At 62.6% G+C, this 53,914-nt stretch carries 63 protein-coding genes and 10 pseudogenes; 36 read left to right on the plus strand and 37 right to left on the minus strand.

Annotated elements, in window-relative coordinates; genetic code table 11:
• Positions 1–270: 270 nt before the first annotated feature.
• The 3 genes from QNJ43_RS03965 to QNJ43_RS03975 form a co-directional block, all read right to left on the minus strand.
• Positions 271–621 carry a hypothetical protein gene (locus QNJ43_RS03965; protein WP_300467545.1) on the minus strand — a complete coding sequence of 117 codons (351 nt, stop codon included), beginning with the start codon at positions 619–621 and terminating at the stop codon, positions 271–273.
• A gap of 168 nt (positions 622–789) precedes the next feature.
• Positions 790–1,098: a hypothetical protein gene (locus tag QNJ43_RS03970; RefSeq protein ID WP_300467547.1), complete on the minus strand. Its 309-nt coding sequence runs from the start codon at positions 1,096–1,098 to the stop codon at positions 790–792.
• Entirely contained in the window at positions 1,086–1,700 is a 615-nt protein-coding gene (locus QNJ43_RS03975) for an FUSC family protein (RefSeq protein WP_300467549.1), read from the minus strand. The genes QNJ43_RS03970 and QNJ43_RS03975 overlap by 13 nt, the downstream gene beginning before the upstream one ends.
• Before the next feature lie 489 nt (positions 1,701–2,189).
• On the opposite strand from QNJ43_RS03975, the gene QNJ43_RS03980 reads away from it, so the two are divergent.
• A complete protein-coding gene (locus QNJ43_RS03980) occupies positions 2,190–3,344 on the plus strand; it encodes an acyl-CoA dehydrogenase family protein (RefSeq protein ID WP_300467552.1) in 1,155 nt (384 codons plus the stop codon).
• A gap of 171 nt (positions 3,345–3,515) precedes the next feature.
• On the opposite strand, the gene QNJ43_RS03985 is transcribed toward QNJ43_RS03980, so the two are convergent.
• Positions 3,516–3,863, minus strand: a complete 348-nt coding sequence (locus tag QNJ43_RS03985; protein ID WP_300467554.1) for a hypothetical protein — start codon at positions 3,861–3,863, stop codon at positions 3,516–3,518.
• On the opposite strand from QNJ43_RS03985, the gene QNJ43_RS03990 reads away from it, so the two are divergent.
• The 3 genes from QNJ43_RS03990 to QNJ43_RS04000 are packed head-to-tail and all read left to right on the plus strand — an operon-like array spanning position 3,850 to position 5,015.
• On the plus strand, positions 3,850–4,431 hold the full coding sequence (locus QNJ43_RS03990; protein ID WP_300467556.1) for a hypothetical protein: 582 nt from the start codon (positions 3,850–3,852) through the stop codon (positions 4,429–4,431). The two genes, QNJ43_RS03985 and QNJ43_RS03990, sit on opposite strands and share 14 nt — an antisense overlap.
• Positions 4,432–4,458: 27 nt before the next feature.
• The gene (locus tag QNJ43_RS03995; RefSeq protein ID WP_300467558.1) at positions 4,459–4,887 is read left to right on the plus strand and encodes a hypothetical protein; all 429 of its coding nucleotides are present in this window, start codon (positions 4,459–4,461) and stop codon (positions 4,885–4,887) included.
• 2 nt (positions 4,888–4,889) lie between these two features.
• Entirely contained in the window at positions 4,890–5,015 is a 126-nt protein-coding gene (locus tag QNJ43_RS04000) for a hypothetical protein (protein WP_300467560.1), read from the plus strand.
• Between the two features lie 323 nt (positions 5,016–5,338).
• Here QNJ43_RS04000 and QNJ43_RS04005 read toward each other — a convergent pair whose 3' ends face one another.
• Entirely contained in the window at positions 5,339–6,067 is a 729-nt protein-coding gene (locus tag QNJ43_RS04005; protein WP_300467561.1) for a hypothetical protein, read from the minus strand.
• Between the two features lie 302 nt (positions 6,068–6,369).
• Here QNJ43_RS04005 and QNJ43_RS04010 point away from each other — a divergent pair.
• Both QNJ43_RS04010 and QNJ43_RS04015 read left to right on the plus strand, forming a co-directional pair.
• Positions 6,370–7,048: pseudogene (locus tag QNJ43_RS04010) on the plus strand (16S rRNA (uracil(1498)-N(3))-methyltransferase).
• A gap of 247 nt (positions 7,049–7,295) precedes the next feature.
• The gene (locus QNJ43_RS04015; protein ID WP_300467563.1) at positions 7,296–8,669 is read left to right on the plus strand and encodes a glutamate--cysteine ligase; all 1,374 of its coding nucleotides are present in this window, start codon (positions 7,296–7,298) and stop codon (positions 8,667–8,669) included.
• On the opposite strand, the gene QNJ43_RS04020 is transcribed toward QNJ43_RS04015, so the two are convergent.
• On the minus strand, positions 8,663–10,870 hold the full coding sequence (locus QNJ43_RS04020) for an EAL domain-containing protein (protein ID WP_300467565.1): 2,208 nt from the start codon (positions 10,868–10,870) through the stop codon (positions 8,663–8,665). The genes QNJ43_RS04015 and QNJ43_RS04020 overlap by 7 nt on opposite strands.
• A 380-nt stretch (positions 10,871–11,250) precedes the next feature.
• On the opposite strand from QNJ43_RS04020, the gene QNJ43_RS04025 reads away from it, so the two are divergent.
• Entirely contained in the window at positions 11,251–11,520 is a 270-nt protein-coding gene (locus QNJ43_RS04025) for a DUF937 domain-containing protein (RefSeq protein ID WP_300467567.1), read from the plus strand.
• The gene (locus QNJ43_RS04030) at positions 11,517–12,116 is read left to right on the plus strand and encodes a hypothetical protein (RefSeq protein WP_300467569.1); all 600 of its coding nucleotides are present in this window, start codon (positions 11,517–11,519) and stop codon (positions 12,114–12,116) included. Before QNJ43_RS04025 ends, QNJ43_RS04030 begins: the two co-directional genes overlap by 4 nt.
• Before the next feature lie 126 nt (positions 12,117–12,242).
• On the opposite strand, the gene QNJ43_RS04035 is transcribed toward QNJ43_RS04030, so the two are convergent.
• The gene (locus QNJ43_RS04035) at positions 12,243–12,605 is read right to left on the minus strand and encodes a DUF1127 domain-containing protein (protein WP_300467571.1); all 363 of its coding nucleotides are present in this window, start codon (positions 12,603–12,605) and stop codon (positions 12,243–12,245) included.
• A 172-nt stretch (positions 12,606–12,777) separates the two neighbouring features.
• Between QNJ43_RS04035 and QNJ43_RS04040 the strand changes: the two are divergent.
• Positions 12,778–13,639, plus strand: a pseudogene (locus QNJ43_RS04040) (LysR family transcriptional regulator).
• Positions 13,640–13,712: 73 nt separating this feature from the next.
• Here the strand turns inward: QNJ43_RS04040 and QNJ43_RS04045 are convergent.
• On the minus strand, positions 13,713–13,886 hold the full coding sequence (locus QNJ43_RS04045) for a hypothetical protein (RefSeq protein ID WP_300467573.1): 174 nt from the start codon (positions 13,884–13,886) through the stop codon (positions 13,713–13,715).
• Positions 13,883–14,101: a hypothetical protein gene (locus QNJ43_RS04050; RefSeq protein ID WP_300467575.1), complete on the minus strand. Its 219-nt coding sequence runs from the start codon at positions 14,099–14,101 to the stop codon at positions 13,883–13,885. Before QNJ43_RS04050 ends, QNJ43_RS04045 begins: the two co-directional genes overlap by 4 nt.
• Before the next feature lie 428 nt (positions 14,102–14,529).
• Here QNJ43_RS04050 and QNJ43_RS26735 point away from each other — a divergent pair, with 428 nt between their 5' ends.
• The 3 genes from QNJ43_RS26735 to QNJ43_RS26745 all read left to right on the plus strand — a co-directional run bounded on the left by QNJ43_RS26735 (position 14,530) and on the right by QNJ43_RS26745 (position 15,294).
• Entirely contained in the window at positions 14,530–14,694 is a 165-nt protein-coding gene (locus QNJ43_RS26735) for a LysR family transcriptional regulator (protein ID WP_346432849.1), read from the plus strand.
• Between the two features lie 37 nt (positions 14,695–14,731).
• A complete protein-coding gene (locus QNJ43_RS26740) occupies positions 14,732–14,923 on the plus strand; it encodes a hypothetical protein (protein WP_346432850.1) in 192 nt (63 codons plus the stop codon).
• Between the two features lie 116 nt (positions 14,924–15,039).
• Positions 15,040–15,294, plus strand: coding sequence for a hypothetical protein (locus QNJ43_RS26745; RefSeq protein ID WP_346432851.1), 255 nt, complete (start codon positions 15,040–15,042; stop codon positions 15,292–15,294).
• A 67-nt stretch (positions 15,295–15,361) separates the two neighbouring features.
• On the opposite strand, the gene QNJ43_RS04060 is transcribed toward QNJ43_RS26745, so the two are convergent.
• The 8 genes and pseudogenes from QNJ43_RS04060 to QNJ43_RS04095 all read right to left on the minus strand — a co-directional run bounded on the left by QNJ43_RS04060 (position 15,362) and on the right by QNJ43_RS04095 (position 21,659).
• The gene (locus tag QNJ43_RS04060) at positions 15,362–15,952 is read right to left on the minus strand and encodes a hypothetical protein (RefSeq protein WP_300467577.1); all 591 of its coding nucleotides are present in this window, start codon (positions 15,950–15,952) and stop codon (positions 15,362–15,364) included.
• Between the two features lie 230 nt (positions 15,953–16,182).
• The gene (locus QNJ43_RS04065; RefSeq protein ID WP_300467578.1) at positions 16,183–16,314 is read right to left on the minus strand and encodes a hypothetical protein; all 132 of its coding nucleotides are present in this window, start codon (positions 16,312–16,314) and stop codon (positions 16,183–16,185) included.
• Between the two features lie 33 nt (positions 16,315–16,347).
• Entirely contained in the window at positions 16,348–16,551 is a 204-nt protein-coding gene (locus QNJ43_RS04070; RefSeq protein WP_300467580.1) for a response regulator, read from the minus strand.
• A 465-nt stretch (positions 16,552–17,016) separates the two neighbouring features.
• Complete coding sequence (locus QNJ43_RS04075; RefSeq protein ID WP_300467582.1) at positions 17,017–17,583, minus strand: lactate utilization protein; 567 nt, start codon at positions 17,581–17,583, stop codon at positions 17,017–17,019.
• A 67-nt stretch (positions 17,584–17,650) separates the two neighbouring features.
• A pseudogene (locus tag QNJ43_RS04080) lies at positions 17,651–19,072 on the minus strand (LutB/LldF family L-lactate oxidation iron-sulfur protein).
• 17 nt (positions 19,073–19,089) lie between these two features.
• The gene (locus QNJ43_RS04085; protein WP_300467584.1) at positions 19,090–19,674 is read right to left on the minus strand and encodes a macro domain-containing protein; all 585 of its coding nucleotides are present in this window, start codon (positions 19,672–19,674) and stop codon (positions 19,090–19,092) included.
• The gene (locus tag QNJ43_RS04090; protein WP_300467586.1) at positions 19,671–20,459 is read right to left on the minus strand and encodes a (Fe-S)-binding protein; all 789 of its coding nucleotides are present in this window, start codon (positions 20,457–20,459) and stop codon (positions 19,671–19,673) included. The genes QNJ43_RS04085 and QNJ43_RS04090 overlap by 4 nt, the downstream gene beginning before the upstream one ends.
• Before the next feature lie 360 nt (positions 20,460–20,819).
• Complete coding sequence (locus QNJ43_RS04095; protein WP_300467588.1) at positions 20,820–21,659, minus strand: alcohol dehydrogenase catalytic domain-containing protein; 840 nt, start codon at positions 21,657–21,659, stop codon at positions 20,820–20,822.
• Positions 21,660–22,743: 1,084 nt separating this feature from the next.
• On the opposite strand from QNJ43_RS04095, the gene QNJ43_RS04100 reads away from it, so the two are divergent.
• The 4 genes from QNJ43_RS04100 to QNJ43_RS04115 all read left to right on the plus strand — a co-directional run bounded on the left by QNJ43_RS04100 (position 22,744) and on the right by QNJ43_RS04115 (position 26,144).
• Entirely contained in the window at positions 22,744–23,301 is a 558-nt protein-coding gene (locus QNJ43_RS04100; protein WP_300467590.1) for a hypothetical protein, read from the plus strand.
• Between the two features lie 259 nt (positions 23,302–23,560).
• On the plus strand, positions 23,561–23,866 hold the full coding sequence (locus tag QNJ43_RS04105; protein ID WP_300467592.1) for a hypothetical protein: 306 nt from the start codon (positions 23,561–23,563) through the stop codon (positions 23,864–23,866).
• Between the two features lie 96 nt (positions 23,867–23,962).
• Positions 23,963–24,643: a TRAP transporter small permease subunit gene (locus tag QNJ43_RS04110; protein ID WP_300467594.1), complete on the plus strand. Its 681-nt coding sequence runs from the start codon at positions 23,963–23,965 to the stop codon at positions 24,641–24,643.
• Positions 24,644–24,797: 154 nt separating this feature from the next.
• The gene (locus QNJ43_RS04115) at positions 24,798–26,144 is read left to right on the plus strand and encodes a TRAP transporter large permease subunit (RefSeq protein ID WP_300467596.1); all 1,347 of its coding nucleotides are present in this window, start codon (positions 24,798–24,800) and stop codon (positions 26,142–26,144) included.
• Positions 26,145–26,174: 30 nt separating this feature from the next.
• Here QNJ43_RS04115 and QNJ43_RS04120 read toward each other — a convergent pair whose 3' ends face one another.
• The 8 genes and pseudogenes from QNJ43_RS04120 to QNJ43_RS04155 all read right to left on the minus strand — a co-directional run bounded on the left by QNJ43_RS04120 (position 26,175) and on the right by QNJ43_RS04155 (position 30,912).
• Complete coding sequence (locus QNJ43_RS04120) at positions 26,175–26,474, minus strand: hypothetical protein (RefSeq protein WP_300467598.1); 300 nt, start codon at positions 26,472–26,474, stop codon at positions 26,175–26,177.
• 19 nt (positions 26,475–26,493) lie between these two features.
• On the minus strand, positions 26,494–26,625 hold the full coding sequence (locus tag QNJ43_RS04125) for a hypothetical protein (RefSeq protein WP_300467600.1): 132 nt from the start codon (positions 26,623–26,625) through the stop codon (positions 26,494–26,496).
• Positions 26,612–26,881 carry a hypothetical protein gene (locus QNJ43_RS04130; RefSeq protein ID WP_300467602.1) on the minus strand — a complete coding sequence of 90 codons (270 nt, stop codon included), beginning with the start codon at positions 26,879–26,881 and terminating at the stop codon, positions 26,612–26,614. The genes QNJ43_RS04125 and QNJ43_RS04130 overlap by 14 nt, the downstream gene beginning before the upstream one ends.
• A 164-nt stretch (positions 26,882–27,045) precedes the next feature.
• Entirely contained in the window at positions 27,046–27,363 is a 318-nt protein-coding gene (locus tag QNJ43_RS04135; protein ID WP_300467604.1) for a cytochrome c, read from the minus strand.
• Complete coding sequence (locus tag QNJ43_RS04140) at positions 27,297–28,418, minus strand: cytochrome c (RefSeq protein WP_300467606.1); 1,122 nt, start codon at positions 28,416–28,418, stop codon at positions 27,297–27,299. The genes QNJ43_RS04135 and QNJ43_RS04140 overlap by 67 nt, the downstream gene beginning before the upstream one ends.
• Before the next feature lie 16 nt (positions 28,419–28,434).
• A pseudogene (locus tag QNJ43_RS04145) lies at positions 28,435–30,206 on the minus strand (GMC family oxidoreductase).
• A gap of 3 nt (positions 30,207–30,209) precedes the next feature.
• Positions 30,210–30,479, minus strand: a complete 270-nt coding sequence (locus tag QNJ43_RS04150; RefSeq protein ID WP_300467608.1) for a gluconate 2-dehydrogenase subunit 3 family protein — start codon at positions 30,477–30,479, stop codon at positions 30,210–30,212.
• Positions 30,439–30,912, minus strand: coding sequence for a gluconate 2-dehydrogenase subunit 3 family protein (locus QNJ43_RS04155; RefSeq protein WP_300467610.1), 474 nt, complete (start codon positions 30,910–30,912; stop codon positions 30,439–30,441). Before QNJ43_RS04155 ends, QNJ43_RS04150 begins: the two co-directional genes overlap by 41 nt.
• A gap of 515 nt (positions 30,913–31,427) precedes the next feature.
• Between QNJ43_RS04155 and QNJ43_RS04160 the strand changes: the two are divergent.
• From QNJ43_RS04160 to QNJ43_RS04180, 5 genes and pseudogenes are all read left to right on the plus strand, one after another.
• Positions 31,428–32,567 (plus strand): annotated as a pseudogene (locus QNJ43_RS04160) (DUF3422 domain-containing protein); the annotation flags it as partial.
• A 319-nt stretch (positions 32,568–32,886) separates the two neighbouring features.
• Positions 32,887–33,312: a MarR family transcriptional regulator gene (locus tag QNJ43_RS04165; RefSeq protein WP_300467612.1), complete on the plus strand. Its 426-nt coding sequence runs from the start codon at positions 32,887–32,889 to the stop codon at positions 33,310–33,312.
• On the plus strand, positions 33,302–33,433 hold the full coding sequence (locus QNJ43_RS04170) for a hypothetical protein (RefSeq protein ID WP_300467614.1): 132 nt from the start codon (positions 33,302–33,304) through the stop codon (positions 33,431–33,433). Before QNJ43_RS04165 ends, QNJ43_RS04170 begins: the two co-directional genes overlap by 11 nt.
• A 130-nt stretch (positions 33,434–33,563) precedes the next feature.
• Positions 33,564–33,899, plus strand: a complete 336-nt coding sequence (locus tag QNJ43_RS04175; protein ID WP_300467616.1) for an FUSC family protein — start codon at positions 33,564–33,566, stop codon at positions 33,897–33,899.
• Positions 33,900–33,924: 25 nt separating this feature from the next.
• Positions 33,925–35,070, plus strand: coding sequence for an FUSC family protein (locus QNJ43_RS04180; protein ID WP_346432852.1), 1,146 nt, complete (start codon positions 33,925–33,927; stop codon positions 35,068–35,070).
• A gap of 260 nt (positions 35,071–35,330) precedes the next feature.
• Here the strand turns inward: QNJ43_RS04180 and QNJ43_RS04185 are convergent, their stop codons facing one another.
• Positions 35,331–35,729, minus strand: a complete 399-nt coding sequence (locus QNJ43_RS04185) for a cytochrome c family protein (protein ID WP_300467620.1) — start codon at positions 35,727–35,729, stop codon at positions 35,331–35,333.
• 370 nt (positions 35,730–36,099) lie between these two features.
• A pseudogene (locus QNJ43_RS04190) lies at positions 36,100–37,043 on the minus strand (LysR family transcriptional regulator).
• 357 nt (positions 37,044–37,400) lie between these two features.
• Between QNJ43_RS04190 and QNJ43_RS04195 the strand changes: the two are divergent.
• The 7 genes and pseudogenes from QNJ43_RS04195 (at position 37,401) to QNJ43_RS04225 (ending at position 43,456) form a co-directional block, all read left to right on the plus strand.
• On the plus strand, positions 37,401–38,273 hold the full coding sequence (locus QNJ43_RS04195) for an FAD-binding protein (protein ID WP_300467622.1): 873 nt from the start codon (positions 37,401–37,403) through the stop codon (positions 38,271–38,273).
• Positions 38,270–38,551, plus strand: a pseudogene (locus QNJ43_RS04200) (FAD-linked oxidase C-terminal domain-containing protein); the annotation flags it as partial. The gene QNJ43_RS04195 and the pseudogene QNJ43_RS04200, both read left to right, overlap by 4 nt.
• A 4-nt stretch (positions 38,552–38,555) precedes the next feature.
• Positions 38,556–38,900 carry an FAD-linked oxidase C-terminal domain-containing protein gene (locus QNJ43_RS04205; RefSeq protein WP_300467624.1) on the plus strand — a complete coding sequence of 115 codons (345 nt, stop codon included), beginning with the start codon at positions 38,556–38,558 and terminating at the stop codon, positions 38,898–38,900.
• A 7-nt stretch (positions 38,901–38,907) separates the two neighbouring features.
• The gene (locus QNJ43_RS04210) at positions 38,908–40,218 is read left to right on the plus strand and encodes an FAD-binding protein (RefSeq protein ID WP_300467626.1); all 1,311 of its coding nucleotides are present in this window, start codon (positions 38,908–38,910) and stop codon (positions 40,216–40,218) included.
• 11 nt (positions 40,219–40,229) lie between these two features.
• The gene (locus tag QNJ43_RS04215; RefSeq protein ID WP_300467628.1) at positions 40,230–40,595 is read left to right on the plus strand and encodes a DUF4870 domain-containing protein; all 366 of its coding nucleotides are present in this window, start codon (positions 40,230–40,232) and stop codon (positions 40,593–40,595) included.
• Positions 40,596–40,631: 36 nt separating this feature from the next.
• Positions 40,632–41,967, plus strand: a pseudogene (gene glcF, locus QNJ43_RS04220) (glycolate oxidase subunit GlcF).
• Positions 41,968–42,445: 478 nt separating this feature from the next.
• Positions 42,446–43,456: pseudogene (locus QNJ43_RS04225) on the plus strand (D-alanine--D-alanine ligase family protein).
• Between the two features lie 39 nt (positions 43,457–43,495).
• Here QNJ43_RS04225 and QNJ43_RS04230 read toward each other — a convergent pair.
• From QNJ43_RS04230 to QNJ43_RS04240, 3 genes are read right to left on the minus strand one after another with little or no spacing between them, the layout of a single operon-like run.
• The gene (locus QNJ43_RS04230; RefSeq protein WP_300467630.1) at positions 43,496–43,969 is read right to left on the minus strand and encodes a hypothetical protein; all 474 of its coding nucleotides are present in this window, start codon (positions 43,967–43,969) and stop codon (positions 43,496–43,498) included.
• Positions 43,970–43,980: 11 nt separating this feature from the next.
• Positions 43,981–44,520 (minus strand): cytosine permease, encoded by a 540-nt coding sequence (locus tag QNJ43_RS04235; protein WP_300467632.1) that lies wholly within the window; start codon positions 44,518–44,520, stop codon positions 43,981–43,983.
• Positions 44,521–44,565: 45 nt separating this feature from the next.
• On the minus strand, positions 44,566–44,895 hold the full coding sequence (locus tag QNJ43_RS04240) for a hypothetical protein (RefSeq protein WP_300467634.1): 330 nt from the start codon (positions 44,893–44,895) through the stop codon (positions 44,566–44,568).
• A 160-nt stretch (positions 44,896–45,055) separates the two neighbouring features.
• Here QNJ43_RS04240 and QNJ43_RS04245 point away from each other — a divergent pair, with 160 nt between their 5' ends.
• Complete coding sequence (locus QNJ43_RS04245; protein ID WP_300467636.1) at positions 45,056–45,316, plus strand: hypothetical protein; 261 nt, start codon at positions 45,056–45,058, stop codon at positions 45,314–45,316.
• 429 nt (positions 45,317–45,745) lie between these two features.
• Here QNJ43_RS04245 and QNJ43_RS04250 read toward each other — a convergent pair whose 3' ends face one another.
• Positions 45,746–46,936, minus strand: a complete 1,191-nt coding sequence (locus QNJ43_RS04250; RefSeq protein WP_300467638.1) for an NAD(P)-dependent oxidoreductase — start codon at positions 46,934–46,936, stop codon at positions 45,746–45,748.
• Positions 46,937–47,040: 104 nt separating this feature from the next.
• Between QNJ43_RS04250 and QNJ43_RS04255 the strand changes: the two genes are divergently transcribed.
• Entirely contained in the window at positions 47,041–47,292 is a 252-nt protein-coding gene (locus tag QNJ43_RS04255) for a TetR/AcrR family transcriptional regulator (RefSeq protein WP_300467639.1), read from the plus strand.
• Positions 47,293–47,691 (plus strand): hypothetical protein, encoded by a 399-nt coding sequence (locus QNJ43_RS04260; RefSeq protein ID WP_300467641.1) that lies wholly within the window; start codon positions 47,293–47,295, stop codon positions 47,689–47,691. It begins immediately after the preceding gene.
• 12 nt (positions 47,692–47,703) lie between these two features.
• On the opposite strand, the pseudogene ybaK reads toward QNJ43_RS04260, so the two are convergent.
• A pseudogene (gene ybaK, locus QNJ43_RS04265) lies at positions 47,704–48,184 on the minus strand (Cys-tRNA(Pro) deacylase).
• Positions 48,181–48,492, minus strand: coding sequence for a DUF4186 family protein (locus tag QNJ43_RS04270; RefSeq protein WP_300467643.1), 312 nt, complete (start codon positions 48,490–48,492; stop codon positions 48,181–48,183). Before QNJ43_RS04270 ends, ybaK begins: the two are co-directional and overlap by 4 nt.
• Before the next feature lie 271 nt (positions 48,493–48,763).
• Here QNJ43_RS04270 and thiM point away from each other — a divergent pair, with 271 nt between their 5' ends.
• Together thiM and thiE are read left to right on the plus strand one after the other, a co-directional pair.
• Positions 48,764–49,594 carry a hydroxyethylthiazole kinase gene (gene thiM / locus QNJ43_RS04275; RefSeq protein WP_300467645.1) on the plus strand — a complete coding sequence of 277 codons (831 nt, stop codon included), beginning with the start codon at positions 48,764–48,766 and terminating at the stop codon, positions 49,592–49,594.
• Positions 49,595–49,608: 14 nt separating this feature from the next.
• A complete protein-coding gene (gene thiE, locus QNJ43_RS04280) occupies positions 49,609–50,262 on the plus strand; it encodes a thiamine phosphate synthase (RefSeq protein WP_300467647.1) in 654 nt (217 codons plus the stop codon).
• On the opposite strand, the gene QNJ43_RS04285 is transcribed toward thiE, so the two are convergent.
• The 4 genes from QNJ43_RS04285 to QNJ43_RS04300 form a co-directional block, all read right to left on the minus strand.
• The gene (locus tag QNJ43_RS04285) at positions 50,255–50,404 is read right to left on the minus strand and encodes a hypothetical protein (protein WP_300467649.1); all 150 of its coding nucleotides are present in this window, start codon (positions 50,402–50,404) and stop codon (positions 50,255–50,257) included. The two genes, thiE and QNJ43_RS04285, sit on opposite strands and share 8 nt — an antisense overlap.
• A gap of 316 nt (positions 50,405–50,720) precedes the next feature.
• A complete protein-coding gene (locus QNJ43_RS04290) occupies positions 50,721–51,188 on the minus strand; it encodes a hypothetical protein (RefSeq protein WP_300467651.1) in 468 nt (155 codons plus the stop codon).
• Positions 51,137–51,727, minus strand: a complete 591-nt coding sequence (locus QNJ43_RS04295) for a hypothetical protein (RefSeq protein WP_300467653.1) — start codon at positions 51,725–51,727, stop codon at positions 51,137–51,139. Before QNJ43_RS04295 ends, QNJ43_RS04290 begins: the two co-directional genes overlap by 52 nt.
• Positions 51,728–52,392: 665 nt before the next feature.
• The gene (locus tag QNJ43_RS04300; RefSeq protein WP_300467655.1) at positions 52,393–52,614 is read right to left on the minus strand and encodes a DUF2927 domain-containing protein; all 222 of its coding nucleotides are present in this window, start codon (positions 52,612–52,614) and stop codon (positions 52,393–52,395) included.
• A gap of 64 nt (positions 52,615–52,678) precedes the next feature.
• On the opposite strand from QNJ43_RS04300, the gene QNJ43_RS04305 reads away from it, so the two are divergent.
• The 3 genes from QNJ43_RS04305 (at position 52,679) to QNJ43_RS04315 (ending at position 53,846) form a co-directional block, all read left to right on the plus strand.
• The gene (locus QNJ43_RS04305) at positions 52,679–53,242 is read left to right on the plus strand and encodes a hypothetical protein (RefSeq protein WP_300467656.1); all 564 of its coding nucleotides are present in this window, start codon (positions 52,679–52,681) and stop codon (positions 53,240–53,242) included.
• Between the two features lie 185 nt (positions 53,243–53,427).
• On the plus strand, positions 53,428–53,637 hold the full coding sequence (locus tag QNJ43_RS04310) for a hypothetical protein (protein WP_300467658.1): 210 nt from the start codon (positions 53,428–53,430) through the stop codon (positions 53,635–53,637).
• A gap of 47 nt (positions 53,638–53,684) precedes the next feature.
• Entirely contained in the window at positions 53,685–53,846 is a 162-nt protein-coding gene (locus QNJ43_RS04315; RefSeq protein WP_300467660.1) for a hypothetical protein, read from the plus strand.
• Positions 53,847–53,914: the final 68 nt, after the last annotated feature.

Below are 53,914 nucleotides of genomic sequence, written 5' to 3' on the forward strand. Positions count from 1 at the left end.
TGCACGGTGTCGGATTCGACGACCTGATAGGTTTCGGACGCTGTCACCGATGTCGGCACCGCACTCACCGCATGCATCAGCTTGCCGATACCGCCGAGTGCATGAACGCGCATGCCGTCGAAATCCTTGATCGAGGTCGGAGCATCGCTCTTGCCAACGAAGTTGTACTGGGGCATGGGCGAGGGCATGACAGTCGCCGCGTTCCAGCGCGCCAGATCCTTCTTCACGGACGGCTGCTCGTAGAGCTTCATGGAAACGCGAGCTTCCGTCTCAAGGTCGGAGACACCGAGGAAGGTGCAGTTCCAGAACCGTCAGCGTCGGGTTCTTGTCGGGATGGTAGGAGGCACAGACCTGCGCCATCTCGAATGCGCCGATGGGGATGCCGTCGAGGTTCTCGCGCGCCTTCGACAGCGCCTCGCCGTAATGCATCTTGATCTCGAAGCGGCCATTGGATTCCTTGGCGACGCGCTCCGCGAGGAATTCCACGTTTTCGGTGAAGGCACGCCGACTGCCCCACAGCGAAACATTCCACGTCACTTCGGCGGCAAAGGTCTCCGCCGCAAAGCCGAAAGTGAGGGCGCCTGCAGTTGCGGCAAGCACAAGCTTGCGGGCATTGATCATGAACGTGTCCTCCCAGATCACGAATCCGACCGGTCTCCCGTGTGCTGTTCTCGCCGTCCCCGGTTGGCCCGGGCGGCGGCGCGTGGTGAAGCTATACTTCTACACATGCCGCAGGGTTAATGTGAGTGCAGAAGGAACTTGCTCCCGCTAATCACGGGAGGCGGGAGGCTACCGGAAAATCTCGAACACGGATTCGTCGGCGTTCAGCGCCTCTTCCAGCGTGCGCAGAGCCTCGCTGCAGGCCTGCCATTGGGGAGAAGGGTAGGGGGAAACGATCGGCGGTACGCGCTGTCCGCCCAGCTTGCCCGCTTCCACATCCGTGATGTGCTGGCCGACGGTTTCCATGCGGGCGGGCAGATCGGCGGGCATGTTGTCGGGATCGTCGCGCAACGCGCGAAACAGCGTATCGGCAAACAGCAGAGAGGACGCGAAAAGGCGCAAGGTGCGGCGCTCGTAGCGGTCCGCTAGCATATGCACCTTGTTTGTCGCCCGCCGCCCGCGCACCGTCCACGTGGCCGCCTCACGGGCCGTCGAAATGCCGGTGCCCAGATCCACCAGCCGCGCATGCGCGTTGGAAAAGGTGCGGATCGCCGTATTGGCCCCTGTGCGTAGTCCTGGTTCTCCACGGTGCTCACGCATTGGCGAAAACCCGCCGACAGACTGCTGAACAGCGTCTTGGTCCGCTCATCGATCTGGCGCACCGGGTCCGGCGTAATCAGCACCTGACTGAACAGCACGCCGACGGCCGAACCGATCAGCACGTTGATCAGCCGGTCGGGTTCGGCGCTGATCGGTCCGAGCGCCATCACCAGCATGGCCGAAACGCTCGCCTGAATGCCGACCACGACGCGCAGGCCGTAAAGTTCGGCGATCATGATCGCCAGGAAGGTAACGATCACCAGCCGCAATTTGCCCCAATCCGTCGGTACGACGAGCAGCATCAACTCACCGACGATAATGTCGGTGGTGACGCCGAGGATGATGTTGCGCGCCTGTTTCAGATGGCTCGGCAGGCCCGGCGCCAGGCAGATGATGGGGTGATGGCGGCAAACAGCGGCTGCTGGTGGCCGAACAGTCACTTGGCCAGAAACCACGCGATGGCGACGCCCAGGGCCGAGGCGATCGCATAGCGCCACGTGCGCGACGCCCGCGCAAGGATCGTATTCAGGACATTGCTCATGCAGTCGCCTCGCTCCGCGGACGGCCAAGTCTGCGAACGAAGTGCTTTCGGGAGGGTTGAGAAGGAAAAAGGGTCAGTATCAGAAGCATTTGACTCCATATACGGCCGTTTTTCCGCTTTCCAATGAGGCCGCGCGAATGGCTGCCATTCCTTCCGCGCGGGACGCTGTTGCCGGTCCTGACATGGGTGCACCGTTTGTACTTCTCTGCCCCAGGGGAATGTGATTTGTTGGGCGCGGAAGGAAGGTAACCCGGCAGACATCGCGCGTCGTCCAGCGTGCGGTGGGAGCGTGTGCGAGTCCGTTTCCGGTTCGAAATCTGCTCCTGCAGATCGCCGCCCGCATTTTTGCGGAGCCTGACAAAAGAGAATCTGAGGAGGAACCCGGCCCATGCACTTCGCGCTCACCGACGAGCAACAGATGATCGCCGAAACCGCGAGGCGTCTTGCCGCCGACCGGCTCGCCCCGCTGGCCGAGACGCTTGACCGGGGCGAGGGCCGCGAGGATTTTCTCGCCAACCTGAAACTGCTCGCCGAAAATGGCTTCATGGGCCTCAACCTCTCTGCCGACTACGGAGGGAGCGAAGCCGGCACGATCGCCTTCGCGCTTACTGTCGAGGCTCTGGCGCGCGCCTGCGCGTCGACCGCCGTCACGACCTCCGTCACCAACATGGTGGGCGAGGTTATCGAAGCGGTCGGCACGCCCGAGCAGAAGGAAACCTATCTGCCGAAGCTCACCGACGGCACCTATTCCGCGGGCGCCTTCTGCCTGACGGAGGCGGGAGCCGGTTCCGATCCTGCTTCCATGAAGACGCGGGCGCACATGGACGGCAACGAATGGGTGCTGAACGGGGCCAAGCTCTACATCTCCTCGGCCGAATATGCGGGCGTCTTCGTCGTCTGGGCTGTGACCGACCCGGATGCAAAGCCCGGCAAGGGCATCTCCTGCTTTCTGGTGGAGGCGGGAACGCCGGGCCTCGTCATCGGCAAGGCGGAAAAGAAGATGGGTCAGACGGGCTCCGCCACCAATGAGGTTCTCTTCGAGGATTGCCGCATTCCGGCCTCTGCCCTGATGGGACGGGAAAACGACGGTTTCCGCGTCGCTGTGGGCGAGCTTGCGGGCGGACGCATCGGCATCGCCTCGCTGGCGCTGGGCGTGGCGCGCTCCGCGATGGAGGCGGCGAAGCTCTATGTGAAGGAGCGCAAGCAATTCGATCGAGCGATTGCGGACATGCAGGGCATCCAGTGGATAATCGCCGACCGCGAAACCGAACTTGAGGCCGCGCGTCTTCTGATCCTGCGCGCCGCCTGGCTGAAGGAGCAGGGCCAACCCTTTGCGGAAGCCGCGTCTATGGCGAAGCTCTTTGCCACCGAGGCCGCGCAGAAGGCGACCTATTCCGCCCTGCAGCTCCACGGCGGAGCCGGGTTCATCAAGGACTACCCGCTGGAGCGCTACGCCCGCGATGCGCGCATCACGACGATTTACGAGGGCACGAGCGAGATCCAGAGACTGATCATCGCGCGTGAGGTAATGAAGGCGGTTTAGGGCAGGGGAGGGCAGCGGAGCGGCTTTGCCGCCGCTTGTTGCGCTGGATTCCGGATCAGCGTTCGACTTGCGCCTCACTTGTCCGGAATGAGGGAGGGTGGGCTGAGTTGTAAACACACGCAAACTCAGGAACTTGGTGCTGCTCGCATATTCGTTGCGTGTGGTTACAATTCACTCCTCGCGCCTCATTCCGGGCGGTCTGCGGCAACGCCGCATGGCCAGACCCGGAATCCAGCGCAACAGCCTGCGGCGCAGCCGCCCCGTTTCCCTTTCTTCTCCCTGCTCCCACCATCCCCCATCCTCTACCGTGGCGACATACTGACGTAACCGGATGTCTCGATGCGCCTCGCCCTTTTCCTGTCTGTCCTGGCCCTTTTCATCGCCCAGTTCGTCCATGCCGAGGACGACCCGGTCGCAGCGTTCGCCGCCGTCAACGACCTGCTGGCGGACTGGGATATCCCCGTCACCTCCGGAGCTGCCGCCGGATATGTGCCCGACAAGACCTGTGCGCTCTGCCATGAGGAAAAGGCGGAAAGCTTCAAGCACGTCGCCATGGCGAAGAGTTTCTATCGCCCCCCTGTCGCAACCGGTCATCGAGTATTTTTCGAAGGGCTATCACTACGTTCCTTCCGACCGCTATTACGAGACGGAGCTGAAGGACGGGGCCTATATCTTTCGCTGCTACAAGTGTGCGCCCGATGGCGCCCGCATCCACGTTTTCGAGCACAAGGTTGACTGGATCCTCGGCTCCGGAAATCATTCGCGCGTCTACATCTACCAGACACAGGACGGCGCGCGCTATCAGCTGCCGCTCGCGTGGTACTCGCAAGGCGAAGGCCTCTGGGCCATGGCGCCGGGGTTTGAGTTCAAGCTGCAACTGGGCGTCGGGCGGCAGGTGCGCTGCTCCTGCATGAGTTGCCACAACGCTTATCCGGATGTGGCGGAGGGCTCCGACCGTCTGTACATGCCCGAGGGCATTGGCTGCCACGGGCCGGGCGCGGACCACGTGCGCGCAGCGATGGAAGGAGCGGCCGAACCTGTCAGCCGGGCGGAGATCGTCAACCCGGGGAACCTGCCGCGCGAATAACTCTATTCCGTCTGCTACGGCTGCCACATGCAACCGACCGTGGCGATGACCGGTATCCGCCGCTTCGGCCGCAACGCCTATTCCTTCCGTCCGGGCGAACATCTCAACGCCTTTCGCATGAACCTCGACATCACCGATCCCGATATGCCGAAGGCGGATCGCTTCGAGATCAACCACCACCTGTATCGCCTGGAGCAAAGCCGCTGTTTCGTCGAGAGCGGCGGCAAACTCGGTTGCCTGACCTGCCACGACCGGCATGTGAAACGCACTCTGGCCGAGCGCGCCGGTCACTACCCGCCGCCTGTCTCACCTGCCACGGGCTCGATGCGGGCGGCCTGCCGCTTCCAACCCGTGCCGCAGCCGGGGCGACGTCGGATCATCCGGAAATCGATGCGAAGGCCGACTGCACCACCTGGCATATGCCCGAGCGCCGCACGCAGGACGTTATCGAGGTGACGATGACCGACCACCGCATCGTGCGCGACCCCGGTCCCGGCGACCTGACCGCCCCGATCGAGAAACGGGTGACCGAGGTCGCCGAGTTGGAGATGCTGGACCCCCCACGCTCCGTTTCCCGCCGATGAGGCGCTCGCCGCACGCGCCATGGCTGTGTTGCTCTATACCGGCGGCAAGGTCGGATATGCGGCCGATGCGCTCGCCGCCGTCTTGGAAACCGATTCCGATCCCCATTTCGAGCCCTGGTACGCGCTGGCGGAAAGCCTGATGCGGCGAAAGGATTTCCGCGGCGCGCTCGCTCCCATCGAACAAGTGATCCTGCGCCCGCCCGATCACCCGGGCTTGAGAGCAATGGAGGCGGTGGCGCTTTATGGCGTGGGGCGCAAGGCGCTGGGCCTGTCGCGCAGGAGGCGCTCCTGGCCGGGCGCTCCGATCTGCCACTCGCCCGCTATCAGCTCGCCGTCATGTATCGCTCAGAGGGCCGCATGGACGATGCAATTGCGGCGGCGCGTGCGGTGCTTGATGCGCGGTTCAACCTGTGGCCCGCCCTGCGCCTCATCGGCGAGGTGGAACTGAACCGCGGGCAAACGGAAACCGCCGCCGAGGCCTTCAGGGCCGCGCTGGTGATTGATCCGGATGCCGCGCGGGTGGGCGAGGGGCTCGTCACCGCGCTGGAATCGATCGTCACGCCGATCTCGCCCTTGGCGATCAGTCTACCCGTCACTGACACCGCACGGATCTCGAAACGTCCCGTAGTGTAGGCCGTGACCTTGCTCTCCCCTTCAATCTGAACCTCACTCTCCACCATTGCCTTGCCGCGCAGGTGAAAGGGTGCATCCGCCCGCCCGACCCGGCTCTTTGCCCCGAACTTCACCGCCGGAGTGACGTAATCCTGATCCGGATAGGCGCGCTCGGGACGGAGCGGCAGGAAATGCTCCGTCCGTGTGTCCGCGCCCAGAACGAACGTGTCGCTTCCAAGTCCGGTTTCTCGGTCGAGAGCATACTCGAAGCCCAGCCGGGCATAGGACGTCACCCGCGTGCGGGCACCCAGCCAGTAAGCAAAGTCCGGCGAAACCAGAAGCCCTAGCGCATCCTCGCCGGTATGGCGCGAATAGCCGGCCAAGTCCTCGAAGGTGAGACCCACACTGTCGGAATAGTAGTTCTCGGCGCGAAACGGCACGGAGATCGCGGGCGCATTGCGTATGCCGCCGGGGCGATGATCGTAGCCGATGCCGATTTCGAACTTCGGGGCGCGTTCGGTCTCTTTTCAGCCTGTTGCGAACCGAAAGCCTGGGGGCATGAAATACCCACCACGAGCAACGCGAAAAACACCCCCCCCCCCCGGCTACGCCCCCGGTAGATTACGGAGCCTATGGGGCAACAATCCGTTAACTTTGTCAATTCCCGCCAGAGATATGGCCGTGGATCCCGGGGCTCACAATCCCGTTGCCAAGATGGCGCGACCCGCATACCGTCCGCGCCATGCCCAGATATGAATTCCGCATGCCCTGCCTATTTCTCGATGCCGATCTGCCCGCCGGTCACGCCGTTGCGCTCGAGCGGGCCCAGTCGGACTATCTGCTCAACGTCTTGCGCCTGAAACAGGACGACGGCGTCCTCGTCTTCAACGGGTGCGATGGCGAATGGAAAAGCCGGATCATCGTGACCGGCCGCAAGGCGTGCGCGCTGGAACTGGAGGAGCAGACCCGTCCGCAGACGCCGAAGCCCGATCTCCTCTATTGCTTCGCCCCGAGCATGCCCGGCTCGATTACATGGTGCAGAAGGCAGTGGAGATGGGCGCAGGCGTGCTGCAGCCCGTCATGACGCGGTTTACCCAGTCCGCATGCCTCAATCTGGAGCGGGCACGCTCCAGATTGAGGCATGCGAGCAATGCGGCGTGCTGTCGGTTCCTGATATTCGCGAGCCCGTCCGGCTCATCGGCGGATGGGCGGAGAATGAGCCGGGCCGCAGGTTCATCTTCTGCGACGAGGGCGAGCAGAGCCAGAACCCGCTCGATGCGCTGAGCGGCGTGGAACGCGACCTGCTGCGTCGCAACGATTTCGTGATCCCCGTTCCCCTCGGCCCCCGCGTTCTCAGGGCGGATACGGCCGCGGTCGCGGCCCTTGCCGTGGTTCAGGCCACCCTGGGAGACTGGCGTTAGAGGCTTTCGGTCGGCCCGGAGTTCCTGTGGTCTCAAGACGGAAAACGACGGTCGTCGTTTCCTTTGGCACCAAAAGGCGACTGGCAATAACGGCTTTGCAGCGCTATGTGAGATCGCAACGGCGCAGCGATGCGTGACGGCAGGACCGCTCGGACGGGCAGGCGCGTTGCGAGGCTGGAGCCCTCCGAAATCATTTGCGGGCCGCGGGCGATGAGCTTCCGCCGGTTCGCTCCCCAAGGAATGACGCATGGCCCGCGACACCGTCGACTCAACGCCGATCGGAAATCTCTCCGACCTTGCCGCCACGCTCGAAGCCGGATCCAAGAGCCCGGATCGGTTTCGCATCGGCACCGAGCACGAGAAGTTCGGCTTCTTCACCGATAGCCTGACCCCCATTCCCTATAACGGCTCCTGCGGCGTGAAGACCGTGCTGGAAGGCATGGAATGGCTGCTCGGCTGGGAACGCATCGAGGAGGCGGGCAACATCATCGGCCTGGCCGATCCGATCGGCGGCGGCGCGATTTCCGTCGAACCCGGCGGCCAGTTCGAATTGTCCGGCGGCCCGCTCGACAACCTGCACCAGACCTGTCGCGAGACCCACGTCCACCTCGCTCAGATCCGTAAGGTCGCCCAGCCCATGCATATCGACTTTCTGGGGCTCGGCATGGCGCCGACTTGGAAGCGCTCCGACATGCCGCGCATGCCCAAGTCTCGCTACGACATCATGACGAACTACATGCCCAAGGTCGGCACCAAGGGCCTCGACATGATGTACCGGACCTCGACCGTGCAGGTGAACCTGGATTTCCGCGACGAGGCGGACATGGTCAAGAAGATGCGTGTCGGTCTGGCGCTGCAGCCGATCGCGACCGCGATCTTCGCCAACTCGCCCTTCGTGGAGGGCAAGCCCAACGGCCTTTTGTCCAACCGCGCGGAAAACTGGCTCCACACCGACAACGACCGGGTCAGCCCGCTGCCCTTCGCCTTCAAGGACGATTTCGGCTTCGAGGCCTACGTGCAGTGGGCGCTCGACGTGCCGATGTATTTCATCAAGCGCGAGGGCGGCTATCACGATGTCACCGGCACCACCTTCCGCGCCTTCATGAACGGCGCGCTGGAAGTGAAGGTCCCCGATGCGCGGCCCAACATGGGGGACTGGAACAACCACCTCTCCACCCTGTTCCCCGATGTGCGGTTGAAGCAGTACATCGAGATGCGCGGCGCCGATGCCGGTCCGTGGCGTCGCATCTGTGCGTTTCCCGCCTTCTGGGTTGGCCTGCTCTATGAAGAGGAGATCCTCGATCAGGCATGGGAGATGGTGCGCGACTGGAGCGAAGAGGAACGCGATCAACTTCGCACCAACGTGCCCAAGACGGCGCTGAAGACGGTCTTCTGCAACCGCACGGTCCACGAGATCGCGCGCGAGGCTGCGTTGCTGGCAAGCGAGGGGCTGAAGCGCCGCGCCCGCCTCAACGAGGCTGGCGTCGACGAGCGTACCCATCTGGAACCGGTGGAGGAGACGCTGGCCTCCGGTATGACACCGGCGGAGCGGATGCTGCAGAAGTTCGACGGCGAGTGGAACGGCGACATCACCCGCGTCTTTGAGGACTACGCCTACTGAGCGAGCTGCTTGGGAGACGCGAAGCACCGCTTAGGCTGTGTCGCGTCTTTCACCGCATCGCGCATGCGGCTCAGTACGGAGCACAACCCTTCCGTCTGCCCTGAGGCATAGACGCGAGCTTCCTGGGCAGGAACGGGACACCCGGTCAGGAAGCCTTGCGCCTGCGAGCATCCGTGCGCACGGATGTGGCGCAATTGCTCCTCGGTTTCGACACCCTCCGCCGTCGTCGTCATTCCCAGTTCGTTGGAAAGCCCGGCAATGGCGCGGATGATGGCGTTGGCCTCCACCGTGTTGCCGAGATCGCTGATGAAGGATCGGTCGATCTTGACCTTGTCGAAGTGGAAGGCGCGCAGGTAGCTCAGCGACGAATAGCCGGTGCCGAAATCGTCCATGGCGATGCGCACGCCCAGCGAGTGGATTTCGTGCAGGGTGCGGATCGTCGCCTCGCTGTCGGCCAGCAGAACGCTTTCGGTGATTTCCAGTTCCAGCCGGTGCGGCTCCAGTCCCGAGGTGCGAAGGGCCGTGCACACCCGGTACACGAGATTGCTGGAGCGGAACTGGTAGGAGGAAACGTTGACCGCTACCTTCACGTCATTGGGCCATTGCGCCACCTCGCGGCATGCCTCGTTCAGAACCCATTCGTCGCCTCCGAGCCCCGCCACCTTGTCGGAGGCGTCCACTGCCGTCAGCAGCCGGTTGGCCACCATCTGCAGCACCTGGTTGCCCGCATCATGACCCAGCGTGTCGTTGACGATCTTGAACCGGTCGAGATCGAGACACAGCACCGAGAAGTCGTAATCGGCGTGCGCGTGCCCGTTCTGGATCTCTTCGGCCAGGTTCTTCTGCAGCATGACTCGGTTGACCAGATGGGTGAGCGGATCGAAATGCGCCAGGAAGACAAGCCGGGTCTCCGCCTGCCGGTGCGCGGTGATGTCGACGATGGTGGTCAGGTTCACGTGCTGTCCGTCGTAGCGGATCTCGCGCTCGAAGGGCAGCACCTCGATGATTTCGCCGTTCGCCTTCACGTGGCGCACCGTAGGACGACCGTCGCCCGGTTCGTCCGCAATCGGCAGGTTCGGCGCCTTGAGATCCGTTACCCGAAGTCCGGTGAATTCCTCTTGCGTGTAGTGGTAGTGATCCACGGCGGTCCCGTTCACCGCCACGATACGGCCGGTCTCGGGTTCGTGCAGAATGAGTGGCAGGGGATTGCTCTCGAAAAGCAGTTCCAGATCGCGTCGCTTTTCGTCCTGTTCCGCCGCCGCCACCTTGCGCGCGACCCGGTCGCGGGATTCCACGACCGCCTCTGCGACGCGCGCCAGTTCGCTTTGCTTTTCCCTTTCCGGCATGTCCAGCACCGGCGCATCGCCGTCATCATCGGCGATCGCCCGGATGCGCCCCTCCAGAGAGGTGATCGCCCGCACGATCGAGGAGGACAGCGACAGCGCCAGGGACAAGGCCAGCAGCGTTGCGATGATGATCGTGACCGCTATCCCGGTCAGCGCCCAGCGCTGGTTCGACAGGTCGGTATGGATATCGGTGGTGATATAGGCATAGGCCTGATTGTGGAGAGCCAGCGTCGCCTTCACGAGCGGAAGATAGGCCTTGTCCAGCGGATGCGGATTGAGGGAGAGCGACGGCAGCGAGACGGACGCGACGTTGACGGTCCATGCGAGCCGCTTGGCGGCAATCTGGAAATTCCGGTTGGCCTCGGCGAAGTCGGCTGCGGCCTTGAACTGGCCGGTATTGACCAAGAAGCGCATCCTGTCATTCGGACCCAGCCGATTGCGCGCCGCAAGCTGGTGCGTATCCTCGCGCAACGCCGCCAGCCGCCAGAGAACCTCCGGCAATTGCACCGCCAGCAGTCGGCTGAGCTGCATCTCCGGCCCGTCCATGGCGGTGCGGCCCCGCATCGGGTCGGCAATGGTCGGCAGGTCCTCGCGGATGCGCTGCAGCAGTCCGTTTGCCGTCTCCGCCTTTGCCAGTTGCTTGAGGAGCTTGGTGAGCACGGGGGCCTTGGTCGATGAAATCTGCGCCAGCACTTTTGCTTCTTCCGGGTCTCCCGGATGAAGAGCTGCGGTCGCGGCCACCGACCAGATCGTTGAAATCTGTCCGAGCCGTTGGGTCTCCACCGCCGTATTGACGTACTCGCGCCTCATATCGACGGGGAGAACGCCCAGTACGATGAGGAGCGCAGAGAACAAGTGTGACGATGATGATATCGAGCCGGTGACGTATCGACATCGAGCGCAAATCCACATTGATCCAAAGGCAGTTAATTCACATGACTGCAAAGTAATAGTTATTTTTACCATATGATTAACATCGCAATTATAGAATTTACGGCTATGTTTGGCCATGTGATGCGTTCGCTATAATTGTCGCATGCCGTTGCGGCACTCTCATCTTGAGCGCATTCGGGCATCAATGAACATGGTGACGGGGCGCATGGCCTCACTTGACGATAAGTCATTGACCCGGCGGCGATTGCACCGAATCATGACGATCGACGGAAGAGCCGTCGATCCGGTACCCGGGCCGAGCTTGAGCGCCGGCGACATCCATGCGCCCGCCGGAACAGCACATGACCGACACTTTTTTCCCGCTCGATCTGTTTGCCCTGGTTAGCGAAACACAGAAGCGTTTCGGGCTCGGGGAGGAAAACGTGCGTCGGGCGACGGAAGCCCTGATGCCGGCTTTCTGGGCGGGCCTGCGCCGCAACACCTTCGCGCCGGAAGGGATTGCGGGCCTGATGCAGGCCTTCGGCCCGGCAATGTTCGCGCCCCCGGCCTCAATCCGCGGCAGGCTGCAACCGGCTGGCCCGCCGCAAATCCGCTCGCGGGCAATCCGATGACGGCTGCGGTCGAAGGGCCGGTCGGGGCCTTTCTGTCTCAGGTCTTCCCCAACAAGGTGATGCGCCAAGTCGTGTTCGATCACGTTGCCGCCACAACCGGCATCCGCCAGGATGCGCTCGATGCGCTGATGCCGGTTGCCGCCACCTTGATGATGGGACAGATGGCCCGCAACTTCGCGGTCGGGCCTGCGCGCGACCTGCTCGATGCCTTCATGGCCGGCTTTGCGCGCGGCCGTTCCCGTCCGACGCCGACGCCCGCCGACCTGATGGCCCCCTTCGCCGAGGCCATATCGGCTTTCCTGACCGGGTTCATGCGCGCCGGAAGCACGAGCACCTTTGAAACGGCGCCGACGCCCGAACGCCGCTGCCCGCCCGAGCACGAAAATGAGGGCGTTTACGAGGACATGGAGGAGGAAGGCGAGCCGGAGCCCGAGACCGCGCAAGGTGCCGCCGATCCCGAGCCCTCCGGCTCCGCACTTGCGAGCACCTGCTTCCTTGAGGATTTTCTGGCCGCCGGACGCAGCGTCCGGGAAAGCCAGATCCGCGCTTTCGAACAGCTTTTCGAGACCCTGACCCCCGCCGATCATTCCAAGTGAGACGCGAATCCACCGCATTCCGGCGCGGATGGAATTCGCCACAGCACAAAAAAAGACCCACTGCCGGGATGAACAGCGGGTCAGGTGCGGTGTCAGCGGGGGGTTGATCCGGGCAACAAGACGCCTTTAGGCGTCGCAGCAGGACGCCGCGCGATCGGATGCGAACCGGCTCTTGCGATGGCCGTCGCTGGTGGCGACTTCCAGAGCGCTGCGGGCATGGGCGCGCGCCGTCGCACGCCGCTCTACAGCCAGTATACGTAGTCGTCCTGATGTCTCGATCTTTCGATGGTCCCGCAATGCGCATCGAACATCGTCTCGCGTCAATCCGATGTCCCGCAGCATGTAGTCGTTCCACGTGAGGAGCTGCTTGACCGCAAGTCGGTTACGGCGACGACGGTGCCAACGGACCAACGTCTGCCACACCGTACGACCGATCCGGGCCGCGAGTGCAGCGAAGCCGGTGGCGGAGTTGGTTGGAAACGTGGACATGGCAATATTCCTTCGTCGACCGCCGCCTCCCTGGGCGTGCGGTCGTGCTTTTACGCCTGGTCCATTCCGGGGTGTTACATCTTTCAAGGCTCGAGATGATTTTCACTTGCCAAGCGCAATAAATCCAACGAATGTTTTCCATCATATTGATCACGTATCGTGATGGAACACGATGCAGCCCATGCTCGATCTCGATCAATTGTGCACGTTCCTTGCCATCGCAGAAATGGGCAGCTTCACGCAGGCCGCTTCCGTGGTGAACAAGACGCAATCCGCCGTTTCCGTGCAGATGCGCCGGTTGGAGGAACGTGTCGGTCGTCCGATCTTCACCCGCGAGGGGCGTTTGTCGCGCCTCACGGGGGATGGTGAGCGGCTGCTGCACTATGCGCGCAAGCTGTTGAAAATGAACGATGAAACGCTGCCGGCCTTTGACGATATTGAGCTTGCCGGGCATGTTTGTCTCGGCACATCCGACGACTACGCCGACCGTTTCCTGCCGGAGATCATGGCCCGCTTTGCCCGCTCCAATCCGCGTGCGGAGATCGAAGTCACTTGCGCGCCGACGCCGATCCTGGTGCAGGACCTGAAGGGCAACCGGCTGGACGTCGCCATCATCAGTCACGTGCGTGATCGCGGGCGCGGCGGCGAGGTGGTGCGCCGGGAGCCGCTTTTGTGGGTCACGTCCGCGCGTCATTGCGTTCACGAGGAAATGCCGTTGCCGCTGGCGCTCGGTCGCTCCACCTGCGATTGGCGCAAGGCGGCGATCGATGCGCTGGAGCCGTTGAACCGCGATTACCGAGTGCTCTATTCAAGCTGGTCTTCCGCCGGGGCTGGCCGTGTCAATCCTTCCGGAATCGGCACTGCGGCCTGGGATGAGGGTCCTGTCCGAGCGCGATGGCTTTCCCCGGTTTTTGCCCCATTGCGAGATCGCGCTCCTGCGCTCCTGGCACCATCGTTCGCGCCTGATCGATGCTCTGGCCGAACACATCATCTCGTCTCTCGACAACCTGTTGTTTCCCGCCGTCGCGGAGTAGGCCCCGCGACTGTTTCTGCTGGGACGCCATGAAAAGAAGGCGGCACGGGATCCCTCCCATGCCGCCTTCTTTTCTATCGTGTCTTTTTGCGTGTCGCTGCCCGGGCAAGCCGCTTGCGCAAGGTGCGCACGAAGGCTGCGATCATGGCGGTGTCGCGCTGCAGTCCCAGCATGGCAAGCGTGTGCCGCTGGGGCTGGTTGGAGCGGAAGGCCCATTCGCCGGCGCTCCATCCGCGCGACGTGTTCACTTCTTGGGTCTCCGCTTCAAGGAGGTGGGCACGAGTTTGCGGCGCTTTCTCTCCGCCAACTGGCGTTCTCTTGCCAGTTTTGCCAGAACGTCGGAGGGATTGCGCGACGTCGGAGCGTTCAGCGCGGCGAGAGCGTTGCGGGAGCGGCGGGCGGGCATCAGCGCGGAGGCGAACGACCCGACAAAACGCAGCGTGCTGAAAACGCCGTCGCGCAAGGCCGAGGAGTATGAGCGACGAGACTCGTAAGCGGTCGTTGATATGACAAGACCCCATCGTTCGGCGCACGCGCGGTTTGCGTGCCCATTGTTATTTCGCCGTGTCGGGAAACCGGGGAAGGTTTCTCGGAGGCGGCGCCTCTTGGTGACTTTGGGTAAGATGACTTGGGGCTATTGATTAATCCAACGAATGTTTTTTACAATATCCCATCGGTTGTGATGGTGAATAAGCCGGGAAGCGCAGAAACCCGGGCGTCAGGATGGGTATAGCGATCGGCCGAAGCAGATGAGAAAGCCCCTTTGAAGCCGATAGACAGGCCCGTAAGGATGCTGAGGGGACGCTTCGCGAGAGACCGGAAAACGCGGTCGGGTGGGAACGAACGAGCCGCCGGGTGCCGAGGCACGAGGCCGGTGAAAAGGAAATGTCAATGCCCCATGCTCTCGATATCGATCAGCTGCGAACCTTCGTTGCGATTGCCGAACTCGGGTTCTTTACCCGCGTGGCGGAAGCGGTGAACAAGACGCAGTCGGCCGTCTCCATGCAGATGCGTCGGCTTGAGGAGCGGGTCGGTCAGGCGCTCTTTAATCCGTGACGGACGTTAGTCGCGTCTCACCGAGGTCGGCTATCGGTTGCAGGAATATGCCCGCCGGATGATCAAGCTGAACGACGAGACGCTGACCGCCTTCGCCGAACCGCAATTGATCGGCCGCGTGCGCCTCGGTCTTCCCGACGACTATGCCGAACGGCTTCTGCCGCAGGTCCTGGCGGGCTTTGCGCGGATCAATCCGACGATCGAGGTCGTCGTGGAATGCCTGGGATAGATTGCGGTGGCGGAGAAGGTGCGTCGCGACGAACTGGATCTGGGCATCGTCACCTCATGCGAGGATCTGAACGGCTTCGGCGATGTCGTGCGCCGCGAGCGCTTGACTCTTGCCGCGTGGCCTATACCAGCGGTTCCGCAGCCGTACTCATCAACGCGGTGAATGCCGGGCTCGTGGTATCCGTAATCCCGGAAAGCGCGATGCGGCCGGGCCTGAAGGTTCTGGACGAACGCGACGGTTTCCCCTCGCTGCCTCCTGTCGATATTACCCAGATCCGTGCGCCGAGTGCACATGAACCGATCCATGATGTTCTCTACGATCACATCGCAGCCGCAATCGGCAACGTGACGCTGCAAATCGCGGCGGAATAGGCGCTATCGAAGACAATCCCGAGCGAGCTGACGGCAATGTCAGCCTGCGCTCGGATGCCAGACGGGTTCATAATCCTGCGCGCAAAACGGCGAGGATCGAGAGCGGCGTCAGAACGGTTACCTCTCCCCATGCCGGGTGCGGCGACGGTTGGCCGTAGCCTCCGGGAGCCCAGGGCAAAAGAGAATTCCCGCGCACCAGAGCCGGGTGAAGCTTACCCCGAATATCCGTTAGAATGGCCGTCCCGTCGCATAAATCCACGATCGGCAGGCTCGGCTTGGGGCCTAATCTCTCCTTGTGCAGGATCGCGTCCATCGCATCGGCGCCGGGGGCCTGTTCAAGTCCTTTCGCCTCGCACCAGAATGCGGCAAACGCCTTCGCGTCCACCCGTCTGCATTCGAAACAGGGGCGGTGACCTGCGGCCAGTGCGGTCGGCTCATCCAGAAAGAACAGTTCCGTATAGCCCTCGCCCATCACGGTCCGTTTCCGGTTCTTGAAGGTGGTGAGGCAGCAGATCGAGCGTCGGGAGATGAAGCGGCGCACCGTCAGGGTGCGGGTGGCGGGATCATGGATCCGCCCGCCGCGATTGCCCGTGAAAAGCTTGCGGGCCGATGCGGCGATGATCTCGCCTTCCGGCGTCACGCGATTTTGCAGCGGCATTGGCACTGGCTTCCCGTTTGGGCTCGTGGTGTGCCGGGGTGGCTCCGGTCCATCGTGTGACCCATCCTTCGAGACGCACTCTCACGAGCGTTCCTCAGGATGACGTTATCGGGTTGTCGGCTTTGAGGAAACGCGCAGCATAAACAACGTCATCCTGAGGAGTCCGCGCGAGCGGGCGTCTCGAAGGATGGGCCGCGCAATCGAAACTCGCGGATTTCCGTATCCCGGCCCTAAAGGCTGAGGATGGAGCGCACGGCGGAAACGCTGAAGGGCTTGGGCAGCGTGGCGACCACGTTCAGCCTGTTGGCGACGACGGATGCCTTGGCAGTGTTGCCGTATTGGGTGTTGTAGCCCGAGATCACGATGATCTTCGCGGTGCAGCCGCGCTGGGCCAGTCATTCCAGCAGCTCGATGCCGTCCATCTCCGGCATGATCATGTCGAGCACGATATGGGTCGGCTGGCAGATGTCGTATTTCTTCTGAAATTCGCTCGGCTGCGTCGTCTTGCAGACGGAGAATTTGAGTTTGCTCGCAATGCGTTCGAGTACCTCGCCGAACTCGACTTCGTCATCGATCAGCAGCAGGCGTTTGTCCGTCATTGGCTATCCAGCGTTTGTCTCTTTGCCCACCGCTGCAATCCGGCGCCCGCGATATCGGGCAAAGCAAAAGCCTGCGCATGAGCGGAGCCCCCGGAGCATTTCGGATGCTCGCGCCAATTGCGCAACAACAGGAATTGAAGTCCACGCGCCATCGCAACCTCTGTACATACTGGCGTGCCAAATGACGATAAGGCAGTCGGTTCGATGGTAAATTGCCGGGCTGGTTAAAGATTCCTAAAAGGAAAGTCCAGCCGTATGGAAAAAAGAAATATAGTCGTCACATATGATCTCTAGAATGAGGGTTTTTGCGTCGAAACGAAGAAATTTTTCCGAAAAATACCGTTACAAAATTATTCTACGTGTAAACGCCGGAAAAGTGTAACGCGCCGGGAGGGCGTTGATCACCCCTCTCGCGCGCCGCAACCGACGATTGGCGGTCTCGCGCACTTGTGCGGGGAGGGCGGTTCACTCGCCGACGATCATCACGTGTAGGGCGCGCGGCCCATGGGTGCCGAGGATCAGCGTCTGTTCGATATCGGTCGAGCGTGAGGGGCCCGACACCATGTTGACGGCGCGCGGCATCTCCCCCTTGCCGTAATCCCGGCGGATGCGCTGCCACGCCGCTTCCATGTCCCCGTCGATATCCTTCGCCTCGATGACGACGATATGCAGCTCAGGCAGGAAATTGAGCGTCGTCGGATTGTCGGGACCGGACGAGAGCATCACCGTACCCGTCTCCGCAATGCCGCCGAGCGCATGGGAGAGGGCGGCCTCATCCGTGCCGTCGGAGGGGCCATTATGGATCTCCAGCGCGGGCGCGTCTTCCCACGGCATGCCGGTCAGGGCTTCATCGGCGCCGATGCGAACGGATGCGGGCAGATTGCGCCCGCTGAGCTGGCGGGCCACCGCCTGCGGCGCGTCTTCAAGGCTTTCCACGCGCTCCACGCTCGCTTGCACAGATTCCACCATTCTTGCGAACAGTGCCGCGCGTTCCGCCTCGGGCACCTGGCCGCGCGCCGGAATGAGCCCCACGGGCGGATGTTCCAGCCGCCTTGCACCGTGCTGCGCCGCAGCCGCCTCAGAATTGCCTCGTGCGCACTCATGCCGCGTCCTCCCGTTCCGCCCATTGGGTGAGAAAGGTCTTGCCCTCGGGTGCTGGCAGATCGCGATATTTGGTCCAGGCGGAGGCAAGCAGCATGCAGGCAAAGCGTCCGCGCCGTCCGCCCAGAAGCCCGAGCGCGCGCATGGCGAGCCCGGTTGCGCGCCGGTAGAGCGCGGGGCGGCTTGCGAAAAACGCCCAGATCTTCAATCCGAACCGGTCGGCGTGCGGCTGCAGGTGGTGCTCGAATTCACGCTCCCGCCAGTGCCGCATCATCTTCGGCAAGGGAATGCGCATCGGGCACATGGCCTCGCAGCGTCCGCAGAAGGTGGAGGTGTTGGGCAGGTGCCCCGCCTCGTCGATGGAGGTGAGCGAGGGGGGGCAGCACCGCGCCCATCGGACCCGGATAGATCCAGCCATACGCATGCCCGCCGATGGCGTGGTAGACCGGGCAATGGTTCATGCAGGCGCCGCAGCGGATGCAGCGCAGCATGTTCTGATACTCGGTGCCCAGCACGTCGGAGCGCCCGTTGTCGAGCAGCACCACATGTTATTCCTCCGGCCCGTCCGGATCGCCCGGCCGTCGCGGTCTGGTCGAGAACGTGGTGTAGACGGAGGTATCCTGTCCGGTGGCGGAGCGTGCCAGAACGCGCAGGATCTGCGAGATGTCCTCCAGCGTCGGCGTGATCTTTTCCAGCGTCGTCAGCACAATATGAACCTTGCCGAGCGTCTGGGCAGGTTGCCGTTGCCCTCGTTGGTGACGATGACGGACGACCCCGTTTCCGCGATCAGGAAATTCGCCCGCGTGATTCCCCACCTCGGCATCGAAATACTTCTGCCGCAGGATCGCGCGCGCCTCGTTCAGAAGCGTCGTTGGCTCCTCCAGGTTGCGGTCGGGATCGAGATGGGTATGGGCGCGGCGGAATTCGCTCTCCACCTCGGATTTGTTGACATGCACCGCGGGCGCGATGATATGGGACAGTGCCTCGCCGCGAAGCTGGATGACGTATTCGCCGAGATCTGTCTCCACCGGCTGAATGCCGTTTTCTTCCAGGTGGGCGTTGAGCCCGATCTCCTCGGAAACGATCGACTTGCCCTTGGTGACGGTCTTCGCCCCTGCCTTGCGGCAGATGTTGAGGATGATGTCGCGCGCGTCCTGATCCGTCTCCGCCCAGTGCACGTGACCGCCCGCTTCTGTGACCTTTTTCTCGTAAGCCTCGAGATAGAGATCGATATGCGCGAGCGTGTGATCCTTGATTGCCTTGGCGTTGTCGCGCAGCGCCTCGAATTCCGGCAGCGCATCGGTGGCCGTCTTCCGCTTGTCGACGAAATTGTGCTCGACATGGGCCAACGCGCGCTGAAGCTGCACGTCGTCCAGCGCCTCGCGCGCATCTCCTTGAAGCGCGGAGATTGCATCCGCATGCGATCTCTCCTCCCTGTCAGTTCAGCCCGCGAACAGCGAAGGCCTCCTCGTACGACTTGACGGCGGACCTGTTGAAACAGCAGAACACCACCGCTTCCAATCCTCCCAGATGCGTACTCTCGCACACCGCGCGAAGTGCTACGCCCGCCGCCCTGTCCGCCGGGAATCCGAAAACCCCGGTCGAGATCGCCGGAAAGGCGATCGTCGCAAGGCCTGCCTGTGCGACCAGATCCAGCGAATGGCGATAGCAGTCGGCCAGCACCGCATCCTCGTTGCGCGTTCCGCCTGCCCAGCGCGGATCGACCATGTGAATGATCTGGCCCGCGGGCAGAGCGTAGCCGCCCGTCATCTTCGCTTCGCCCGGCATGCCGCCGCCGAGCGTACGGCATTCCGCCAGAGGCTCAGGCCCGGCAGCGCGATGAATCGCCCCGTCCACGCCGCCCCCGCCCAAAAGGTTCTCATTGGCGGCATTGACGATCGCATCGACCTTCAGCGTCGTGATATCCGCAACGATGATGGCCAGGTCCGTACCCGTTTCCTCACCGCCGATGTGCGTGCGCAGGATCGTCTTCGTTGTTGAAACGGAGAAACCTCCGTTCATCCCCGCTTCTTCCACCCGTTCTGGGGCTTCTTTTCTCCGATGGCGGGTTGATCGGTCATCCCCGCCAACAGCTCCGCCACATGGCGCACCTGGGTGGCCTTGCCCTCGCGCTTCAGCTTGCCTGCCATGTTCATCAGGCAACCGAGATCGCCCGCCACCAGCAGATTGGCCTCCGTCTCCCCGATATGGCCGGTTTTCTTGGAGACCATCTTGTTGGAGATATCGGGGTATTTTACGGCAAAGGAGCCGCCGAAACCGCAGCAGATTTCAGAATCTTCCATCTCCGTCAGCCACAGCCCCTCCATCGAGGCCATCAGCTTGCGCGGCTGCTCGCGAATGCCCAGTTCGCGCAGTCCGGAACAACTGTCGTGATAGGTGACGGAGCCGTCGAACGAAGCTTCCACGCTCTCCATGCCTCGCACGTCGGTGAGTAAGTTGACGAGTTCGAACGTGCGCGCCGACAACTCCTGCGCACGCGCCTCCCACACGGGATCGCCCGCAAAAAGCTCTGGATAGTGCTTCTTGATCATCGCCGCGCACGAGCCCGATGGGGCGACGACATAGTTGAAGCCCTCGAAGGTGCGGATGGTGACTTCCGCAATGCCTCGGGCATCCTGCTTGTCGCCGGAATTGTAGGCGGGCTGTCCGCAACATGTCTGGGCGCGCGGCACCTCAATCGTGCATCCTGCCTCCTCCAGCAGCTTGACGGCGGCAAAGCCCACGGACGGCCGAAACAGGTCGGCAAGACACGTGACGAACAGGGCGACCCTGGGATGTTCAGACATGGGGCAGGCGTTTCCCGAAAAAGGCTGCGCAAGGCGTGAAATGACGCAAGGCAATCATGAGCGTTTTGTGGGCACCGTAGAAGTGCGGGGGTAGGGGATCAATGGGAGGAGAGGAGGAGGGTACGCGTGATCGCGTTTGTGGCAGTGCCCGGGAAGGGACGGAGCGAGCAGCCCATCCTTCGAGACGCCGTCTTGCGATGGCTTCTCAGGATGACGTTGTGGGTGTTGAAAGTTTTGCTGAAACAACAAAACGATAACGTCATCCTGAGGAGGCGCGACAGCACCGTCTCGAAGGATGGGCCACCAAACCGTGCGCTCTCACCCATCATCCTTGGCTTGGTCGTGTGCCCCGCCGATCCCTCACCCTCGAACGAGCACCTTGTCCTCGCGCTTGCCTTTCCCGGCCGCCTCGGCGATGTCGGCGAGGTCAAAGATCCCGTCCACCTGCAGGGTCACGTCGCCGGAGGCAATGAGCCCCATCAACTCGCCGATCAGGCCTGCGACCTTCTCCTTCGGGGCTTCGGGCAGCAGCTTAGCAAGCCAGAAGCCCTTGATCGTGATGTCTCGGAAAATGAGCTGGGCGGGCGGCACTTCCATCCGCTTTCCTGACATCAACCCGAAGGAGACCACCGTCGCTCCCAGTGCGCAGATTGCGCAGAGATTGGCCGCCGCCGCTCCCGCCTCGCCGCGTCGCACCAAATTGACGACGTTCACGCCGCGCTTCTGCGCCACCTTCGCCAGAACTTTGGCAACGGCTCCGGTCGCTGTGTTCTGGACGATAAGTCGCCGGGATGCGCATGCACGAAATTGAGCAGGAACAGCGCGCTCATCGGCATGGCGATGAGTTGGGCCGCCGTCTCGTCGGGAATCCCGTTGGGAAGCGGCACGGCGCCTGCCGCCGGCGATATAGTACTGGGCCCAGGTGCCGCGCCTGGTGGCGGCAACCCACTGGCCGATCTCCAGTCCGTTCACGCCTTCGCCCAGCGCATCGATGGTGCCCATCGCTTCCGACCCACCGATTTCCGGCAGGGCGGGCTTGTAGCCGTAAGTGCTTGCGACGGTGAGCTGGTCGTGATTGTGGATCGCCGCGAGCCCCGTCTTCACCCGGATTTCGCCCGGGCCCGGCTCCGGAAGCGGACGCTCGGCAACGGTGAGGACCTCCGACGGCGTGCCGAATGTTCCGTGAATGGCGCACAGCATGGATACGGCCCTCTTGTGATCTGCATTTCACCAATATTGCGAGCGCACTATGAAGCCCTTGGCGTCGTGTGTCGAGGCTCGATCCTTGCGCATCCGGCAAATCGGATGTGCGAGCCGGTCGGTTGAAGCTTCCATCCCCTTGGTCAGTCTCTCCGGCGTCATCCCGGGCGCACCGCAGCACGCCAGTGCTGCTATGCAGGCCCGGGATCTTGAGCCGCGAACACGGAGGGTAGATTCAGGATCTGCGAAGCGTCGCTGCGCGCCACATCGCGTCCGGGATGACACCGGAGAGATCCCGCAAGGGATGAAAATCCCAACCAAACGGCAGCGGCTCTGCAGTTATGAAAATTGTGGAACGGAGCGGTCCAAATTACAAACATAGAAATAAAATGTCGAATTGATTTGTAAATGGTCGAAAAGATGTTAATCAGAAAGAGAAATAGAGGAAATAAAGGTCGTTTTTCGCAAGTTTCTTGAACGTTATTTCGTGATGTCCTCACTTCGGTGAGGTTCGTCTTTGATCATGAGAGGGAGGGTACGCGTGTTCGGCGCGTGAAACCGCCCGACTTGAAACGAACCGTCCAAGGGAGGAATGAAATGGCTAACCTCAAGCGGGAGGGCGCAACGCGCCCCGAACGGGACGGTGCGCAGGCGGACGTCGGGCGCGAGGCGGTCGAAGGCGTCGTCAAGGCGCGGCGCAACTTCCTGAAATCATCGCTCCTGGCGGCCGGCGGCGTGGCGGGAGCGGCGACGCTCGGCGCCCCCTATATCGGCACGGCCAAGGCGGCAAGCACCACCTGGAAGATCCAGATGTCATGGCCCGGCGGCGTCGGCCTTCAGATCTTCAAGGACTGGTGCGCCACCATCGCGGAAAAGACCGGAGGCGAACTCGCCTTCCAGCCCTTCGGCGTCAATGACGTCGTGGGCGATTTTCAGCTCTACGACGTGGTCAAGAACGGCGTTCTTCAGGCCGTGAACCCCTTCACCATCTATGTGCAGGGCATCATTCCGGCGGGCGTGTTCCTGTCGTCCTATCCGCTCGGGCTGCGCAATCCGAGCGAGTACGACACCTTGCTATTATGGCTTGGGCGGTCTGGAGATGATGCGCGAGCTTTACGCCGCTCAGGGCATGTACTGTGGGTTGGCCCGGTCCACCACGACGCCAACATCATTCATTCCAAGGTGCCAATCCGCTCGGTGGAGGATTTCCGCGGTCGCAAGATACGCCTTCCCGGCGGCATGGTGGCCGATCCATGGCCCCCCGGGCTTCATGTCGCTCTACCAGCCGGTCGACATCATGGACATCACCGTCGGCATGCCCGCGTGGAACGCGCTCTCCGACGAGGTGAAGCAGTTCGTGGAGATGGAGACGAAGTCCTATTCGGTCGAGCACCACGCCAAGATCCAGCAGGCGAACCAGGAAACCTGGAAGAAGTTCGAGGCCGACGGCACCGAGGTCACGCGCCTCAGCCAGGACGACGTGGCCATCATGACCGAAGTGGCGGTGCCGATCTGGTACAAATACGCCAACCGCGACAAGGCCTCGGCCCGCATCTTCAAGACCCAGCTCTACTACATGATGTCCGGCTCGCTCGGCTACGTGACGCCGGACCTGATCGAAGGCATGCAGCTCGACCTCTGAGGGGCCACGCGACCTCATCCGGATGCCCTGACCGGGCGTCCGGTCTTCCTTCACGTGGAGGGCAAGAGACGCGCCCGGCGAATCGAGTTGCGGATCCCACGATCCGGCTTCCGACATGAACGGCACCTGCCGCGAGCATCTGCGGCGGGCGTCGAAATGTCGGGCACAGCTGATTTACCGAATGCATTTGAGCGCGACGTCCCCGTGAGCGGGGCACGCCGCGCCGCGTCACACGGCTCATCACGTCCTGGGGGAAACCATGCCGAGCCTGACTTTCGTTCTGCCGCACTGGCTCTATTGGTTCGGTCTGCTTTTCTTTCCGCTGGCCGCGATGGTGCTTGCCCGTTGCTCCAAGGCGAAGGGCGGCACGCACGGCTATTCGCTGCCGCTCGGCTACACCATCCTGGTGACTGGCGGCATGCTGGGCCTGCACCGCTTTTACCTGAAAAGCCTGCTCGGCCTCGTCTACCTGCCGATCTTTCTTTTCATCCTGGTCGCCAACGGCGAGCAGCGCGAGGCGCGTGCCGTCTATTCCGACGCCTCCAATCTGGTGCGCGTGGCGTAGGACACGATCACCCGCGAGACCTCGCGTCTTGAGGATCTGGAAGCGGATCTTTCCGGGCTCCAGGCCGATGTCACGGCCGCCGAGGAGGGCTCGCTGTTGCGCCGTCTGGCGGAGCGCAAGCTGCAGCGCGTAACGAGCCGGACGGAAACGTCGCGCGACCAGCTGGAGCGGTCCAAGGCCGATCTTGCGATAAACCGCCCGCTCGCTGAGGCGGCGGGCGAGACCCGCGCCTTCTGGGGCTCCATGGCCTATTACGGCTTCCTGCTGATCGTGGTGCTGATGGCGGTCGATGCGGTGCTGCTGCCGGGCCTGAAACGGCGGGCGGAGCGCAAAGTTCTGGGCGAGAGTGAGGATCCGGCGGAAGTCGCGGTGGAGGCTTACGAGGAAGCGGAGGCCAACGAGGATGTGGCCCACGCCTCCAGCGGCTGGACCGGGGCGATCGATCGCCTGTCGCTTTACTGCGGCGAGTTTGTCTACTACTGGGCCGTCATCGCCGTCTTTGTCTACTACTACGAGCTCATCGCGCGCTACGTCTTTAACTCACCGACCAACTGGGCACATGAAGGCATGTTGCTGATGTTCGGCATGCAGTACCTGATCGCCGGCGCCTACGCGATGCTGTGCGAAAGCCACGTGCGGGTCGACGTCTTCTACGCACCACTGTTGCCGCGCCACAAGGCCGTGGCCGATCTACTAACCTCCGTCTTCTTCTTCTCCTTCATCTTCGTCGGAACGCTGCTCATGACCTCCTGGATCTTCGCCTATCAGGCGACGTAGGTGGACGAGATCTCGTTCACCGAATGGGCGATCGCCTACTGGCCCTTCAAATGGGCCATGGTCATCGTCGGCATACTTCTCGTGCTGCAGGGCATCTCGAAACTGGCGCAGGACATGCACGCCGTCGTCAATCCGGCCGGGGGGGGCCTGATCCATGGGGCTGGAAATCTCGATCGAATGGCTGACGCTGATCATGTTCGGCAGCCTGCTGGTGCTGCTGATGGCGGGTCTGCCGCTCGCTTTCGTGACCGGCGGTCTCGCCTGCGTCTTTCTCTTCGTGCTGGGCGACAGCTGGCAGGTGCTCAACATCGTGCCCTCGCGCATCTTCCCGTTGATGACCAACTACCAGCTATCGGCCATCCCGCTCTTCATCTTCATGGCGGCGATGTTGGAGCGGGCGGGCATCATCAACGACATGTTCGACGTCATCTACAAGGTGCTGGGTGGCGTGCGCGGCGGTCTGGCGGCTGCCACCATTATCGCCTCCACCATCCTGGCGGCGATGGTCGGTGTCATTGGCGCCGCCGTGGTGACCATGGGCATCATCGCGCTACCCGCCATGCTGCAGCGCAACTACAACCCGGAAATCGCCATGGGCTCGATCATGGTGGGCGGCACGCTCGGCATCCTGATCCCGCCCTCCATCCTCGCCATCATCTACGCCGTGGTGGCCGAGCAGTCGGTGGGCGAGCTGTTCATCGGCGCGGTTTTCCCGGGCCTGCTGCTCTCGGGTCTCTACGTGCTCTATGTGATCGTGCGGTGCATCATCAATCCGGAGCTCGGCCCCGCCGCACCGATCAAGGAACGCATTTCCTTCATCGAGAAGGTGCGGATCCTGTCCAGGACGTCGGCGCCGATCGCTCTCATCGTGGTGGTGCTCGGCGTCATCTTCTCCGGCGTGGCAACCCCGGTTGAAGCGGCGGGCATCGGAACCTCCGGCGCCTTCATCGCCGCCGCCATTCACTGCAAGCTCGACTGGGCGACCATTCAGGCCGCCTGCCTGACGACGCTGGAGGCGTCCGCCATGGTCATCTGGATCATGTTCGGCGCGACCATCTTCGTCGGGCTCTACGTGCTTGAGGGCGGCCAGCAATTCGTCTCAGAGCTGATGCAGGGCCTCGGGCTCGGGCTGTGGGGCATCCTCATCCTGATGCAGATCATCCTGATCTTCCTGGGCATGTTCCTCGACTGGGTCGGCATCCTGCTCCTGTGCGTGCCGATCTTCGTGCCCATTGTGAAGGCACTGGGGGCGACTTCCTTCGGGCTCGATAACCCGGATGATCTCGTCCTGCTCTATCTGGTCAACATGCAGATGAGCTTCCTGTCGCCGCCGTTCGGCTACGCGCTCTTCTACCTGCGCGGTGTGGCGCCTCCGGAAATCCCCATGATCCGCATCTTCAAGGCGGCGATCCCGTTCCTAGCGATCCAGATCATCGGTCTGGTGCTCTGCATGGTGTTCCCGGAAATCATCATCTGGCTGCCGCGGCTGGTTTACGGGTGAAGGTAAGATGGGGAGCGAACGCGCTCCCCGTCAACCGACCTGCGCCCGATCGATCTTCAGACAGCCGGTCATCCGCGTCTTCCAGTCCTCGATCATCGCCTTGAAGGTTTCGCCGGTCAGAGCACGGAGGTAATTGGCTCCCTCCTCGGAGAGGGCCGTCAATGTGTAGCGGATCCGTACCTGAGTGCGATCTTCTTCCGTCTCGCGACAGTCGACGTCAACGAAACCGAAGCGCGATCCGGGCGTCACATACGTGGTGGTTGCCCGGATCCCAAGTTGTGTGCAGGACCACAGAGTCTCCTCGCCGCCGTGCGACGTGCGAAAGACCATGCCCTCCTGGGTTTCCCCGCTATCGGGATGAATGAATTCCGGATCCCAGCCGGGCAACCCACAGTTTCTCGCCGCGCGGCGTCAGCAGGGGAAAGACACGATCCACCGCTGCGGCGACCGCGATGGTGTGCTCGCGTTCAAGATGGATCATCGCAACCGTCCTCCGGGGCACTCTCGCTCATATGGTGGGCGTCCGCCAGCGTCAGCTCCAGCCCGTAGATCCGCCTGAACTCGGCAATCGCGGCAAGCGTTTCGGTGGAAAATAGCGCCCGGTTCTCGAAGGCATGCAGCACGATGCCTTCCAGCAGGTCGCCAAGGCTCATGTCGCGCAGCTCCGCCACTGCCTTGAGAACCTTCAGCAGTTTCTTTTCGAGGCGTACACCGGTCTGGACGCGTTCAACCTTCATAGAATGAATAGGTACATACAAGGGTAAAATTGGACAGCAAGGACGGCAAGCGCAAGGCTGATGTCTCCGGTTCCCTGGGAGGTATCCCCAAAAACAAAGGCCGGGCCGGTTCTGGTGAATCGGCCCGGCCTCGTATCTCCCGACTTCGGCTAGGAGTGTCGCCGTTAGTGGGAGGCTTCGGTTGGTGTGCTGCGTTCCGATGCCACCTGGGTGGCCGTCACCGGACCGGCGTCGTTGCCCCAAGCTCCGCGCAGGAACGTCGCAAGTTCGGCGACCTCCTTGTCCGACAGGCGGTCGGCAAAGCCCGACATGCGCAACTTCATCGGACGCTTGCTGGTCGAGAGCATTTCCGCGTCATAAAGAATAGTGTGGATCAGCCCACCGGTCTGCTTGGCGATCACGGCCGAGTTGCCCTTCAGCGCCGGGAAGACCTCAGGCGCCCCGCGTCCGTCGGCAAAGTGACAGGCACCGCAATTGTCCACGTAGAGCCGTTCGCCTGCCGAGAGGTCGACCGCGCTGCGCAGTTTCTTCGTGGGGGCATCATCCGCCGCATCGATGCGGGCAATGGTGTGGTCCGCCTGGTCTGCGGCCTTTGCCGGCGTGTCGGCGGGAGCCGAACCGTCGGAGCCGATCGAGTGCAGAGCAGATAGGAGACCATCGCGGCGTCCTTTTCGTTTATGTACTGGAGCGATTCCTGCACCGCGAGCTTCATCTCGCCCGCCACCGCCGAATGGGCGTTGCGGCCCGCGGTGAGGTACATCTTCAGCTCATCGGCCGACCACTGCTGCGACGCCGATTTCGGGCCCCTGAGATTGGGAGTCGACCAGCCGCCGATCTCGCCGCCGGTCAGGAACTTGGCGTCCGTCTCGTTGGCTCCGGCCTGCGCCATGGTCAGGCCGCGCGGCGTGTGGCACGAGCCGCAATTGCCCAGCACCTGCATCAGATAGGCGCCGTGCGACAGTTGCTCGTCGTTTGCCACCTTGTCGGTCGCCGGCTTGAAGCCCGCATGGCCAAGCACCACCCAGTTCCACAGCCGGATGCCCCAGCGCTGGTTGAACGGGAAGGGCAGTTTTGTCTCGGCAACCTGGTTCGTCACCGGCTTCACGTCATGCATGAAGTAGTCGTAAAGCGCCCGGATGTCGGCCTCCGATATGTGGCGATAGTTCTCGTACGGCATCGCCGGATAGAGATGCTCGCTGGACGGTGTCACCCCGTCGATCAGCGCGGCACGGAAATCGTCGAGCGACCACTTGCCGATGCTCGTTTCCGGATCCGGCGTGATGTTGGTCGTGTAGATGTCCCCCATCGGGCTTTCGATGGTGTGTCCGCCCGCGAAGGGCTCGCCGCCCGGCTTGGTGTGACAGACCGCGCAGTCCGCCAGACGCGCGCCATACTCGCCGAGCTCGGCCGGCGGCTGCCAGTCGGCGGCAAGCTTTTCGGTCGGCGCGGTACGCTGCACCGGCACGAAGATGATGGCGACGAGCGCCACAAGGCCGATCACCACGAGATCGGCCACGATACGAATGAGCGTTTTCATCTGTTTGCCTCCCCGTTCACGCCAGCGGCCGCGGGTTGGGGAGGTAATCCTTGCGGATTGCCGCCGCCGACCAGTAGGCCAAGCCTGCCGAGGGCACCCGTCGGGTTGTACTGCGTGTTCTGCGGGTAGGCGGAGGCGTCCATCACGAACAGGTTGTGGCAGTTCCAGCTCTGCAGGTACTTGTTCAAGGTCGAGGTCTTGCGATCCGCGCCCATGATCGCGCCGCCCACATTGTGGGTCGACTGGTAGGGGCGCACGTCGTACTGCGATCCCTTGGACTTGTAGCCGGAGGCCATCATGTCCGGGTTCATGGTCTTGGCGATCTCCTCGATCCGCGCCTTCATGAACTGGGGCATGCGGATGTCATTGTCCTTCCAGTTGAAGGTCATGCGCATCAGCGGCCGGCCGTGGCGGTCGGTATAGGTCGGGTCGAGGTCCAGATAGCAAATCGCAGAACGACATGTTGGAGCCGTGCGAGCCGATCGCCATGGAGTGCCCGTACCACTCGCCGGTTGCCTCCTTCCAGTCCTTGCCCCATTTTGGCGTTCCCGGAGGCAGCGGCATCGACTGGATCGGTCGTCCGTTGGTTTGCCCGGCGGTGATGTAGGGCCCGCCGATGAAGCCCTCCTTGGCGAAATCGATCTGGCTGATCGAATAGTCGTCGATGGAAATGCCGTTCGCGCCCGTTCCGATGAAGGGGTTGAACTCCTTATCCTTGAAGTAGAGCCGAGTGCCGCCGGTCATTTGGTAGGAATAGTTCTTGCCCACCATGCCTTCGCCGGTCGCCGGGTCGTATGGCTGGCCGATTTCGGACAGCAGCAGGTGGACGTTGTGAAGCGCGAAGGCGGCCAGGATCACCAGATCCGCAGGCTGGAAAACCTCCTCGCCCGACTTCTCGTCGAAAGTCGAAATAGATCACCCCGGTAACGGTCTTGCCGTCGGAGGACTTTTCGATCCTCAGCACTTCCGAATTGGTCTTGTAGGAGAAATTCGGCATGCGCTTCAGCGCGTCCAGAACGCAGGTCTGCGGTGAGGACTTGGAATAGTTGAGGCAACCGAACCGCTCGCAGAAGCCGCAGAAATTGCAGGGTTCGAGCTGCATGCCATAGGGGTATATGCCTTGGAGGCATTGCCCGCAGGCCGCGGGAAGGGATGCAGGCCCTTGGCCTTGGCCGCCTGACGGAAGAGCTCGGCGTCATAGGTATGCGGCAGCGGCGGCAGCGGATATTCCGAAGACCGCGGCGCCTCGAACGGGTTGCCGCTCTCGATGATCTCGCCGTTGAGATTGCCCACCTTGCCGGAAATCCCGGCCACCTTCTCGAACTGGTCGAAATAGGGTTCCTGCTCCTCGTAGGTGATGCTCCAGTCCTGAATGGTCATGCCTTCGGGAATGACATCGGCGCCGAAGGTCTCCTCAACATAGGAGCGTAGACGGTATTCCACTTTCTGTGGACGCCAGTTCTGGCCGTTCCAGTGGACACCCGCACTGCCCACGCCGTCGCTCGGCAGGAAGGAGCCGAGATGACGATAGGGCCGCGCGATCTCGTCCATGGAGCGGCGCACCGTCAACGTGAACTTGCTCGGCTTCTGCATCAGCTTGTAGCGGATGCCGTATTTCAGTTCGTCGATGATGTCGGGATACTGGAAGTCCGACACGGTATTGCGGTCATCGCCGCACTCCGGCGCCAGGATCTCCAACCCTTCCTGGGCGAGTTCCATTGAAAGGATGGCGCCGGTCCAGCCCAGGCCGATGACGACGACGTCTTTCTTGGGATTTTGTTTTGCCATGGATCAGGCCCTCTCGCCGGAAATGGATACGGGGCTGAGCGGGTAGTCCGCGTTGTAGTTGTTGACCCATTCCGCATAGCTGCCGTGTGCACCGGGAAAGCCGATATGCACCCAGGCCTGCATGCCGTGATTGCCGCCGTATTTCGGGTCGGCGAAATAGCCTTCCTTGGTGTTCTGCAACAGGAAGTAGAAGAAATCGCGCAACTGCGGCGGCAGGCCGACCTTGCCCGCCTCAAGCGCGGTGAGGGCTTCGTCCTGTGGTCTTGGCGTCAAGCGCCTCGAAGGCGTCACCGTGGGTCTTGCGACACCACTCCTGAAAGAGCGGAATGCCCTGATGATAGATCTCGGCGGGTGTCAGAGGGCTCTGGAAACCGAGCTTGGGATCGGCGTCGGCCTCGTGCGATCCTTCCATGTACCAGTCGGCAGCGGTGCCGAAATCTCCGGCAAGCTGGAGATCGATGAAGACGGGGATCCGCGTTTCAATCGCTCCGGGGCCTTCGCCCTCGGAAGAGATGAGTCGGTCGCACGCCGCCAGAATGAAAGCCCATTCCGCTGCGTCGAAAGAGACCGGCTTGTATTCCTCCAGAGGGGGAAGGTCTGCTGCCTTAGCGGGATTGAGAGTGATCGGAATTGTTGTCGCCGCCATGCTGGCGACAGATGCTTTCAGAAAGCTTCGACGGTATGGGCGTTCGGTAATATCTACCATTGGTATTTTCCTTTCGGCAAATATGCTCCGTTAAAAAGTACGCCAATCCGCAGCAGAAACAGGCCTTGCTTCCTGTTAAAAATCCGGTTTATGCCACAGGGGAAGGGATGTATGCTACGCGTCAATTTGACGCCTTGATGCGACAGCTTATCGCGTCTGTGAGTTGATTTTCAAAGTTATTTTTTTCTAAGGTGGAGTTTGTGGGGTAACTCCGCGGTTGCAGGGTCTTATCGGGCGGCACTTGCGGTTGGCGTGAGGCATGGTTCGAGCCCTCCTCTGGCTATGGGTAGAACGAACCGGGTGACAGTTGGTTCCCGAACGACCATTGTTTCGGCGAAATTTTGGGCGGTTTTGGCCAGATTGTTTGGCAAGGGCAGGTGGTGAGCGAATCTGATCTCGAGGCGGGCTTTGCGCCGCATCCTTTGCGATGTGCATTGTTGGGCGAGTTGCATGCGCCCCCCTTTATGCCGGTCGAAACTCCGCGCACCTTCCTGCATTAAGGCTTCACCACCGACGAGGCGGACGCGCGTGCGGACCGGGAGTGGTTCGCGGAATTCTGCCGCGTGCACGGTGCGGCAGGCCCCAACGCCGACACCCGTCATCACGTTCTGCCCTTCGGCGGCGGGGCGTTGCGCTGGGAAAGTCATGCGGAATTCACCACCTACACCTGGGATGGTGCGGCTCCGGGCGGCAAGCCGTTTGCCAACGAGCCCGAGGGATCGCCTTTCGGTCGCGATTTCCGTGCCCCCGGCCCGCTGATCGTCGCGACCCGTCTCGATCTGGTCGATGCGGCTACGGGCTGCGACATCGACGATCTGTTCGACCCGGCCAGTCTGGCGGCGTCGGAGGTGTCCGGCGGCGATCTGATCGCGGCGACCGACTTCCGCGCCGACGGTCACGGCATGACCCGCATTCTCGTGATCAATCGCAGCGAGATGCCGCAATCGGTCGGCGCAAGCTGTCAGCGGCTTCTGGAGGTGGAGACTTACCGCCTGCTGGCACTTCTGGGATTGCCGGAAGCCCAGCGCCAGGCGCCGCAGATCCGCCGTATCGAAACGAACCTGTCGGGAATTGCCGACGAGATCCGGACCAGCGCCGGGCTCGATGCCAACGAGGCGCTGCTTCAGCGTCTCACCCAGTTGGCCGCCGATCTGGAGGTGGGCGCCGCCGCTTCTGCCTATCGCTTCGGGGCAAGCCGCGCCTATGACGAGATCATCACCCAGCGCCTTGCCGCGTTCGGCGAACAGCCCTTTGCGGGACGGTCGACCTGGGAGCGCTTCCTTGCCCGTCGGCTGCGCCCGGCCATGCGCACCTGCGAGACGACGGAGGAACGTCAGGCCAATCTCTCGCGCAAGCTGGCGCGCGCCGCCATCTTGCTGCGCACCCGCGTCGATGTGGAACTGGAAAGCCAGAACCGCAATCTTCTGGAAGCGATGAACCGCCGCGCCCGCCTGCAGCAGACGGTTGAGGGCCTGTCGGTCGCCGCCATCAGTTACTATGTGGTTGGCCTGATCGGGCATCTGTTCGAGGGCGCCAAGGACATGGGGCTGCCGCTGAATTCCGGGCTCGCCAAGGCGGCGTCCGTGCCCTTGGTCCTGCTGGTGATCTGGTACCTCGTCCGCCGCATCCGCGCCCACCATTCCGGCGTGGAATAGGGCGTACGGGGCAGGGAACGACAGTGTGCTCCGCACCGGCAACGCGGCATGCATAAACTGACGTCGTGCCTCGCCAGGACTTTCTTGCTGTTACTCGGGCAAGATACCCTCCGTCGTCGCCCGGGAGGTTGCTATCTGCTCCCCTGTCCCTCGGCTCCTCCCTCGCGCTCGGCTCTCCTCCGGCGCCTTACCTTTCTCCTACCCAGAATTTTAACCGATCGTTCGAATTTAAATTGATTGAATCCCATTTATCTGGATAGTGCGCGGCACTATGCCCCATTCCAATTTGTCCCTACGTCTGCGCTTCGGCTCGGAGCTGGTGTTTGTTGCGCGCCGGTGGCGGCAGGTTGTCGATCAGCGGCTGGTAGCGCGCGGGCTCAGCGACGCGAGCTGGACGTCGCTTTTCCATCTCTCCGTTGCAGGCGACGGCATCACCCAGAAGGAACTCGCCCGGCTGATCGGCCTCGACGGGTCCTCGCTCGTGCGCACCCTCGACCATCTGTCCGAACGCGGCCTGATCGAGCGGCGCGTCGATGACCACGATCGCCGGGTGCGCCGCATTCATCTGACCGATGACGGGCAGAGTACCGCGCAGACCATCCGCGAAAAGCTGACCTCCGCCGAATTCGAGCTGCTCGCCGAGTCCTCCGATGACGAGTTGCAGGGCCTGGTCGAGGCGTTTGGCCGCCTGTCGCAGCATATTGCCGTTCTGGAAGACGGCGAGGGTGAACACCATGACGAATGAACCGCCCGCGCAGACCCGCATGTGGTCCGAGGCCCTTGCCGTACGCCTGATCCATTGGGGTTTTGACGTCCCCAAGCTCCGGTTCTCGATGCGCACCGCTCTGGCGCTTGTCCTTGCCTGAATGTGCGGACTCGAGCACCCGCAATGGTCGGCCATGACGGTGTTCGCCGCCGCTCAGCCGACGCGCGGGCAGCTTCTGGAAAAGGGCCTCTTTCGTGCCTTGGGAACCATCGTCGGCGCTTCCGCCGGACTTGGCCCTGCTTTACGGCGCCGACGGCGATGCCTGGCGCCTTGTGGCGGGCCTGAGTGTCTGGATCGCGCTGTGTGTCGGCGCGGGCAACCTGTTCCGGGGCTATCTGTCCTACGGCATCATTCTGGCGGGCTTTTCCGCCGCCATGGTGGCGCTTCTGGCCCAGTCCCACGTCTACACTCCGTTCGCGCTCAGGCTCGACCGGGTGCTGACTGTTCTTCTCGGCGTGCTGGCCGCCGCCGCGCTCGAATATCTGATCACCCCGTTGGTCACCGAAGGCAGTATGATCAGCCGCGTGCGGCGTCTGGGCGCCGACATGATGGTCGTCGCCGCCTGATCGCGCTGACCGACGCGCTGGTCCTGTGCGCTTCCGGCATCCTGCGTTCCGATCCCGCCACCGCCAACCGTCTCGACGCCCTGTTTCTGCGCATTCACATGGAGACCCAGCCCGCCGATCTGCCCGCCTTTTGCCGGGAAGCGGCCGATGGGGCGGTCGAGCCGAAGGTCGCGCAGGTCCTGAACGCGCCCTGGCCGACAGCTCTTCCGTCACCCCCGAAATGCTCGGCGGGGAGAGCGCCGTTGCCCAGCACTGGGACTGGATCGGCGCGCGGCATGCCTCGCTCCGTGCGTTCTGCGTGCTTCTCGGCATCGGCACCATGTGGGCGGGAACCGGCTGGCATGCTGGCCCCTTTCTGATGCTGGGCGGATCGGTGATGATCTCGGTCTTCTCCACCTTCGGTGATCCCGCCTGGATCATGGCGCGACTTCTGATCTGGCAGGTCTGTGGCGCGGCGACCTCGCTGGTCCTGAAATTCGGGCTCTGGACGCACTCGGGCGCGGAATGGCAGACTATCGTGATAGTCATTGCCGGTGCTGCTGGTGGTGGTGCCGTTGATGAGCCATCGCCGACGACGGTCGGCTCCATGGGTTACGCCATGCTGCTGCTCATTTCTCAGCCGCAATACCCCTTCACAGCCGGGTTCGTGCCCACTCTGGAACAAACCATCGCCGTCATCCTCGGGCCGTTTATCGCTTATTGCGCCTTTCTGTTGATCTTCCCCACCACAGCCGCCCGGCGCATGACGGGGCTGGTCGAGGTCATGCGCAGCGAGCTTCGCGCCATGGCATCGGCGCGGGCTGTGGTCGGCAATTCGGCACTCTGGCAGGCGCGGTTCTGCACCCGACTGTTGAAGGTCATTCGTTGGGGTGGCAAGGCGGGCTCGGCCCGTAACGCTGCGCTGGAGGAGGGCTTCGAGATCCGCAGGCTCGGTCACGCCATCTACCTGTTGCGCGATCTGCGCCACAAGACGGGCGTTTCAGCAGGCACCTTGCGCGCGGCCGAAGTCGCCCTTGCCCGCCTGTCCCGCGATGCCGGACGGTCTGAGGCCACGCAGGTCGCCATCGAGCGCACCGCTCGGCGGCTGGAGGGAGACGTTCCCGCTCTGGCGGCAACCCTGAAACGGTGCCTGCATCCGTCGGTTTCCTTGTCCGCGGAGCGGCGCTCCTAACGCGGATGCATCCCCACTGGACGGAAGTTTCCCGGGACTACGAAGAGCCCGACACCCTCACCCGACGCTTCGCGTCGACCTCTCCCCATGGGAGAGGTGAAGAGAGCGAGATTGCGGGCGATGTGGGACATATTTCCTCTCCCATGGGGAGAGGGTAAGGCGATGTTGATCCCTTGTGGATACGGAAACCCAGACCCAGACACACGAAAGCCGGGCAGCATGGCCACTCGGCTTCCGCGATGTCGATACGGCGGGGCGGCTTACTTCGTGGAGCCGTCCGCGTTGAACTGGGAGAGGTAGGCAACGAGGTTGGTGATGTCGTCGTCCTTCTTCAGCCCGGCAAAGGCCATCTTGGTGCCCTTAACGAGGTCACGCGGCTTGGGCAGGTATTCGTGCAGAAGCTCTTCCGACCACACGTTGTGGGTCTCGCCGAACTCGGTCATGCCCTTGGAGTACTTGAAGCTGTCGATCGAGGCGATCTTGCGCCCGACGATGCCGTTCAGCTCCGGCCCCACACGGTTCTTCGCCTTGGGGCCGACCATGTGGCAGGCCTTGCACTTGCGGAAGACTTTCTCGCCCTTTGCCGGATTGTCGTCAGCGAGCGCCGCAGTGGCCGTGGCCAGCAGCGCCGCGCCAGCGATGACAATCATTCGTTTCATATTGCGTTCTCCCGTTTCTTCGCGCTCCGCCGCAGGTCGCCTGGATGACGCAACGATCGGCCAACGCCCATTCCTCTAGAATGGTGTGATGGACGTCAAGAGTTTAGATTGCTTCCAAATCGCATATACGATCTGGCCTGACGGCGCTAGTTCTGCTTTTATCTCAATCCGATGGCGGAAAACCGTCGGATGGCACAGATGAAAACAGACGATATGTCGCGGAGCAATGGTACTGATGGATGAGGTTCCCCTGCGTATCGCACCTTGCATCATTTCTCCGCACAACCACAAAAAGCATAGCCGTGCGATCTTTCCCACCTCCGGGACAAGAAAAGCGCCCGATCGGGCCTTCGCAGGGTGCGGCACAGCTCTATTGAGCGGGATTTGTGCTCGCAGGCGCAAGAATATCGTCCAGTCCCTGGTTCCCCAATAGGGCTCTGGTCCATAGAGTTGGGCCAGGTCGTCGATGAACACGCGCACCTTCGTGGGCAGGAAACGGCGCGAGGGATAGACCGCGTAGATCGCCACGTGCTTGGAGGCGCGATAGGCGGGCAGCAGCACCTTCAGCCGTCCCGCGCGCAGATCCTCGCCCACGTCCCAGATGGAGCGCAGTGCCACGCCGACGTCCGCGCGCACCGCCTGTAAAACCACTTCCGACGAATTCGTCGCCAGTCTCCCTTGAGCGCGCACGGTCACCGCTCCGTCCGGCCCATCGAGCCGCCACGGGTCCTGGTTGGTTGCCGCCAGGTAGGTGTGGTGGGCAAGATCGGCGATCGACTTCGGCTCGCTGTGACGCTCCAGATAGGCGGGCGCCGCACACAGCATCCGGCAGTTGGGAGCCAGTCGCCGCGCCACGAGGCTTGAATCGGAAAGTTCCGCAATCCGGATCGCGAGGTCGTAGTCTTCCCCGACAATGTCGACGAAGTCGTCGGAAAGCTCCAGATCGACGGAGAGGTCGGGATTGACATCGAAGAAGGGCAGCATGTGCGGGGCGATATGCTTGCGCCCGAAGGAGGCGGGCACGGCGACTTTCAGTCGTCCGCGCGCCAGCTCGGAGCGCCGGGAGACGAAGGCTTCCGCTTCCTCGACCTGCGCCAGGATTGCGGTGACGCGCTCGAAATAGCCCTGTCCGGCCTCAGTCAGCGCGATCTGCCGTGTCGTTCGTTGCAGGAGCCGCGTGCCCAGCCTGTCTTCCAGCCGCCGAAGCCTCTTGGAAACGGTGGCGGGCGAAAGCCCCATTTCTCGGCCCGCCGCCGACATGCTGCCGGCGGTCACCACCCGGGCGAAAATCTCCATATCGGCGAAATCGTTCATGCCTGTTCGTTCGTGCTCTTGTTCCGGCGGCCTGCACTGTCCGTCGATTCGCGGCGCCAGTACCATTTTCAATGTATGGGAAAGAATAGACCGTCCCGCTACCCCGTGTCGCCGGTCGTCTTCGCGTGGCGGGCATACTGCCCAAAAAGCCGCAGCCATGATACCGCTGCGACCGTATTCTTCCGCGGCCCCGGTCCCTGCCGGGTCGGTCCACTTTCAACGGTATGGAATATATGAAAATGCGCAATGTTGGTGCAACGTCCCGTATGAATGCGTAAATGCGTATAAGAGACGTTCCTGCGTCAGGTGAGGAGCCGGGACGCGGGAAACGAGGAACGACGGGCGAGGGAGGAAGCCATGCCGGGGCTGAAAATGCCCAAGGCGGAGGAAGCGGTGCTGGCGCGCCGTGCCGAGATCGTCGCCGCATTGCGCGCGATCGTGCCGGGAGAAGGCGTTATTGCCGAAGAGACGGAGATGCGCGCCTACGAAACGGACGCGCTCACCGCCTATCTCCAGATGCCGCTCGTGGTGCTGCTGCCGGAGACGGTCGATCAGGTTTCGCGCGTCCTGCGCTATTGCTACGACAACGACGTCAAGGTCGTGCCGCGCGGCGCGGGCACCTCGCTGTCGGGCGGCGCGCTGCCGCTGGAAGACGGCGTTCTGCTGTCGATGATGAAGTTCAACCGCATCCTCGACATCGATTTTCCAAACCGCGCCGTCGTCACCCAGCCCGGCGTCACCAATCTCGGCATCGCGCGCGCGGTGGAGCACGAGGGCTTCTATTACGCGCCCGACCCCTCCTCGCAGATCGCCTGCTTCATCGGCGGCGACATCGCGGAGAATTCCGGCGGCGTTCACTCGCTGAAATACGGCCTCACGACGAATAATTGTGCTGTGCCTGGAAATGGTGCTGATTTTACCGGTGAGGTGATCCGGCTCGGCGGCAAGCATCTCAACAGCGAAGCCTATGACATGCTGGGCCTGATGACCGGCTCGGAAGGGGTTCTTGCCGTCGTCACCGAGGTCACCGTCCGCATCCTGCAAAAGCCGCAGACCGCGCGCGCCGTGCTCGTCGGCTTTCCCTCGTCGGAAAGTGCGGGGCAATGCGTTGCCGAGATCATCGCCACGGGCATCATCTCCGCCGGCATGGAGATGATGGACAGCCCGCCATCCATGCGGCGGAGGATTTCGTCCATGCGGGCTATCCGCTCGATGCCGAAGCGCTGCTGATCGTGGAGCTGGATGGCTCGGAGGTCGAAGTCGATCACCTGTTGCAGGAGGTCGCCTCGATAGCCGAGCGCAATGGCTGTACGTCATCGCGCATTTCCACCTCCGAGGCCGAGCGGGCGACCTTCTGGGTCGGTTGCAAGGCGGCGTTTCCCGCCGTCGGGCGCATCTCGCCGGATTATTTCTGCATGGACGGCACAATCCCGCGCAAGGCGCTGCCTGAAGTGCTGGCGGGCATGCAGGACCTGTCGAAAAAGCACGACCTTCGCGTGACGAACGTCTTCCATGCAGGCGACGGCAACCTGCATCCGCTCATTCTTTATGACGCCAATAAGCCGGACGAACTGGAACGGGTGGAGGATTTCGGCGCCGACAATCCTGAAGCTGTGTGTGGCCGTCGGCGGGGTGCTGACGGGCGAGCACGGTGTGGGCGTGGAAAAGCGCGATCTGATGGGCGAGATGTTCAAAGAGGACGACCTAGCCCAGCAGCAGCGCGTGAAATGCGTCTTCGACGACAAGCACCTTCTCAATCCGGGCAAGGTCTTCCCCGTGCTGCACCGCTGCGCCGAACTCGACCGCATGCACGTGCACCAGGGACAATTGCCGTTCCCCGATATTCCGAGGTTCTGAGCCGGCCATGAACGACACGTCATCCGTCTCCGACCGCCGCTTCCGTCCCGCCGATGCCGACGGCGTGCGCGAGGTCGTCGCCTGGGCCACGGCCGAAGGTGAGCCGCTGGAAGTCCTCGGCACCGGCTCCAAGCGCGCGCTCGGCCGCCCGGTTAAGGCCGCACATATTCTCGATCTCTCCGCGCTCACCGGCGTGGAGGATTACGAACCCGCCGAACTCGTCCTCACCGCCAAGGCCGCAACGCCGATTGCCGAGGTGGAAGCGCTTCTGGCGGAAAATGGCCAGGAATTCGCCTTCGAGCCGATGGATTACGGCTCGCTTCTGGGCGGGGAATCCGGACGCGGCATGCTGGGCGTGAACCTCGCCGGGCCCAAGCGCCTGAAACACGGGGCGGCGCGCGATCATGTGCTGGGCATTCATGCGGTGTCCGGGCGCGGCGAAGCGTTCAAGTCCGGCGGCACGGTGGTGAAGAACGTCACCGGCTACGATCTTTCGCGCGGACTGGCGGGCTCCTGGGGCTCGCTGGCGGTGACCACGTTGTTGTCGCTCAAGGTTCTGCCCGCGCTCGAGACCGAGGCGACGGTGATGATCGAGGGGCTGGCAGATGCTCCGGCCGTCGATGCCCTGTGTCTGGCCATGGGCACCTCCGCGGAAGCCTGTGCGGCTGCACATCTGCCTGCGGGGCTGGGGGCGAGCCTCGGTCTGGAGGTCGCCGCCACGCTTATTCGCCTGGAAGGTTTTTCGCCCTCCGTCGATTATCGGTTCGAGGCGCTAGCCGCCCTGATGAAGCGGCTCGGCTCCGTCTCCCACATCGAGGCCGATGCCTCGCGCGCGCTGTGGCGCGGCATCCGCGATGTGCGTCCCTTCTGCGGTGACGCGCTCCCCGTCTGGCGCATCTCCGTCACCCCGATGGCCGGGGCAGAGGTCGTCGTCGCCATCCGGCAAACCTGCTCGGCCGATGCCTTCTACGACTGCTCCGGCGGGCTCGTCTGGTTGCGCATGAGCGACGGCGAGCCGCATGAGGCAGACGTGCGCGGTGCGATCGGCAAGGTCGGTGGCGGGCACGCCACGCTGGTGCGGGCAGAGCCTTCGGTGCGCTCGAGCGTGCCTGTCTTCCAGCCTCAGGATCCGGCGCTCGCCGCCTTGAGCCGTCGTCTCAAGGCGCAGTTCGATCCGGCGGGCATTCTCAATCCTGGTCGCATGCGGCCGGAAGTTAAGTGGTGCGTGAGTTCAAGGGGGAACGGCGCGGGGAAAGAGGCGTTGGCAATGAAACGTGACGGTCTTTTTACCCGTGCGGCAGACCCGCAGCAGCAATAGGAGTCCACATCATGAGCATGCAGGAAAACGGTTGCGCGGAGAGCTATATCGAACCCGTTCGCAACAACATCCTCCTGGTCTCTGTCCTCTACCTTGCCGCCTTCGTCGTCGGGCTGTCGGGGCTGATCGGCCTTGTCTTCGCCTACCTGAACCGGGGTAAGAGCACCATCTGGGCCGACAGCCACTACACCTACCAGATCTGCACCTTCTGGATCAGCTTGCTCTACGTGCTGATCTCCATGGCGCTGACCTTCGTCGGCATCGGCTTCGTGTTGATGTTCCTGGTCGCGGTGTGGGTGATCATCCGCTGCATCAAGGTCCTGCAGGCCGCAAGCCGCTGCGAGCCGATCCCCGATCCGACCACCTGGCTGGTCTGACGCTTCCCGTTTCATTCCAAGGATACCGACGCCGCCATGCAGACGAACTTCACCCTTGCCCAGCTCACGGACGCCGCGATTGCGGAATCGGAATCGATCCTGCGCAAATGCGTTCACTGCGGTTTCTGCACGGCGACCTGTCCGATCTTCCAGCTGCTGGGCGACGAACTCGACAGCCCGCGCGGCCGGATCTACCTGATCAAGGTCATGCTGGAAAACGACCGTCCGGCCGATCCCCCGCACGGTCAAGTGTGTCGACCGCTGCCTGTCGTGCCTGTCCTGCATGACCACATGCCCCCCTCCGGCGTGAACTACATGCATCTGGTCGATCACGCCCGCACCTGGATCGAAAAGATCCACCGCCGGCCGCTCTCTGACCGATTGTTCCGCCGCATGCTGGCCTTCGCGCTGCCGTACCCGGCCGCATGCGGGCAAGCCTCACCGCCGCCTTCTGGGTAAAGCCGCTGGCCCCCCGTGGTGAAAAGCGCTTCGGCACCACCGGGCGACGCCTCGCAGCACTCCTGTCCTTTGCCCCGGCGACGACTCCGGCGCGTAGTGCCATGAAGGGCCCGGCGATCTTCCCCGTCACGGCCACCCGGTACGGCTACCATCACGGGCACGGACGCGTTGCGCTTCTGACGGGCTGTGCGCCATCGGTGCTGGCACCATCCATCAACGAGGCCGCGATCCGGCTCATCAACCGGGCGGGCGTGAAGGTGGTTCTGCCGCAAGGCGAGGGCTGCTGCGGCGTGCTGGTTCACCACATGGGCCGCGAGGAAGACGCGCTCGAGGCCGCGCGGCGCAATGTCGACGCTTGGTGGGCGGAGATTGAGGGGAAAGGTCTCGATGCCATCCTCATCACCGCGTCGGGTTGTGGCACCACCATCAAGGATTACGGCTTCATGCTGCGCGAAGATCCGGTCTATGCGCACAAGGCCGAGGTCATCTCGAAACTCGCCCGTGATATCACCGAATTTCCGCTCTCGCTGGAACTCGGTTCCCCGAGGCAACCGAACGCCGAACCGCTCACCGTCGCCTATCATTCCACCTGTTCCATGCAGCACAGCCAGGGCCTGTGCGAGGAGCCGAAGACCCTGCTTGCCATGGCGGGCTTCACGGTGCGCGACGTGCCGGAGGGCCATCTGTGCTGCGCTCGGCCGGTACCTACAACATCCTCCAGTCGGAAATCGCCACCCGCCTGCGCGACCGCAAGCTCGCCAACATCGCCAAGGCGACACCGGACGTCATAGCCACCGGAAATATCGGCTGCATGATCCAGCTTGCGAGCGGCACGACCGTGCCGGTCATCCACACGGCGGAGCTTCTCAACTGGGCCTACGGCGGTCCGAAACCCGCTGCGCTGGAAGGGTAGGTGCGTTTTTTTGGGGAGAGCAGCATGTGGGGCCCATCCTTCGAGACGCTCGCTGGCGCGGGCTCCTCAGGATGACGTTGTTCTTGCTGATGTCTTGAGTGTGGCGTTGCGTGCGCCGATGTTTTCTCCGAGATAACAATACGATAACCTCATCCTGAGGAGCGCTCGTGAGAGCGCGTCTCGAAGGATGGGCCAGGCATCCGGGCCCTTTCCCTCAGTACATCCTCTCCTTCGTCATTGCCCGGCGAAGTCCGGGCAATCCATCGGGAAGCGGCAGATGCGGACAATGCTGGATCCCTCGGACAAAGCCGGGGGATGACGACAGAGAGAGCCGGGCGTCCAAGCCTCGACCTCTCTTCCCACCCGCTCGGCCGCACGGCCCTTCTTCCCCCCCCCCCGAAATCCTCCCCACCACCTGCCTTCAAATCGCCCTTTGAGCCTCCCGGCAAATCACGCTATCGCTGATGCCCTGTCTTTCATGAACTTCCGGGAGTTCCCCGTGCCCACTTCCTCGCCCAGGCTGTGTATCGCCGTGCTTTTCGGCGGTCGTTCCGCCGAGCATGACGTCTCCGTTCTATCCGCCACCAATGTGTTCGCAGCCCTAGACCCCGCGCTATACAATGTCGTCGCGATCTACGTCACGCGCGACGGGCGATGGCTGGCAAGTCAGGTGGAGAACGGCACGCCCGCGCAGCCCGAGATCGGCCCGGAACTCTGCCTCCTGCCGGGCGGTAAGGGCTGGATAATCGAAATCTCACCCGATACGACCACGCTGAAAGAGCTTCCCCCGATCGACATCCTGTTCCTGGTGCTGCACGGCCTTTCCGGCGAGGATGGTTCGGTTCAGGGAATGGTGGATGTCGCGGGCGTGCCGCTTGCCGGCTGCGGGATCCTCGGTTCGGCAACCGCGCTCGACAAGATCATCGCCAAGCGTCTGTTCGATGTCGCCGGTCTGCCGACGGCCCATTCCCTCACCGCGCACAAGGGCGCGGTGCCGACATTTGCCGAGGTCCGCGAGACACTCGGCCTGTCGGTTTTCGTCAAGCCTGCGCGCCAGGGCTCGTCGGTCGGCGTCAGCAAGGCGGAGACGTAAAAGGACTACGAGGCCGCCCTTGCCGTCCTGGAAGATGCTGACGGCACCCTGTTCGTCTTCCGCCCGATCGCACTGGCCGAACACCACGGCTTTTATGATTAGGAGGCCAAGTACCTCGACGAGACCGGCGCGGTTCTGACGATCCCGGCGGATTTGCCTGAAGAGATCGAAGCCTCCTTGCGCGACATGGCCGCCGCCTTCCGCGCTCTGGGCTGCGACGGTATGGACCGTACCGATTTCTTCGTGACCACCGATCTGGATATCTTCGTGAACGAGCTCAACACCATCCCCGACTTCACGGATATCAGCATGTACTCAAAGGTCATGGCCGCAAGCGGCGTCAGCTACGCGCAGATCATCGACCGGCTGGTGGCACATGGGCTTGATCGGGGGTGAAGGGGATCTGCATCCCCACCGCTTGGGCCACATCCCGCCTCAACCTTCGTTCGCATCGGTCACCCGCATCGCCAGGATCGCCAGCGTGGAATAGCAAAGCGTGCAGGCGATGGCGATGAAGTGGAAGTCGTCGCGCATGATGTCGAGGGCCGCGGCCGAGGGGGCGGCCAAGTCGATGCGGATGGCGAGGGCCACCATCGACAACAGCATGATGCCCGCACCAACCAGCAGCCACTTGGCGAGCCGGGCGGTGTGTTCCGCCGACGGGTCTTCCTTGTTATCCTCGTCTTCCAGCGCGTCGCGCTGTTCCTCGAAGTTGCTCAACGTTCCCTCGCGGGCGGCCTGCTGCGCCTCCTGTTTCGGCCAGGTGTCCTTGGCGCCCTTCATCGCGCAGAAGAGCGGGTAGGCGACGAGGCAGAGGATGTATTCTGGGATGAAGATGAAATAGAAGCTGAGCGCTCCGCTCCACAGCATGGTGAAGGCGAAGACGAGCGCCAGAAGCCACGTCAGCAAGGCGACCGGGTTTAGCCCCGGTAGCCGTTGTAGCGCGACCAGTAGCACGTCATGCCAAGGCGCGGCAGCAGGTAGTGCTCGGCCATCACAATCGCGCCGACCGGCGACAGCAGCATGGCGACATAGACTGTCAGCGGCATGATGGAGCGCGCGACGAAGGGAAAGCAGGCGGCAACCGCGATCACGAGCTCCACACCGGCGGTGACCTTCTTGCGCGAGAACGAGGGCATCAGCGTGCTCGCCGCCAGTCCTGCGCGATAGAGGCAGGCATTGGCCGTCGTCCAACCCGCGCAGATCACGACGAGAATGCCGATGAAGCCAAGCGTTGCGAAGGCGACGTCGGCGGAATCGAGCCCGGTCAGCGGACGGCCGATGAGAATGCCCGCGCCCGCGCCCATCAGGCCGGCCACGATCCAGCAGACATAGTGGCCGAGGAACATGCCGACGCCGGAAAACAGCCCGTACTGCTTCTTGCGGGCAAACCGGAAGATGGCCATGTCGATCAATCCCAGATGCACCATGGCGCCGTTGGCCCAGGCAAATGCCGCCACTTCCCAGATCGAGATGCCGGGCTTGCCGTCCGGCGTCGTGCCGGTTCAGATCGTGCGATGGGCGGCATCCAGAAAGTCATCGAAGCTCGTGAAGGTGAGCGTCGCGTGGGTGTGGAGCGCCAGATAGGGCAGGGCGACGGCGGCCCCGCACAGGAAACAGGCCAGCATCCAGGGTGAGCAGATCGTGGCGAAATTCGCCATCGCCTCGAAACCGTTGGCCGCAACCGCCACGACCACCGCCGCCAGAAGCAGCGTGATGACGATGAAGGCGATCGACGTCGGACACCATTCCAGCTGCACCGGCAAGCCGAAGGCCAGACGCAGCGCATAGGCGGACACGGTGATCATCGCGGCCGCGAGCGATCCGTAGAACAACAGGATTGCAAGATTGTAGATCTTGCTGAAATAGGGACCTGTGATCTGTTCGAGATAGGAGAACAGGGAGCGCCGGGTTTCAACGGCGATCGGGGTCGTGACGAGTGTCCAGCTTGCGACAGCGAGCGCGTTTCCGATCAGCAGGTCTACCAGTACTTCCGTGGCGCCCCCCCATCGTCACGAATGTGACGCCGATGATGAATTCGGTGGCTGCGATGTGCTCTCCGCCGAAAAGATCGGCGAAATAGCGCCAGCCGCGTACGTGACGAGCTGCTGCGGGGATGGCACTGCGGAAGTGGTGGGGGTGATGGGGCTGCCGGTTGATATTACTGGGTTGGCCGCTGATACTTTCAACGCTGGACAGAGACATGGATCCTGTAAATTTGTTATTGATGAGCTGCAATATACATCGACTTATTGAAAGTCAAAAATGATCAATATTTAGTAATAAAACTATAAATTGTTTTTAATTTATAGTTTTATTTAATTTTTGAAGCGTATATCCGCTTTTGCCATTGAATGTAAAAATTGTCAGCTATAATACGTGATATTTTTGAAGATGTTTTTATGAAATATCAGGTACGACTTTTATGTCTCGGCGAGTGGTGCGTGAGAGCTTTTTATCAACCTGCCGAGCCTGATTCCGACCACAAAAAACTCTCGGTCCTCCGGCACCCGCGGGAGACGTCCTGACGATGGAATTGAGGTCTGCAGGAGGCCCCTCCCGCCGGTCGGCTCTGCCTGCAACTTGGCCGATTTCCCGGCTCGTCCGGGGCAGTCTCGCCTACCGGATTTCCTTGCCCGTAAACTTGCCGGAAAGTGCGGTGAATCCGGCCCAGTCGTGGTGCTCTCAGCCGAAAGCGATGGCCTTTTCCATCTTGTCAATGATGAGCGGGGCGTAATCGAGGGAGCGTGAGGTCGTGTCGGAGGCCGCACGCATCAGCTTCAGATCCTTCAGCCCGGCGGCGAGTTCGAAGCCGACCTCGGTCGCGAATTTCCGCTCGCCGATCTTTGCCGCATACATCTTGAGCGTCGGGTTTGCGAAAATGCCGTCAAAAAGGCGGCCGTAGAAGGCGCGATCTATGCCGATCCCGTCGCTATAGGCGTAGATCTGGCCCATCAGATCCATGTTGGAAACGGCGAAATAGTTGACCGACAACTTCGCATAATTGGTGAGGCCTGCGCACTCTCCCAGGTTCATCGTGGTGCTGGAATAGGTCGCGCGCACAGGCTTGCACCGCTCCACCGCCTGGCTGTCGCCCGACATAAGGGTGACCAACTCGCCTGCGCGTGCGAAATCGGGCCGCCCGATCACCGCGCCCGATACGAAATGGGAGCCGTGGTCGCGCTGCAGATCGGTGAGCTTTTTCACCATTTCCGGCGAGATGGTCGTCGCGCAGAGATGAATGCCGCCCGGCGCCAGCCCCGCCAGAATGCCGTCCGCCGCTGTCACCATATCGTGGACGGATGTGTCATCCATCAGGCTGGTCACGACGATGGTGGCCTGCGAGGCGGCTTCGCGCGCGCTTGCAGCCGGGGTGGCTCCGAGTTCGACGAATTTCTGCATCTTTGACGGGGTCCGGTTGAACACGACGAGGTCGAAGCCGCCTTTCTGGATATTGTGGGCAAGGCCTGTCCCCATTTTGCCGAGCCCGATGACGGCGATCCTTTCTAAAGAGCCCTGTGCGGGGGATCTCTCCTTGAGCGTGCGGATCACGCTGCTGAACCATTGGGCCACGGCGAGGTCGCCCTCAAGCCGCGGATCGCCGCGCTCAAGCGTCGTCGCGACCGCTTGCAGATCCTCAGACGTTATCGCCTTGAACGCCGTGTCCGCATCCTTCCAGGTCAGCGCGACGTCGCCGTCGCCGTGTCCGCCGGTCCGGGAAAAGACCTGCCCGTCGGCGAAGACGAACAACTGGCCGACGCGTCTGTCTTCGGTTCGGATCAGCACCGAGGCAGTGCGCCCGCGCATCTGCTCCACATGTCGGGAGGCGCGGCGGAGCTTGCGCGAAAGTGCAAAGAGCAAGAGAGACAGTTTCATTGTCATGGGTCTCCGGTCTCATGGGTTGCTGGAAGAAGAAATATGAGCAATGCTCATATTCTGCTACTCGCATTCTCGGAGGCGGACGAGCCGTAAAGGGTGGTATGGAAGATACTGATTCATATAGAAAAATTCCGATACAGGCGCGGGCGCGGGCAACCGTCGACGCGATCCTGGAGGCGACTGCTCGGATTTTGCAGGGCGGCGATGGGTGGACATTGTCGACAAATGCCATCGCCCGGCGGGCCGGTGTCAACATCGGCTCGCTGTATCAGTACTTCCCGGACAAGAATGCCATCCTGGTCGCGCTGGCGCGCCGGGAGCTAGAGGTCGCCGGTGAGACGGTGAATGCGTAGTTGAGGTCGGGACCGCAAGGGGAGGGGGACGCAGATCCGGAGCCGGATCCGCTATGCCGGGCCATCCGTGCGCTCATTCAGGGGTTCGAGGGGCGGCAACGCACCCGCAAGGTTCTGATTGAGGCGTTGATCGCCAACGGCCTGTCGCAGGAACTGGCGCGCCCGGTCGATGCGGCCATGCGCGACATCCTGAAAGCGCATGAGCCTGCGGGAGAGGAGGGGGAGACGCCATTGAGTCCGGTCACGGCCTATGTGCTGACACGGGCCATCGTTGGCACGTTGCGTGCGGCGTTGATGGAGCAGTCGGCGTTCCTCGGCACGCCGGAATTCGAGGATGAACTGGTCAGGCTCGCCCGCGGCCTTTTGGATCCGAAGGGGCCGACGCCGTCGGGAGCCTGACGATCTGCCCGCTCACTCCTGCGCGCAGACATCCGCCGTGATCGCGCCGAGCACGGAGACCGCATCTGTCGGCGACAGCATCACCATCAGGCCGCGCTTGCCGCCGTTGATGACGACTTCCTCCTCGCCCATCACGCTTTCCGCAATCACCGTCGGGTGCCGCTTGCGCTGGCCGAAGGGGCTGATGCCGCCCTTGTGGTAGCCCGTCAGGCGTTCCGCCTTAGCGGTGTCCATCATCGTCGCGGACTTGCCCTTGAAGGCGGCCGCCACTCGTCTCAATCGATAGCGTGTGATCGACAAGAATGACCGCGCAGGCGGGCTTACCGTCCACCTCGATCATCAGCGTTTTCAAGACGCGTTCCGGCGGCAGGCCGACGGCCTCGGCCGCATGCAGGCCGATCTGGTGCTGCTCGGCGACATACTCGTATTTGTGCGTGCGGAAGGCCACCTTCGCCTTTTTCAGCATCTGGGTGGCGGGTGTGCCGGTACTCAACGGTCGTTCTCCATATCCTTGTCGACCCAGGCCATGATCACCCGCACCGCATAGGCCTGCTCGTCATCTGACAGTGGGCGGCCCTTGTCAATCCCGTGCCACTTGAGAAGACAGCCGCGACAACAGGTAGCGGTGGCGTGCTGGGCGACGAAGACCGGGTGCCCGTGCATCGGCGTCTGTTTGCCGTCCTTGGCGGGGTTGGCGGGCGCAAGCCGCTTGGCGATGAAATCGGCCGCGCGTGTTCGGCGGTCGTCGCACGGTCCTTGGCGTGCCCGTAGGCGCGGTACTTGGTGTTCAGCGTGAAGCACGAGCGGAACGTGGAGCGCGACAGCGGGTCGAACAGATCGGAAAGGTCGCCGCTTTCAGGATGGGAGAAATCCATCGTGAGGACTCAGAGGCGTCGTTGAGGTGATCGTTCGACCTCCAGTTTAGGACATTTCAGCAGATCAGAGAAGCATCGCCCCTTGTCCTTGTTCGCCACTGCGTTAAAATTTTAGAAGCAGGGTCACGGGTCCGTGCGCGCACCCTTACCCTAGATCCGCAGCCAAGCCGTAGTCAGCGCAAGCCCTGGAGCACAACATGATTACGAAATCCGCGCTGCCCACCCTCGATGACGCCAGCTCGCTGTGCGATGTCGTGCGAAGCCAGGGCCCCCTCGTCCAGAACATCACCAACTATGTCGCCATGACGCTGTCGGCCAATGTGCTGCTGGCCGCCGGTGCCTCGCCCGCCATGGTCCATGCGGAGGAGGAGGTGGCCGATTTCGTCAGGATCGCCTCCGCCCTGGTGGTCAATATTGGCACGCTGTCGCCTTCCTGGGTCGCGTCCATGGGAAAGGCCGTCCATGCGGCGGTCGAGGACGGCAAGCCCTGGGTGCTGGATCCGGTGGGCTGCGGCGCCACCCCCTATCGCACCGAAACCGCCCGCAGCCTTGCACTTCTCAAGCCCACCGTCATCCGCGGCAATGCCTCGGAGATCATCGCGCTTGCAGGTGCTTCAGGTGCGGCCCCCAAGGGCGTCGACAGCGCTGTCTCCTCCCATGCCGCCGTCGGTCCGGCCCGTGTGCTCTCCAGACAGATCGGGGCGGTCATCGCCATCACCGGCGAGACGGACTTCGTGGTCGATGCGAACGTCACGGCCGCAGTGGAAGGGGGTGATCCGCTGATGACGACATCCACCGGCGTGGGATGCGCCCTGAGCGCGCTCACCGGCGCCTATGTGGCGTCGTGCAACGATCCCTTCGTCGCCACCGTCTCCGCGATGGCCGTCTACGCGGTGGCGGGCCGGATCGCGGCGCGCGGGGCAGGCGGCCCCGGCGATGTTCCCATCCGCCTGTGCAATGCTCTCAACCTGATCGACGCGGAAGCCCTGCGCGCCAACGCCGAGATCCACCCCCACAACCCCGCCTAGCAGGATACTCCGTCATGTCGCGTCCCGCGTTCGATTTGTCGCTCTATCTCGTCACCGATACGCCCCAGTGCGGCGCGCGAGGGGTGACGGAAACGGCGGAGGCGGCCGCGCGTGGCGGGGCGACGCTGGTGCAATTGCGCGATCCCCACGCCAAGACGCGCGAACTGGTCGATCTCGCCCGTGCGCTGAAGGCGGCGCTGAGCCCCTTCAACGTGCCGCTCGTTATCAATGACCGCATCGACGTGGCGCTGGTGGCGAAGGCGGAGGGCGTTCATATCGGGCAAAAGGACATGGCCCCGGCCTATGCCCGCGCGCTTCTGGGGCTGGACGTCTTTCTCGGCCTGTCGGTCGGCTCGCTCGATGAACTGGCGACCTCCGATCTCGGCCCCGTCGACTATGTCGGCATCGGCCCCTATCGGGGCACGGCGACAAAGACCGATGCTGGCGCGGCGATCGGGCTGTCCGGCTTCAAGACGGTGCGCGAGAAGATCGACCTGCCCGCCGTCGCCATCGGCGGCATCAAGGCAAAACATGTCGGGGAACTGGTGGCGGCTGGAGCGGACGGCGTCGCCGTCGTCTCCGCCATCTGCATGGCCGAGGACCCGCAGGCCGCAACCGTCGAACTCGCCCGACGCATCGAGGAGGCGCGCGACCGCGTTCTCAGTTGATGCCGTTCGCCTGCTGCAGGGCGCGGACATAGGCGATCAGCGGGCCCATTTCCTCCTGCGCCATCTGCGGCTGCGCGGGCATGTCGCCATAGGGCCAGTGATGGGCCCGCACACCGCGCGCCACCGCCATGTAGAAGGCCATGTCGCCGTGATGCGGCGGCTTGTAGATCGGGTTCAGGAACGGCGGCCCCTTTTATCGGTGCCCGTGGCGTTCTCGCCGTGACGGGCGGCGCAGTTCTGCGCGAAAAGATCCGCTCCCTCGCTCTCGTACGCGGTGAGCTGGGGGGATGGTCGGGGATCGGACGATGTTTTGCGCGTCGTCGCCGCCGCTTTGAAAGAGCCAGGTCCCGACGATGCCGAGAACGGCTCCCGTTCCGATCATGATGACTGCTCGCATATCTTTCCCGCCCGGATTGAACGCCCTTCGGACGATGTGTCCAAGGTGGACAACAGCCATCTCACTTCCAGTAACTGGAAGGTTGAGCGCACTCGCGTGTGATCCTGTGGATCACGTGCCGGGGATTGCAGCCGGGCCGGGAAACGGGAAAGGAACCGGGTGTCGTGAGAAGCGCCCGGCAGCAGACAAGACAGGCGTGTAAGATAGGGCCGCCGGAGAGATCAGCCTGGCGCAATTGCAGCGGCCAGCACAGGAACTTGTCCTTGCCGATGGCAACCGGATAGGCTTCCGTACCGTTCTTGCCGTCGATCTCCTTGCGGTCGCACAGCATGAATAGCGGTGCATCGCGAATGTCGCTTGTCTGCATGGTCGCTTCCGCCGGCAGCGACAGGATATGGTGCACGTCGGTGGCGTGCGGCCGTCCGGCCAGAACCACGAACGCGCCTGCCAGCATCAGATTGGCAATCACCAGCGCCATCACGCCCTGTCGCGCATAGGTGGCGGGAAAACGCTGCGCCAGGGCGCGCAACTTCGCGCCGATCGTCGCATCCCCGGCGGCAATGCGCCCCCGACCCGCGATGACGCCGCAGAAGAAGCCGCTGCCGCCCGTCCTGTCATGTTTGCCGTGTCTTCGTTCGCCGCCTGAGGCTGCGACCCGTTCACGGTGTCGCCAGCCGTCTCTGCGGAAGAGGACGCCTCGGAACCGTGGGCCTTTCGGCGGGGAAAATCCGGCCGGTATCCCACGTCGGGCAGCAGGATACATTGGTCGTCGTCCTGCCCGGGACCGGCGTAATAGACCCGCAGAAGATTGCGCAACCGGGAGGCGTTCACGCGCACGATCGGGTTGGAGCGGGGATTGAATTCCTTCGGCTGGCCGAAGACGGTCTGCGCGATCTGAGGCTCCTTGAGCCCTTCTTCGTCACCCGCCAGTCGACGCTCGACCAGATGGGACAGGAGAAGGCTGATCTTCGGAGACCGTGAAAAGGTGTCGGAAGCGAGGATCCTCGCGAGCGCGTCGCGTATTCTGTCTTCGTCAAGTGTGGATCCTGGGTCTCGATGCTTTGTCATTTTTCAGATGCTCCAGCCACGAGGTCCGCCCCAATACCGTGTCAGGGCCGTTCTGGCACGGTCGAGAATATACGACGGCCGAATGACGTCCCATCGCAGTGCGCGATCCCATCCATTATGATCGTACAAATCTAGGTTATAGGATTGATATGTCATATCAATCTTTTCAATGTTCTTTTGAGCTGCGCCGAAAGGCGGATGCCGTGAGGGAATGTGGATCCGCAGCCTGCTCACTGCTCTTCTGTCGATTGGCATCCGGTTGCATGCATGCGCGCGCCCTGCGCCTGTTCCGACGCTTGTTGCCGAGCTTGAGGCCACGTACACTTTTCCCGTGACAGCCCGGCGGGGCGGCAGTCTCGAAGTCCTTTCCGGATCATTTTCATCGAATTTTCGCTAAAACTAGTCGGTATTTCGTGAATCCGGAGCAATGCGGAGCCGGAAAAAGGAATCCTGGTTAGCTGGAGGTTGGCGAACACGGTTAACGCCGATTCGGGGAGGGGCGTGCCAGGACCTTGACCGGATCGCCGTGGCTCCGGAGTGTACTGCCCGCAAAAGGCATTGGGGTGTTCCAGCTACATCTTCCCCGTCATTGCCGGCTCCGACCGGCAATCCATGCCGTGATGCTTCATCGCGGTAAGGGGCAGATCGACCTCTTGCGTCCCCTCTCAGGGCACCAGGCGCCGAGTCTCGCGGATCACTGAGGGCAGGAGCGGTTTCATTTTGCGCGCGGTCATGCCGGGCTTGATGCGCGGATCGTAGAGCATGTTCATGATCATCCGGTCGAAGCGGGTGAAGGTGTCGTGCTCGGACGTGTCGTTGAAGACCGAATGAACCAGCCGGTCGTTGTCGTTCATCGGGCCGAGGCCCTGCAGCGTCTCCTCCACCATGCAGCGCTTGAACAGATGATCGGCCCTCGTCGGCCACGATCACGGCGGTGGAGTTGGTGATGCCGTGGCTTCCCGACTTGACGCGCACCAGGCAGCGCCCCAGCGCTCGTGCGTTCAGGTTGCCGTAAACGTATTTGCGCACGGCTCCCTCATACTGGGAGCGGTCGACAATATAGATCTGGAAATTGGAGCTTTTCGTATCGCGGGCGAACTGCACGTCCAGCCCGCGCACCTTTCCGGGCAAGGCGGTGATGAACTGGCGCACCATGCGCGAGCGGTCGCGGCTGGCCATGTTGATCACGTAAAACTGCACCGGGCCGGTGAATTTCTTGATCTCGTAAGGCTTCCACGACCGGTATTCCAGACCGAATACGGTCAGCATGAAGCCGTCGGTCAGTTCCTGATTGCTGTAACGCGGCGAGGCGACATCCGCCGGGTGAGTGATGAGGGGGGCGGCAAATGCAAGAAGGCCCGCAATGAGGGCTACCCGCAGGCCGAAACGACGGCAATGCGTGCGCGCGTCGCTATGCGCATTCGTTTTTTTGAAGAGGCACCGAACCGACCTTTGTCCGATTTTTACGAAATTTCAGTACGAAGCCCCATAATGGAATCTGCAGGGGCAGGGTGAAAGCAATAACGCAATGAGCAGCGCCATATTTGAATTGCAGCCCGGTACCCCAGGGAACAATTCTTTAATCGGACCTCTATAGGTTGTAGGCAAACACGTCAAACATTCGGACTGATTCATGAGCAGAGTGAGAAAGCTGTTTCGCGTCGAAACCACCGGATCACTCCGGCTTTGAAGGCGAGGAGATGAAGCGCATCACCAACGAGCTCGATGCGGTCGTCGTCGGCACCGAAGGGGCGACGGAACAGATTCTTGCGGCCGCCGAATTCATCGACGAGACGGCTTCCACGCTCGCCCGGTATCTGACGGGAGACGACGAGACCCACGCCCAGGAAATCCAGGAGCGGGTGCTCGGTATCTTCGAGGCCTGTAACTTCCAGGATCTGACCGGTTAGCGCATCACCAAGGTGGTCAAGACGCTTCCTTCATCGAGGACCGCATCGTGCGTATGATGGAGATCTGGGGCGGCGTGGAAAGCTTCAGCTACATCGACGTCGACGAACGCGCGGTTCGCGAAGGCGATGCGGCCCTGCTCAACGGTCCGGCGCTCGACGCCGATGACGACGTTGCTTCGCAAGATGACATCGGTGCACTGTTCGCCTGAGGCGCAGCGATCCGGAGCGGCACCGGAAGCGGTGCCGCAGCCTGTTTTTATCCCCGGACCCGACATGC

This window comes from Breoghania sp., from assembly GCF_030066895.1.
GTDB lineage: Bacteria > Pseudomonadota > Alphaproteobacteria > Rhizobiales > Stappiaceae > Breoghania.

Bases quoted from the DNA above. Each gene is read 5' to 3' on its own strand.
- QNJ43_RS03985 (WP_300467554.1), bottom strand. From the start codon at position 3,863: ATGGCAGAGCGCACAGGTCTTGTCGGGCACATATCCGGCGGCAGCTCC.
- QNJ43_RS04185 (WP_300467620.1), bottom strand. From the start codon at position 35,729: ATGAAACGAATGATTGTCATCGCTGGCGCGGCGCTGCTGGCCACGGCC.
- QNJ43_RS04030 (WP_300467569.1), top strand. From the start codon at position 11,517: ATGACGGCTGCGGTCGAAGGGCCGGTCGGGGCCTTTCTGTCTCAGGTC.
- QNJ43_RS04025 (WP_300467567.1), top strand. From the start codon at position 11,251: ATGACCGACACTTTTTTCCCGCTCGATCTGTTTGCCCTGGTTAGCGAA.
- QNJ43_RS04130 (WP_300467602.1), bottom strand. From the start codon at position 26,881: ATGAAGGTTGAACGCGTCCAGACCGGTGTACGCCTCGAAAAGAAACTG.
- QNJ43_RS26735 (WP_346432849.1), top strand. From the start codon at position 14,530: ATGCCCCATGCTCTCGATATCGATCAGCTGCGAACCTTCGTTGCGATT.
- QNJ43_RS03995 (WP_300467558.1), top strand. From the start codon at position 4,459: ATGCAACCGACCGTGGCGATGACCGGTATCCGCCGCTTCGGCCGCAAC.
- QNJ43_RS04120 (WP_300467598.1), bottom strand. From the start codon at position 26,474: ATGGTCTTTCGCACGTCGCACGGCGGCGAGGAGACTCTGTGGTCCTGC.
- QNJ43_RS04035 (WP_300467571.1), bottom strand. From the start codon at position 12,605: ATGTCCACGTTTCCAACCAACTCCGCCACCGGCTTCGCTGCACTCGCG.
- QNJ43_RS04015 (WP_300467563.1), top strand. From the start codon at position 7,296: ATGGCCCGCGACACCGTCGACTCAACGCCGATCGGAAATCTCTCCGAC.
- QNJ43_RS04255 (WP_300467639.1), top strand. From the start codon at position 47,041: ATGGAAGATACTGATTCATATAGAAAAATTCCGATACAGGCGCGGGCG.
- QNJ43_RS04000 (WP_300467560.1), top strand. From the start codon at position 4,890: ATGACCGACCACCGCATCGTGCGCGACCCCGGTCCCGGCGACCTGACC.
- QNJ43_RS04215 (WP_300467628.1), top strand. From the start codon at position 40,230: ATGAGCATGCAGGAAAACGGTTGCGCGGAGAGCTATATCGAACCCGTT.
- QNJ43_RS03980 (WP_300467552.1), top strand. From the start codon at position 2,190: ATGCACTTCGCGCTCACCGACGAGCAACAGATGATCGCCGAAACCGCG.
- QNJ43_RS04085 (WP_300467584.1), bottom strand. From the start codon at position 19,674: ATGAACGGAGGTTTCTCCGTTTCAACAACGAAGACGATCCTGCGCACG.
- QNJ43_RS04060 (WP_300467577.1), bottom strand. From the start codon at position 15,952: ATGCCGCTGCAAAATCGCGTGACGCCGGAAGGCGAGATCATCGCCGCA.
- QNJ43_RS04170 (WP_300467614.1), top strand. From the start codon at position 33,302: ATGACGAATGAACCGCCCGCGCAGACCCGCATGTGGTCCGAGGCCCTT.
- QNJ43_RS04140 (WP_300467606.1), bottom strand. From the start codon at position 28,418: ATGAAAACGCTCATTCGTATCGTGGCCGATCTCGTGGTGATCGGCCTT.
- QNJ43_RS04295 (WP_300467653.1), bottom strand. From the start codon at position 51,727: ATGACAAAGCATCGAGACCCAGGATCCACACTTGACGAAGACAGAATA.
- QNJ43_RS04090 (WP_300467586.1), bottom strand. From the start codon at position 20,459: ATGTCTGAACATCCCAGGGTCGCCCTGTTCGTCACGTGTCTTGCCGAC.
- QNJ43_RS04070 (WP_300467580.1), bottom strand. From the start codon at position 16,551: ATGACGGACAAACGCCTGCTGCTGATCGATGACGAAGTCGAGTTCGGC.
- QNJ43_RS04155 (WP_300467610.1), bottom strand. From the start codon at position 30,912: ATGGTAGATATTACCGAACGCCCATACCGTCGAAGCTTTCTGAAAGCA.
- QNJ43_RS04300 (WP_300467655.1), bottom strand. From the start codon at position 52,614: ATGGTGGAGGAGACGCTGCAGGGCCTCGGCCCGATGAACGACAACGAC.
- QNJ43_RS04210 (WP_300467626.1), top strand. From the start codon at position 38,908: ATGAACGACACGTCATCCGTCTCCGACCGCCGCTTCCGTCCCGCCGAT.
- thiM (WP_300467645.1), top strand. From the start codon at position 48,764: ATGATTACGAAATCCGCGCTGCCCACCCTCGATGACGCCAGCTCGCTG.
- QNJ43_RS04205 (WP_300467624.1), top strand. From the start codon at position 38,556: ATGCAGGCGACGGCAACCTGCATCCGCTCATTCTTTATGACGCCAATA.
- thiE (WP_300467647.1), top strand. From the start codon at position 49,609: ATGTCGCGTCCCGCGTTCGATTTGTCGCTCTATCTCGTCACCGATACG.
- QNJ43_RS04250 (WP_300467638.1), bottom strand. From the start codon at position 46,936: ATGAAACTGTCTCTCTTGCTCTTTGCACTTTCGCGCAAGCTCCGCCGC.
- QNJ43_RS04195 (WP_300467622.1), top strand. From the start codon at position 37,401: ATGCCGGGGCTGAAAATGCCCAAGGCGGAGGAAGCGGTGCTGGCGCGC.
- QNJ43_RS04310 (WP_300467658.1), top strand. From the start codon at position 53,428: ATGAAGCGCATCACCAACGAGCTCGATGCGGTCGTCGTCGGCACCGAA.
- QNJ43_RS03965 (WP_300467545.1), bottom strand. From the start codon at position 621: ATGATCAATGCCCGCAAGCTTGTGCTTGCCGCAACTGCAGGCGCCCTC.
- QNJ43_RS04105 (WP_300467592.1), top strand. From the start codon at position 23,561: ATGCCGAGCCTGACTTTCGTTCTGCCGCACTGGCTCTATTGGTTCGGT.
- QNJ43_RS04115 (WP_300467596.1), top strand. From the start codon at position 24,798: ATGGGGCTGGAAATCTCGATCGAATGGCTGACGCTGATCATGTTCGGC.
- QNJ43_RS04095 (WP_300467588.1), bottom strand. From the start codon at position 21,659: ATGCTGTGCGCCATTCACGGAACATTCGGCACGCCGTCGGAGGTCCTC.
- QNJ43_RS04285 (WP_300467649.1), bottom strand. From the start codon at position 50,404: ATGGCCTTCTACATGGCGGTGGCGCGCGGTGTGCGGGCCCATCACTGG.
- QNJ43_RS04125 (WP_300467600.1), bottom strand. From the start codon at position 26,625: ATGATCCATCTTGAACGCGAGCACACCATCGCGGTCGCCGCAGCGGTG.